At 67.2% G+C, this 55,968-nt stretch carries 53 protein-coding genes and 1 pseudogene (2 of these 54 running past the window's edge); 25 read left to right on the top strand and 29 right to left on the bottom strand.

Annotation, left to right across the window (positions count from 1 at the left end):
• Positions 1-329, bottom strand: the 5' portion of a protein-coding gene (locus tag V6S85_RS11640) for a response regulator (protein ID WP_116569734.1). Its footprint begins 43 nt before the window's first position; 329 of the gene's 372 nt are visible here — the first part of the coding sequence; it begins with the start codon at positions 327-329; its stop codon lies off the left edge, out of view.
• 477 nt (positions 330-806) lie between these two features.
• Complete coding sequence (locus V6S85_RS11635) at positions 807-2,549, bottom strand: hypothetical protein (protein ID WP_207780801.1); 1,743 nt, start codon at positions 2,547-2,549, stop codon at positions 807-809.
• Positions 2,550-3,110: 561 nt separating this feature from the next.
• Here V6S85_RS11635 and V6S85_RS11630 point away from each other — a divergent pair.
• Positions 3,111-3,506, top strand: coding sequence for a thermonuclease family protein (locus tag V6S85_RS11630; RefSeq protein ID WP_116569733.1), 396 nt, complete (start codon positions 3,111-3,113; stop codon positions 3,504-3,506).
• 100 nt (positions 3,507-3,606) lie between these two features.
• On the opposite strand, the gene trbB is transcribed toward V6S85_RS11630, so the two are convergent.
• From trbB to mobQ, 3 genes are all read right to left on the bottom strand, one after another.
• Complete coding sequence (gene trbB, locus V6S85_RS11625; protein WP_116569732.1) at positions 3,607-4,560, bottom strand: P-type conjugative transfer ATPase TrbB; 954 nt, start codon at positions 4,558-4,560, stop codon at positions 3,607-3,609.
• Positions 4,561-4,562: 2 nt separating this feature from the next.
• Entirely contained in the window at positions 4,563-6,494 is a 1,932-nt protein-coding gene (locus V6S85_RS11620) for a type IV secretory system conjugative DNA transfer family protein (RefSeq protein ID WP_334349001.1), read from the bottom strand.
• A 72-nt stretch (positions 6,495-6,566) separates the two neighbouring features.
• The gene (gene mobQ / locus V6S85_RS11615) at positions 6,567-8,063 is read right to left on the bottom strand and encodes a MobQ family relaxase (RefSeq protein ID WP_116569731.1); all 1,497 of its coding nucleotides are present in this window, start codon (positions 8,061-8,063) and stop codon (positions 6,567-6,569) included.
• Between the two features lie 209 nt (positions 8,064-8,272).
• On the opposite strand from mobQ, the gene V6S85_RS11610 reads away from it, so the two are divergent.
• Positions 8,273-8,848 carry a hypothetical protein gene (locus V6S85_RS11610; RefSeq protein ID WP_116489988.1) on the top strand — a complete coding sequence of 192 codons (576 nt, stop codon included), beginning with the start codon at positions 8,273-8,275 and terminating at the stop codon, positions 8,846-8,848.
• Between the two features lie 11 nt (positions 8,849-8,859).
• Here the strand turns inward: V6S85_RS11610 and V6S85_RS11605 are convergent, their stop codons facing one another.
• From V6S85_RS11605 to V6S85_RS26585, 10 genes and pseudogenes are all read right to left on the bottom strand, one after another.
• Positions 8,860-9,192: a hypothetical protein gene (locus V6S85_RS11605; RefSeq protein ID WP_116569730.1), complete on the bottom strand. Its 333-nt coding sequence runs from the start codon at positions 9,190-9,192 to the stop codon at positions 8,860-8,862.
• A gap of 443 nt (positions 9,193-9,635) precedes the next feature.
• Positions 9,636-9,932: a hypothetical protein gene (locus V6S85_RS11600; protein ID WP_116569729.1), complete on the bottom strand. Its 297-nt coding sequence runs from the start codon at positions 9,930-9,932 to the stop codon at positions 9,636-9,638.
• Between the two features lie 203 nt (positions 9,933-10,135).
• Positions 10,136-10,795 carry a cell wall hydrolase gene (locus V6S85_RS11595; protein ID WP_116569728.1) on the bottom strand — a complete coding sequence of 220 codons (660 nt, stop codon included), beginning with the start codon at positions 10,793-10,795 and terminating at the stop codon, positions 10,136-10,138.
• Positions 10,792-11,295 (bottom strand): S26 family signal peptidase, encoded by a 504-nt coding sequence (locus V6S85_RS11590; protein WP_116569727.1) that lies wholly within the window; start codon positions 11,293-11,295, stop codon positions 10,792-10,794. Before V6S85_RS11590 ends, V6S85_RS11595 begins: the two co-directional genes overlap by 4 nt.
• 322 nt (positions 11,296-11,617) lie before the next feature.
• Entirely contained in the window at positions 11,618-12,691 is a 1,074-nt protein-coding gene (locus V6S85_RS11585; protein WP_116489983.1) for a ParB/RepB/Spo0J family partition protein, read from the bottom strand.
• Between the two features lie 17 nt (positions 12,692-12,708).
• A complete protein-coding gene (locus tag V6S85_RS11580; protein ID WP_116569726.1) occupies positions 12,709-13,914 on the bottom strand; it encodes an AAA family ATPase in 1,206 nt (401 codons plus the stop codon).
• Between the two features lie 314 nt (positions 13,915-14,228).
• The gene (locus V6S85_RS11575) at positions 14,229-15,191 is read right to left on the bottom strand and encodes a replication initiator protein A (protein WP_116569782.1); all 963 of its coding nucleotides are present in this window, start codon (positions 15,189-15,191) and stop codon (positions 14,229-14,231) included.
• Positions 15,192-15,600: 409 nt separating this feature from the next.
• On the bottom strand, positions 15,601-15,978 hold the full coding sequence (locus V6S85_RS11570) for a single-stranded DNA-binding protein (RefSeq protein ID WP_116569725.1): 378 nt from the start codon (positions 15,976-15,978) through the stop codon (positions 15,601-15,603).
• Positions 15,979-16,678: 700 nt separating this feature from the next.
• On the bottom strand, positions 16,679-17,608 hold the full coding sequence (locus V6S85_RS11565; RefSeq protein WP_116569724.1) for a DUF2493 domain-containing protein: 930 nt from the start codon (positions 17,606-17,608) through the stop codon (positions 16,679-16,681).
• Between the two features lie 250 nt (positions 17,609-17,858).
• Positions 17,859-18,377, bottom strand: a pseudogene (locus V6S85_RS26585) (GcrA family cell cycle regulator); the annotation flags it as partial.
• Positions 18,378-19,774: 1,397 nt separating this feature from the next.
• On the opposite strand from V6S85_RS26585, the gene V6S85_RS11560 reads away from it, so the two are divergent.
• The 5 genes from V6S85_RS11560 (at position 19,775) to V6S85_RS11540 (ending at position 25,398) form a co-directional block, all read left to right on the top strand.
• Entirely contained in the window at positions 19,775-21,517 is a 1,743-nt protein-coding gene (locus V6S85_RS11560; RefSeq protein ID WP_243410494.1) for a methyl-accepting chemotaxis protein, read from the top strand.
• Positions 21,518-21,750: 233 nt separating this feature from the next.
• Complete coding sequence (locus tag V6S85_RS11555) at positions 21,751-21,975, top strand: hypothetical protein (protein ID WP_133244729.1); 225 nt, start codon at positions 21,751-21,753, stop codon at positions 21,973-21,975.
• Positions 21,976-22,045: 70 nt separating this feature from the next.
• On the top strand, positions 22,046-22,402 hold the full coding sequence (locus V6S85_RS11550; protein ID WP_334348999.1) for a hypothetical protein: 357 nt from the start codon (positions 22,046-22,048) through the stop codon (positions 22,400-22,402).
• A 1,320-nt stretch (positions 22,403-23,722) separates the two neighbouring features.
• A complete protein-coding gene (locus V6S85_RS11545; protein WP_116568516.1) occupies positions 23,723-24,649 on the top strand; it encodes a HEPN domain-containing protein in 927 nt (308 codons plus the stop codon).
• Positions 24,650-24,927: 278 nt separating this feature from the next.
• Complete coding sequence (locus V6S85_RS11540) at positions 24,928-25,398, top strand: hypothetical protein (RefSeq protein WP_133244774.1); 471 nt, start codon at positions 24,928-24,930, stop codon at positions 25,396-25,398.
• Here the strand turns inward: V6S85_RS11540 and V6S85_RS11535 are convergent.
• Complete coding sequence (locus V6S85_RS11535; RefSeq protein WP_116568514.1) at positions 25,378-25,683, bottom strand: hypothetical protein; 306 nt, start codon at positions 25,681-25,683, stop codon at positions 25,378-25,380. The two genes, V6S85_RS11540 and V6S85_RS11535, sit on opposite strands and share 21 nt — an antisense overlap.
• Before the next feature lie 356 nt (positions 25,684-26,039).
• Between V6S85_RS11535 and V6S85_RS11530 the strand changes: the two genes are divergently transcribed.
• Together V6S85_RS11530 and V6S85_RS11525 are read left to right on the top strand one after the other, a co-directional pair.
• Entirely contained in the window at positions 26,040-26,282 is a 243-nt protein-coding gene (locus V6S85_RS11530; protein ID WP_116568513.1) for a hypothetical protein, read from the top strand.
• 80 nt (positions 26,283-26,362) lie between these two features.
• Positions 26,363-26,836, top strand: a complete 474-nt coding sequence (locus V6S85_RS11525; RefSeq protein WP_116568512.1) for a nuclear transport factor 2 family protein — start codon at positions 26,363-26,365, stop codon at positions 26,834-26,836.
• A 411-nt stretch (positions 26,837-27,247) separates the two neighbouring features.
• On the opposite strand, the gene V6S85_RS11520 is transcribed toward V6S85_RS11525, so the two are convergent.
• The gene (locus tag V6S85_RS11520; protein WP_116491585.1) at positions 27,248-27,499 is read right to left on the bottom strand and encodes a hypothetical protein; all 252 of its coding nucleotides are present in this window, start codon (positions 27,497-27,499) and stop codon (positions 27,248-27,250) included.
• Positions 27,500-27,615: 116 nt separating this feature from the next.
• Between V6S85_RS11520 and V6S85_RS11515 the strand changes: the two genes are divergently transcribed.
• The 7 genes from V6S85_RS11515 (at position 27,616) to V6S85_RS11485 (ending at position 35,063) form a co-directional block, all read left to right on the top strand.
• Positions 27,616-28,536: a 3'-5' exonuclease gene (locus V6S85_RS11515; protein ID WP_334348998.1), complete on the top strand. Its 921-nt coding sequence runs from the start codon at positions 27,616-27,618 to the stop codon at positions 28,534-28,536.
• Between the two features lie 92 nt (positions 28,537-28,628).
• Entirely contained in the window at positions 28,629-29,030 is a 402-nt protein-coding gene (locus tag V6S85_RS11510) for a GNAT family N-acetyltransferase (protein ID WP_165828894.1), read from the top strand.
• Between the two features lie 168 nt (positions 29,031-29,198).
• Complete coding sequence (locus V6S85_RS11505; RefSeq protein ID WP_116568509.1) at positions 29,199-30,047, top strand: hypothetical protein; 849 nt, start codon at positions 29,199-29,201, stop codon at positions 30,045-30,047.
• Between the two features lie 164 nt (positions 30,048-30,211).
• A complete protein-coding gene (locus V6S85_RS11500) occupies positions 30,212-31,798 on the top strand; it encodes a bifunctional DNA primase/polymerase (RefSeq protein WP_116568508.1) in 1,587 nt (528 codons plus the stop codon).
• Positions 31,795-33,015, top strand: a complete 1,221-nt coding sequence (locus tag V6S85_RS11495) for a hypothetical protein (RefSeq protein ID WP_116568506.1) — start codon at positions 31,795-31,797, stop codon at positions 33,013-33,015. The genes V6S85_RS11500 and V6S85_RS11495 overlap by 4 nt, the downstream gene beginning before the upstream one ends.
• Positions 33,016-33,093: 78 nt before the next feature.
• Entirely contained in the window at positions 33,094-33,816 is a 723-nt protein-coding gene (locus tag V6S85_RS11490) for a hypothetical protein (protein WP_116568504.1), read from the top strand.
• 59 nt (positions 33,817-33,875) lie between these two features.
• The gene (locus V6S85_RS11485; RefSeq protein WP_116568502.1) at positions 33,876-35,063 is read left to right on the top strand and encodes a helix-turn-helix domain-containing protein; all 1,188 of its coding nucleotides are present in this window, start codon (positions 33,876-33,878) and stop codon (positions 35,061-35,063) included.
• Positions 35,064-35,107: 44 nt separating this feature from the next.
• Here V6S85_RS11485 and V6S85_RS11480 read toward each other — a convergent pair whose 3' ends face one another.
• Both V6S85_RS11480 and V6S85_RS11475 read right to left on the bottom strand, forming a co-directional pair.
• Complete coding sequence (locus V6S85_RS11480; RefSeq protein ID WP_116568500.1) at positions 35,108-37,030, bottom strand: UvrD-helicase domain-containing protein; 1,923 nt, start codon at positions 37,028-37,030, stop codon at positions 35,108-35,110.
• Positions 37,027-39,078: an ATP-dependent nuclease gene (locus tag V6S85_RS11475; protein WP_165828893.1), complete on the bottom strand. Its 2,052-nt coding sequence runs from the start codon at positions 39,076-39,078 to the stop codon at positions 37,027-37,029. The genes V6S85_RS11480 and V6S85_RS11475 overlap by 4 nt, the downstream gene beginning before the upstream one ends.
• A gap of 286 nt (positions 39,079-39,364) precedes the next feature.
• On the opposite strand from V6S85_RS11475, the gene V6S85_RS11470 reads away from it, so the two are divergent.
• The gene (locus V6S85_RS11470) at positions 39,365-39,499 is read left to right on the top strand and encodes a hypothetical protein (protein WP_279325495.1); all 135 of its coding nucleotides are present in this window, start codon (positions 39,365-39,367) and stop codon (positions 39,497-39,499) included.
• 198 nt (positions 39,500-39,697) lie between these two features.
• On the opposite strand, the gene V6S85_RS11465 is transcribed toward V6S85_RS11470, so the two are convergent.
• From V6S85_RS11465 to V6S85_RS11450, 4 genes are all read right to left on the bottom strand, one after another.
• Positions 39,698-41,560 (bottom strand): hypothetical protein, encoded by a 1,863-nt coding sequence (locus tag V6S85_RS11465; RefSeq protein WP_116568496.1) that lies wholly within the window; start codon positions 41,558-41,560, stop codon positions 39,698-39,700.
• Position 41,561: 1 nt separating this feature from the next.
• Complete coding sequence (locus V6S85_RS11460; protein ID WP_207780752.1) at positions 41,562-42,071, bottom strand: ABC-three component system middle component 2; 510 nt, start codon at positions 42,069-42,071, stop codon at positions 41,562-41,564.
• Entirely contained in the window at positions 42,068-43,198 is a 1,131-nt protein-coding gene (locus tag V6S85_RS11455) for an ABC-three component system protein (RefSeq protein WP_116568494.1), read from the bottom strand. The genes V6S85_RS11460 and V6S85_RS11455 overlap by 4 nt, the downstream gene beginning before the upstream one ends.
• 426 nt (positions 43,199-43,624) lie before the next feature.
• The gene (locus V6S85_RS11450) at positions 43,625-44,239 is read right to left on the bottom strand and encodes a helix-turn-helix domain-containing protein (protein WP_116568492.1); all 615 of its coding nucleotides are present in this window, start codon (positions 44,237-44,239) and stop codon (positions 43,625-43,627) included.
• A gap of 197 nt (positions 44,240-44,436) precedes the next feature.
• Between V6S85_RS11450 and V6S85_RS11445 the strand changes: the two genes are divergently transcribed.
• The gene (locus V6S85_RS11445) at positions 44,437-44,892 is read left to right on the top strand and encodes a Rid family hydrolase (RefSeq protein WP_116491589.1); all 456 of its coding nucleotides are present in this window, start codon (positions 44,437-44,439) and stop codon (positions 44,890-44,892) included.
• Here the strand turns inward: V6S85_RS11445 and V6S85_RS11440 are convergent.
• Both V6S85_RS11440 and V6S85_RS11435 read right to left on the bottom strand, forming a co-directional pair.
• Positions 44,867-45,871, bottom strand: coding sequence for a LysR family transcriptional regulator (locus V6S85_RS11440; RefSeq protein ID WP_243410579.1), 1,005 nt, complete (start codon positions 45,869-45,871; stop codon positions 44,867-44,869). The two genes, V6S85_RS11445 and V6S85_RS11440, sit on opposite strands and share 26 nt — an antisense overlap.
• 354 nt (positions 45,872-46,225) lie before the next feature.
• Positions 46,226-46,717, bottom strand: coding sequence for a MarR family winged helix-turn-helix transcriptional regulator (locus V6S85_RS11435; RefSeq protein WP_116491591.1), 492 nt, complete (start codon positions 46,715-46,717; stop codon positions 46,226-46,228).
• Between the two features lie 164 nt (positions 46,718-46,881).
• On the opposite strand from V6S85_RS11435, the gene V6S85_RS11430 reads away from it, so the two are divergent.
• Genes V6S85_RS11430 through V6S85_RS11420 form a run of 3 tightly spaced genes read left to right on the top strand, consistent with a single transcriptional unit; the run spans position 46,882 to position 50,673 of the window.
• A complete protein-coding gene (locus V6S85_RS11430; protein WP_425267073.1) occupies positions 46,882-48,288 on the top strand; it encodes a methyl-accepting chemotaxis protein in 1,407 nt (468 codons plus the stop codon).
• Positions 48,289-48,319: 31 nt separating this feature from the next.
• Positions 48,320-49,120: an alpha/beta fold hydrolase gene (locus V6S85_RS11425; protein ID WP_116491593.1), complete on the top strand. Its 801-nt coding sequence runs from the start codon at positions 48,320-48,322 to the stop codon at positions 49,118-49,120.
• Positions 49,121-49,128: 8 nt separating this feature from the next.
• Positions 49,129-50,673, top strand: coding sequence for an ATP-binding protein (locus tag V6S85_RS11420; RefSeq protein WP_116491594.1), 1,545 nt, complete (start codon positions 49,129-49,131; stop codon positions 50,671-50,673).
• Positions 50,674-50,824: 151 nt separating this feature from the next.
• On the opposite strand, the gene groL is transcribed toward V6S85_RS11420, so the two are convergent.
• Entirely contained in the window at positions 50,825-52,444 is a 1,620-nt protein-coding gene (gene groL, locus V6S85_RS11415) for a chaperonin GroEL (protein ID WP_116568490.1), read from the bottom strand.
• A gap of 52 nt (positions 52,445-52,496) precedes the next feature.
• Entirely contained in the window at positions 52,497-52,811 is a 315-nt protein-coding gene (groES, locus tag V6S85_RS11410; RefSeq protein ID WP_101718699.1) for a co-chaperone GroES, read from the bottom strand.
• A 326-nt stretch (positions 52,812-53,137) separates the two neighbouring features.
• On the opposite strand from groES, the gene V6S85_RS11405 reads away from it, so the two are divergent.
• The 4 genes from V6S85_RS11405 to V6S85_RS11390 all read left to right on the top strand — a co-directional run bounded on the left by V6S85_RS11405 (position 53,138) and on the right by V6S85_RS11390 (position 54,705).
• Positions 53,138-53,404 (top strand): usg protein, encoded by a 267-nt coding sequence (locus tag V6S85_RS11405; protein ID WP_101718698.1) that lies wholly within the window; start codon positions 53,138-53,140, stop codon positions 53,402-53,404.
• A 221-nt stretch (positions 53,405-53,625) separates the two neighbouring features.
• Complete coding sequence (locus V6S85_RS11400) at positions 53,626-54,108, top strand: Hsp20 family protein (protein ID WP_101718697.1); 483 nt, start codon at positions 53,626-53,628, stop codon at positions 54,106-54,108.
• A gap of 10 nt (positions 54,109-54,118) precedes the next feature.
• Positions 54,119-54,382 carry a hypothetical protein gene (locus V6S85_RS11395; RefSeq protein ID WP_101718696.1) on the top strand — a complete coding sequence of 88 codons (264 nt, stop codon included), beginning with the start codon at positions 54,119-54,121 and terminating at the stop codon, positions 54,380-54,382.
• A gap of 71 nt (positions 54,383-54,453) precedes the next feature.
• Positions 54,454-54,705 (top strand): hypothetical protein, encoded by a 252-nt coding sequence (locus V6S85_RS11390; protein ID WP_116491641.1) that lies wholly within the window; start codon positions 54,454-54,456, stop codon positions 54,703-54,705.
• Here the strand turns inward: V6S85_RS11390 and V6S85_RS11385 are convergent, their stop codons facing one another.
• Positions 54,706-55,068 carry a CZB domain-containing protein gene (locus V6S85_RS11385; protein ID WP_101718695.1) on the bottom strand — a complete coding sequence of 121 codons (363 nt, stop codon included), beginning with the start codon at positions 55,066-55,068 and terminating at the stop codon, positions 54,706-54,708.
• A gap of 295 nt (positions 55,069-55,363) precedes the next feature.
• A protein-coding gene (locus V6S85_RS11380) for a GAF domain-containing sensor histidine kinase (RefSeq protein ID WP_207780751.1) crosses the window boundary here: on the bottom strand, positions 55,364-55,968 show its 3' portion. Its footprint extends 568 nt past the window's final position; the window shows 605 of its 1,173 coding nt (coding positions 569-1,173); its start codon lies off the right edge, out of view — the gene reads right to left on this strand; the stop codon is at positions 55,364-55,366.

Raw genomic sequence — 55,968 nt, 5'->3', positions numbered from 1 at the left:
CGGCTTGCCGGCTTCATCAGCGTTTCATCGGCCCCCAGACCCGAGGCCAGATCCAAAAGGGTTCCTGGGTGAAGTCGGCCCGCGCCTGCGCTCACGGCGATGACCTTCACGCTCGGCCAGCGCCGCTTCACCTCCATTATGGTCTCGATGCCCTCGCGGACAGGCATCAGCAGGTCGATTAGGACCAAATCGAAAGCGACACGCTCCAGCTTCTCTATGGCGCGACCGCCGTGCTCGGCTTCTTCGGTGTAGTGTCCCGCCCCATCGAGTGCGCTGGCATAGACCTGACGCAGCAGTTCGTCGTCATCGACTATCAGAATGCGAGCCATAGTCCCTCCTGTGACATCGCACCGTAAACGCCGACTGTAAACACAGGCGCCCTAGACCTGCAGGCGGTCGGCGAGCTCCCCCGGACGGACCTCGCGCTGCTGAGATTCTCGCCCCCGTTACTACGCGTCTGCGCAACGTCCCCGCCGTACGCTCTTCAGGCGTATCGACCGACCACGCCCAAAGCCGCCTCCGTCAAGGGCGCGACGCAGTTCGCCCGCGATCGAGCCGGTGTTGCAGGGATCATCAAGCCCCACATAGCGGACGTCCACAAGGCTCTCCAGGCGCGCTCCTCGCGTTCCGCCCGCCTGAACGTGGTTCTTCGCCGAGAACCAGCAAAAACGGCAGACCCCGCACCGCCGACAGCCGCCGTGGACGCCAGGTCATGCGCGCGACGGTGCGTGGTTGGGCCGTGGTCGCCGACACGACCTCGCCGCACGGCTTTATCGCGATGGGCCAAACGCACGTCATGCCAGCCCTTAAGGCTGGGCTTGGATGCGCCACTGGGCGTTGGCGTTCTTCGGGTTGCCCGTGCGCGTCAGGTAAGGCTCGTCGCCCGACAGCCAGATGTACTGGTTCCAGTAGGTGTTGCGGATCGACGTGCCCTGGCCGGCGCTCTGCAGGTCGTAGGTGGCCGGCTGGGTCCCGTTGCCGGGCGCGAACAGCTTCACCGCGCCGGTCACAGCCCGGTAGTCGAGGAACAGCATCGGGTCCAGGGCGGATCGGAACATCGTGCTGGTGTTGGGCCCGATCCGGGCGAAGTCCAGCGGCGTTCCGTCGCGATTGTAGATCAGCGAGTCGGGGACCACCCCGTCCGGGGCGATCATGTACTTGCCGTTGGCCACGCTCTGGATCCGCACCACCGTGCTGGTGCTGGCCGGTTGGGTCGGGATCTGCCAGCCGGCGGGCGTGGGGCTCATGGGCGCGATCGGCCCGTTGCGCCAGCGCCAGTTGTACCAGATCCGGGTCTGCGGATCGAACTGGTCCTCATAGCCGGGGTTGGGCAGGGCGTTGTAGAGGCACTGGCGCTGGGTGTCCTGCAGCTGGCGGACCGCCGCGGCCTGGTCGGTGGTTCCGAAGTCCAGTTTGCTCATGCACTGGGCCTGGGTCATGCCCTTGCCGGTCTGTCCGGCGGCCAGCACGTAGGTGTCGCCACGGTTGGCGGCGTTGGCGTACCAGCCGCGCATCTCGGTCTCGTCGTAGCTCAGCCAGTTCTTGACCAGGGTGTTGGCCTCGGCCCGGGCGGCGGCGGCGCGCTGGGCCGGCGGCAGGCCCATGGTGCGGATGAAGGCGGCCCAAAGGTCCTTGCTGGCTTCGGTCGCGACCAGGGCCGTCGGCTTCATGTTGCTGGCCTTGTAGGCGTCCCAGCTGGGGTTTAGCCGGCCGTCGACCGTGGCCTTCCAGATCACGTCGCCGCTGGAATAGTCGACGGCCACGGCCCAGTTCGAGTGGCTGTGCTGCTCGGAGCCCAGCGCGCACAGGTAGCTCTTCACCTCGCGCACCTTGATGTAGTTGTCGCTGGCGGTCCGCACCGTGTGCTCGGAGCTGAACGAATCCTGGAACAGGTGCACCGCCCGGCCGAACAGGAAGTAGTTGCGGTCGACCGTCACCAGCGACGAGGTCACCCCGCCGTCATAGACCGCGATGTTCGACTTGGGCGCAGTGGCGGCGGCGACGAAGTAATCGACGAAGCGCTGTTGCGAGGTTTTGGCCGCGCGCACGCCGCCGTCCGGGCCGTTGTCGTCGTAGCGGCGCATGAAGTGATCGTACTGCACCTCGGCCGGCTCCTGGGCCACGGCGTCCCAGCACTTCTTCGATTCGGCGACGCTGTAGCCGGCCAGATCGACCCAGCGTTCGCCGATGATGGCGTCGTAGACGGCCTTGTAGCGCGAGGCGTAGCGGGTGTCGTTCCATCGCTGGCTGCGGATGCGCTGGGCCTCGGCCTGGCCAGGACCGTTCAGGACGGTGTTCCAGGCCCTGCCGCCGCCCACGGTCCAGCCGCGCCGCGGGTCGTTGGGGTCGGGCAGGTCGGGGGCGCTGGCCGGCGAATAGCCCAGCAGCTCGATGGCCGACATGCGGGTCAGCCATTCGTGCCCCATCGGCACGGCGTTGACGGGCCCCAGGCTGACGCTCTGGGTGAAGGCCCCGCCCGGCACGGCCGAACCCACGCCGAGGGTGAAGGCTACGGCGGCGCCCAGCTTGCCGAGGATCGATGCGCGCATGATGTGTCCCCATTCGCGATCGCCCACACGACCGCTTGCCTGAGCCGAAAGACACAACACCACGCACCCTTGAGATGTATTTATTTTCACACCCCCATTGCGAGCATTTCTAGGGCGGCACGAAGCCGCTCTTTGAGCTGAGGAGCGCTGCGCTCGCGCGACACGGCGCGGACTTGCGGCGGATCACGATCACAGCCGTCCTTGGCCGGAAAGTGAGAGCAGGTGATCGATTGCGTGGAGATCGACCATGCCTGTCAGTGACCCGTCGCCGTCGCCGGGGTCCGGATTCGAGCTTAGGGGCCTTTGCAAGACCTATCCCACCGGCGCTGGCGACGTACACGCGCTGCGGGACGTGGATCTGAAGATCGGACGGGGCGAGACCCTGGTGTTGCTGGGGCCTTCGGGTCTCGGGAAAACGGACCGCGGCAGGGGTGATCTACCCGCAGGAAGGCCAAGCGTGCGGCCAGACAGCGTCCCGCGTGCAGGCCCGAACAAACCGCCTGGCCTGAGCATCGCCCTCTACAGCTTGCGCCACAGGCTAGCTGCAGCGACAAGCGCCCTATGCTTGCTTCGCTCGCCGCCGCCGTCATCTCCTGCACCGCGCCCCCCGTTCATGACGGCGATACGCTGCGGTGCGGGCCCGAGCGCGTTCGGCTCTTCGGGGTCGATGCGCCAGAAGTTCGGCGCGGGAAAACGCCAGCCGAACCGCTCGCCTACGCGGCTCGCGACGAACTCGTTCGCCTCACCCGCGGGCGGGTCGGCTGCCGTTTTGTCGATCGGGATCGGTATGGCCGCTTCGTGGGCCGCTGCTGGTCGGAGGTGACCCCCGACGTGAACGCCGCGCTTATCCGCTCGGGCTTGGCGACCGAGTACCGGCGCTACAGCAAGGGCGCGTACGCCAAGGAAGAAGCCCAGGCCCGCGAAGCCAGGCGAGGCCATTGGGCGCCCGCTCGATAGAACGACATGAATCGCGACGGACGCCCCGGATCTTTCGGTTCCAGGCCATGATCGACCTGCTGCTCGCGCGCGCCTGAGCACCCAAGGCGCCCGGCATGGGTCAGATCGGCGTCAACCGGTAGCCAGCCTCCGCCGTCCAGCCTTCGACCCGCACCAGACTTTCCAGTCGTCGGCCGCCCGGCGTGCGTCGCAGAAAGACGATCAGGCCGATGGCCTGGCCGATCGCGCGGCGGGGGACGGTCTGGCTCACCTCTCCGATCAGGTCCTCCAGTCGGTCGAGCGCCTCAGGGGCGCTGTTGGCATGGAGGGTCGCCAAGCCGCCCGGGTGGCCGGTGTTCCAGGCCTTGAGGAGGTCCAGCGCGCTGCCGTCGCGAACCTCGCCGATGACGATCCGGTCGGGCCGCAGACGAAGCGCGGCGCGCACCAGCTCCGCCATGCTGATCGGAGGGTCGGCGCGGCGGGTCAGCAGCGCCAGCTGATCGGGCGCCGCGCACTGCAGTTCGGCGGTGTCCTCGATGAGGATGACGCGATCCTGGGCGAAGGCCGGAAGGGCCAGGATTGCGTTGGCCAGGGTCGTCTTGCCCGTGCCCGTCCCGCCGACGATCAGGATATTCTCCCGCGCCTGGGCGGCCGCTTCCAGGACCATGGCCTGGGCGCTGCTCATCACCGCCTGGTCGACATAGTCCGCCAGGGTGAAGATGGTCTGCGGGCGTTTGCGGATCACGAAGCCGGGGCCCGCCGACACCGGCGCATAGACGCCCTGGAAGCGCTCGCCGCCCGGCAGGGTGGCGCTGGGCAGGGGGTTGTCGTGATTGACCACATCGCCGGCATGGTCAGCCACCAGGCGCAGCACCCGTTCGGCGTCAGCTCGAGCGATTATCTGACCGCTATGGACCCGTCCCGCACCGGCCCGTTCGATCCAGATCGCCCCGTCGGCGTTGACGATCACCTCGACCACGTCGGGGGCGGCCAGGGCCTCGGCGATGACCGGTCCCAAGGCGTGCGCCAGGGCCTGGGCCTTGCGCGCCTGGGTTTCGGGGGCGTGGACGGTCATGGTCAGTCCTCGAAGTCGAAGGTCAGGTCGGCGACGCTGAGGATCGCCGGCGCAGGCGCGCTGGGCGTCCTGGCGGCCTTGGCCGGAGCCGCTTGCAGCGGCGGCCCGCTCGGCCGCGCCGCGCGCACGCCGAGCCAGTCGTTGGGCGGCGCGCCCGGGGTGTCGAGCGTCTCGGGGGTCTGAACGAACAGCGCTCGCTCCCCGGCGAAAAAGTTGCGTGTCACCGCCGCGATCGTCGGCGCCTCCCAGTAGCGGATCTTGTCGGTGACGAACGGCTTGGCGTTGTTGACGAACAGGAACTGCTTGTCGGCCGCCAGCCCGCGCACGTCCTGCTCGGCCAGGACATAGCGCTCGACCTCGGCCTGGTTGCGGCTGTGATGGCCCTTGCCGAAGGCCAGGCGCGGGTCGCTGAAGCTCTCGCGCATCTCCAGCGCCCGCCCCGCCCGCTTGACCACCCGCTCGATGCTGGTCGGCTCGGAGGTCGCGAAGGCGGCGGTGACGTGGCAGTTGTCGAAGATCGAGGTGTGGACGCCGTAGTACTTGAAGACGTCGTTGAACGACTGGCAGATCAGGTGCGCGACGATGCCGTAGCCGGCCATCTCCCCCAGCGCGTTCTCCAGGAACGGCAGCGGGCCAAGCTTGGGAAACTCGTCGAGCATCATCAGCAGCTTGTGGCGCTTGGGCCGCCCGCGGCTGTCGGCGTCCACCGTCTCCATCAGGCTGTTGAGGCTCTGGCGCAGCATCACCCGCACCATGAAGGCCAGGCGATCGGCATGGGCCTGTGGAGTGATCAGGTAGAGGCTGACCGGCGCCTTCGCGCAGACCAGGTCGCCGATGCAGAAGTCCGAGGCGCTGGTGGCGTGGCACACCAGCGGATCGGCCCACAGGGCCAGCGACTTCTGCGCCGTGGCCAGCACGCTCGAGCGCACCCTGGGCTCCATCGACCGGAACGCCGTCGCGCCAAGCCAGACCTCGGGATGGATCTCGGCGATGGGCTCGAGGTCATCGTCGCGCGCCAGGCCGTCCGCGGCGGCCGGGTCGGGACGCCAGCGGTGCTGGGTGGCCAGCATGGCGTCCAGCGTCGCCTCGATGTCGATCAGCAGCCGACGGACATGGGCCAGGGTCTTGTGCTCGTCGGGCTCGGCGTAGAGGCAGTGCAGGATCACGCCGGTGAAGAAGTTGGCCGCGCTCTGGTCGAAGAAATCGAGATTGCCGCCCTTCAGTCCGGTCGGGTCGACCAGGATGCCGACGATGTTCTGGATGTCGGCGATTTCCATGGGACCCTTGCGGACCTCGAACAACGGGTTCCAGCGCGCGGTGTTGGGATCGGTCGGGGCGAAATAGAAGGTGTGCGAGAAGGTGCGGCGATGGTCGGCGGTGATGTGCCAGAGTTCGCCCTTGCGGTCGTAGGCGAACAGGCTTTCGCCCCAACTGACCATGGAGGGCACCACATGGCCCGCCCCCTTCCCCGAGCGCGAAGCGCCCACGATCACGCAGTGGACCAGCATGACGATGCTGAGGAGCCGGCCCTTCAGGCGGCCCAGCACCCTGCCCTGCAACCTTGCCCCCGCCACAAGCCCGGCGCGCCGGGCGTCCGCCAGATCGCCCCAGGCGGCCTTGCCGAAGGGCCCGGGCCGCGCCACGAACCGACGCGTCAGGCCGATGACCATCAGCAGCGGCCAGAGAAACACCGCAAGCCCGATCAGGGCGGCCTGGTCGAAGACCTGCGGATAGGTCCCGGCCCAGCGGCCGTACCAGGCCAGGAACGCCCACGGCGCATAGAGCCGCACGGGCCCGACCACGCCCCAGCCGGGGCCGAAGGCGGCCGGATAGCCAAACTGCAGGGCCGCCGACTGACCGGCCGCCCATGACCCCGCCACCATGCCCGCCAGGCCAAGGACCAGGATCGCGAGCGCCTTGGGCCCCTTGGCCATCATCGCCTCCAAGCCCCCGCGCGATAGTCGAGCAAGGGCCGGCGGCCGTTTCAATCCGTCAATTCTAGGGGGCTAGGGCTCGGGCCCCAGGAACGGAACCTTGCCCTTGGCCAGGCCCAGAACCTTGTTCAGGCCCTTCTGCTGGGCCGCCACCGGGTGACGGGCGATCGCCGCGACCACCCGCCGGTCGACCTCGCGCACCGCCTGGCCGACGCCCAGCCCCATCTGCGAGGGCGCGACCAGGGCGTCCTCGCCCAGTTCCCTGGCGACCATCAGGCGGGTTCGGGTGCGCGCCACCGCTTCGATACGCGTGTCGGCTCGCCTGATCTTGCGCTCCAGGGTCCGTCCTTCACGCCGCGCCGCCTCGGCGGCCTGCTTTTCGGGATCCAGTCGCGCGGCCAGGAAAGCCCGTCCCTCGGGACCGCGCAGCCAGTCGCGCCGCACCGCATAGCTGATCTCCGCCAGGCGCGCGGCCTGCCGGGCGCGGGCCAGGGCGTTGAGCTCGGCATGGGTCGCCCAGATCATCCGCGCCGGATTGCGGATCCAACGGGCCAGGCTGGCGCGCCTGGCCCGCCCACGGGCGATCCTGCCTTCGGTGGCGATCAGCGTCCCCTTGGCCAGCGCCCGCGCCGAGGCCGCCTCGGCCAGAACCTCGCGCACGATATCGCCGGCCCGGGGCGCAGCGGGCCGCTGCAGACGGCCAAGTTCGCGCGCCCAGCCGTCGCGTTCGGCGATCATGGTGGCGTGGATCGTCTCGAATTCGCGGATCACCGCGCCGATCGGATAGAGTCCGCGCGTCAGGCCCTCGGCCATCCGGTCTTCCAGATCGCGCAGCCTGGCCGGCCCGTCCTTGCGCGCCTGGTTGCGCTCGCGAACCCGGCGGTTGATGTCGCCGCGGTCGGAGGCCTCGCCGCGCCGCTCCATGCCCGAGGCCGACGGGCCCAGGTGGATGGTCGGCTCGCGCGCCTCGCCCTGATCGGCCAGGCTGTGGTGCGTCACCTGGGGCGCGTCCGCACCCAGGTGCTGGCGCAGATGCTGGTTCTGGATTTCGCACCACTCCAGCCGAAGCGCCCTGACGGCGTCGGGATTGTCCCATTCGCGACCCTTCAGGCCAAAGCCTTCGGGGGTCACCCGCCTTGTGGTGACCAGGATGTGGGCGTGGTGATTGCGCTGGTCGCCGTGGGCGTCGGGATCGTGGATCGCGTAGTCGGCGATCATGCCCCGCGCCACCAGGCTGTCCCGGACGAAGGCGCGCACCAGGGCGTGGCGCTGATCATCCGACAGCTCGTGCGGCAGGGAGATCAGCACCTCGCGGGCGGTGCGCGAATCCGCACGCTTGTCGGCCGCTTCGGCCGCGTTCCACAAGCGCTCGCGATCGGTAAGCGACGCCGGCGCGGCGTCCGGGGCCATCAGACCCGAGAAGGCCACCCCGCCCTTGGCGGTGTAGTCGAAGGTCATCTCCAGGCGCTGGTCGTGCAGGCTGGTCGCGGCGCGATAGGCGGCCGCCGCGACGGCCGATCGGCCGTCGGCGCGCTTGATCGCCTGCACCTCGAGCCGGAACTGCGCCACCGCATCTCCTGGTCCAATTCGCGCTGGGCGCGGGGATCGCTAAGGGGCTGGCCCCTTGGCTGACGGCGTCATCCCGATGACGCTGGCCGCAGGCATTGCTAGCAATGCATAACTGCGCCCTTGTCACCCACGACAGGTCAGGGGTACGCTCCTCATCATCCGAAATCAACCGCCGACCGTCCCGCCCGCCAATCAACCGGCCGTACGCCATGCCCCCCGACCCCGCCGTCTCCGCGCCTGGCTCCCGCCGCCGCCCCGAAAGCCCGGCCGCTCGCCAGCGGCGTCTGCAGGCCCTCGAGGTCGCCCTGGCCGATCGCGAGCATCGCGCCCGCGAGGCGCTGTCGGGCCTGCGCGGCTCCCTGCCCCGCAACCGCGGACACGTCACGCCGCTGGCCAGGATCGAGGACGACGAAGAGCGCCTGGCTGTGTGGCGCGCCCGGGTCGAACGCCTCGAAGCCCTGCTCGACCAGACCGAACGCAAGCGCGAGACCCGGGCCAAGATCGTGCTGGGGACGACGCTGCTGGCCGAGGCCGCGCAGGATCCCGACGACCCGCTGCTGGCCCGGCTCCTGGCCATCGTCGACGCCCGGGTCCACCGTCCCCGCGACCGGCTGGCGATCGCCGAGACCCTGGGCCTGGCCATCGCCCCGGTGAAGGCGCGGACCGTCCCCGACCTGCCCGATTTCGACGCCATGGCGGCTGAGCGCCTGGCGCAGGAGACCTCGCGCGAGGCGCCCAGCGACGCGCCGGCGCCAGGGCGCCGACGGGGCAAAAAAGGGGGCTGACGCCCCCTCCCCTAGTGCAGGGTCTCGGCGGCGAGCCACCGCTCGAACATCTGATCGATCGCCTCGTCGCACTCGATCCTCCACTGCTCGGCGGTCTTGCCGTCCGGCGGGAAGTCGGCCGCCAGGGTCTGCAGGGTCAGATGGTCGAAGGTCACCACCGAGATCATCCCGGCCTCGCCCAGCGCCAGAACGTGACGGGTCATGGCTTCGTCGCGTTCGCTGGCCCAGTGACGGATGAAGGCCCCGCCGGCCAGCTTCAGGACGATGCTGTAGCGAGGCTGGCCGCTGGCGATGTGGGCCTGGATCAGTTGACGCTCGAGGTGATCGGACTGGGTCGCGGACATGGGATGGCTCCGGCTGGACCGACGCTCCCCTTGAGCGCCTTTGTCCCTCTCCTCCTGTCGGGCCCCGGCCCGTCACCGGAGGGGTCGCGCAGCGGTCCCGGAGGGGAACCCGCGCCAGCGGGTTGACGGGCCGGGTGACAGGATAATCTTGGAAGAGGCGCCCCCAGGCTCAGTCCGGCGGGCTACGCCGTCGCGAGTCGACGGCGGCGAGATCCCGTGGGGATCTCGTCAGCCCGGCCGGCCCCACCGGTCGGACGCGGGACGACGGGCGCCACGGCGCGCCGCCATCGGCGGCCGCCCGCGCCCGGGAGGTCCGCGAGCGCGGCCTGGCGGTAGGGCCGCCTCGCCCACGGCCCGAAGGGCCCGCGAGGCCGCCCGGCGCCGCAAGCGGGCCCGGCGCCAACCGCCCGCCGGCGACAAAAGGGGGGCCAAGCCCCCCGGGGTCAGTCGCCGACGTAACCCTGCATCCGCAGCGCCAGCCACTGCTCGAAGAACTGGTGATCCTCCAGCCGCCCTTCGGCGTCCAGCCGATCGCACCCGTCGAGCACAGCGCCGCGCTCGTCGTCCGACATCGCCGCCCAGGCCGCCCGGGCCTTCGCGCGCTCGGCCTGATGTTCGACCAGGGCAAGGTGATCCAGCCACGCGTCCGCCTGCGCGTCGGCCTGCTCTTGAAAGGGAACCGCCGCGGACTGCTGGGCGCCGAGCAGCGAGCGCATGAAGGAAGAGATCGCGTTGAACATCGTGGAGCTCCAACCATCGCTCCTCGTGAGCGACGTTGAACCCGAGGGCCACGGACGGGGTCCCGCAGTCACCACAGCGGCCGACAGGCCGCGAGGGGAACGGCGCAGCCGCCCACTTCGGGTCGTCCGTGTCACGATGGGAAGACGTCGCCAGAAGGCTCAGCAGGCGTGCGCCACACGACGGCGGCGAGATCGCGCCGCCCTCAGCGCCGACTTCCGTCCGGCAGCACGAAGAGCCCCCGCGCCCCGGACCCCGCGCCCGCCGCGACCGCCTCGCTTGAGGGTCGAGGCACGAAGATCGCGTCGATCGGCGGCGCGGCGGCGTCGACCGCCCCCGGAGCCGGGCCCGTGGCCGCATAGAAGGCATGGTCGCCGATCACCGCGCTGGGCGTGCGGCCGCCGAAATGGACGAGCCTGGGCGAGACCTGGCCGGCCGCGGCCCGCGCCGCGACGATGCGCGGGTTCTGGAAGTAGAGCGCTTTGCCCGTGGGATCTGGAACGCGCCCCTCCAGCACCAGATTGACCAGGGTGTCGACGCGGGCCCGCTGAACCGGGCTGGCCGCCGGCAAGGCTCGCCAGTCGCCGCCCGCGCGAAGCACCGGCTCGAACTGGGCCCGGGCGTTGAGCACCTGGTCCACGCTCGTCCCCCAGCGCCCGTCGGCGAGACGATTGAGGATGGTGCAGACGACGGCCAGGAGGCCGCTGTCGCCCTGGTTGGCGGCCTCGGCCACCGTGACGCGGGCGATCGCCTCGCGCGCGCCCGGCGCGGCCAAGGCCGCGGCCAGGTCCTCTGCGCGCGCGAACCCGGCCAGCGGGCCCAGAAGCAGCCCCAGGAGAGCCAGAAGTGTCCGGCGCGGCCTCATGCGCCCGGCGCCCAGATCGGGGCGTAGACGCCGAGGATTTCCGAAGCCTGGACCGGACCGTAGTAGCGGCTGTCGAAACTGTTGGGGATCCGTCCGGAAAAGACGACGTACTCGCCCGCGCCCAGGCGCCGGCAACCGCGCCAGCGCGGCAGCCTGCGTCCGCGCCGATCCCGGTCGGCGATGGCCCCAAGCGCGCGCCCGTCGATGGACAGACGGCCATCGGCGCAGGCCAGCCTCCCCTCCCCGGCCGCCACCGCCTTCAGGATGCTGCCCCGCGCCCGACCCGGCTGGGCGAGACGCAGATAGGGCATGGCGGCTGGCGGCGGCCGAAAGGCGATCAGCAAGCCGGGGGCCGGATCGGCGGCGACGCGCCGGTAGAGCCCGACAGGCTCGCTGGGCGAGGTGTTGAGCAGCACCAGCGGCGCATCCAGCAAGGCCGACCCCAGCGCCAGGGGCGCGGGGATCAGGGCGGCCAGGACGAGAGCACCGGAGACGCGCATGCGCTCAGCCCCCCTACCCCGCCCGACCGTTTCAATCCCCCAGAAATCAGGGGCGGCTGCGGCATGCTCGGGCGGCCCGGTCACTGATCCACCGTGGAAGTTGCCACCTGGCAACCTGCTTCATCCAAGCCCCCTGGCGCGCCCGTCAGGCCCATCGGCGCGCCCCGGCCGCCTCGGTCAGGTGCATGAACCTGCTCGGCGTCGTCGCCGCCGGTCACTGATCCCCCGACAGAGTTGCCATGTGGCAACTTGAGGTCTCGGCGACGAAAAAGCCCCGCCGGCTCGGCCGACGGGGCTTCAGAAGCGAATGATCGATCGCGCCTCAGGCGCTGGGGCGCAGCCGGACCAGCTCGGCCTGCAGGGCGGCGATGAAGTCGGCGTTGGACGCGCCCGCGTCGAGCGCCAGCTCCAGCACCGCCTTGCCCGGTCCCTTCGGCTTGACGGTGAACAAGGTCACCGCCCCGTGCTTGACGACCCGCGTCTCCCCCGCGGCCGTGGGCGCCTCGGTCTTGCCCAGGCCCGCATTGCGCAAGGCCGCGACCACCTTGGCCGGCTCGATATAGGGCTGGCCGGCCTCGCGCCGTGCGGCCTGCTCGGACGAAAGCGTCTTGGCCGCCGCGATCACCCGGCCGCGCTCGGGGTTCTGGGCCAGGACCGGCTTGAGATCACGAGCATGCTTTTCCAGGACCTGCAGGTGGTCGCCAAAGGCGGCGACGACCTCGGCCGGCAGGCGGCCAAGGTCCAGGAACTTCGAGAGCCAGGCCTTGGTGACGTCGAGCCGCTCGGCCATGCGCGCGGCCACCCCGCCATAGTAGAGGTCGATGGCGTGCAGATAGTCGACCGCCCGCTCGTAGTCGGAGAGGTCCTTGCGGGCGCGATTTTCGATGTCGGCCAGGCGGAAGGCCTGCTCGTCGGAAAGATCGCGCTCCTCGACGAGATACTTGATCTCGCGGTGCTCGACCTCCCGCAGATAGCTCACCGCCCAGTGGCGGCGGGCCCCGGCGATGACCTCATAGTCGAAGTTCGGATCGTCGGCGACCCGGCGGACAATGGCCGGAAACTCCTGCTTGCCCTGGGCGCGCAGGCCTTCCAGCAGCTCCGAGCAGGTCTCGGGCGTCAACAGATCGTATTTGCGGTTATGGCGCGCCCACATCCGGCAGCGGGCCGGGTCGACCAGGCGCAGGGTCTTTTCCTGCAGGTCGCCGGAGGCCAGGCGCGACAGGCCCATGATCCGGTCATTGACCCGCGGCGGTATGGGGGCGGCGGGAACGACGGGGGCGGGCGCAGCCGCCTCCGCCAAGGCGTCCACCTTCGGGGGATTGGTGACCGCCGCGGGCGGGGCCTCGCCGATCAGGCTGCCCAGGATGTTGCGGTTCTTGCTCGTCGTGGAGGCCATGGCCTTACTCCCCTCCCCTAACCGACGCCCAGGCGGCGCAGCTCGGCGCGATGGCTCGGCCAGGCCTTGCGGATCAGGATCTCGATCTCGCTGTTGAGCCGATCGAGGTTGTTGCGGCAGCGCTCGTGCACCCGGCCGCCGCCGGCGACCTCGTAGACGGTGCGCAGCTGGACGTTGGCGTTGTCGATCTCGGCCGAGTCCAGCAGCGAGTTGCTCAGCATGTCCGAGCCGAACACCGCCGCCATCATCTCGCGGATCTGGATATGGGCGCTCTTGGCCTCGTCGACCTTGGTGGCGACCACGCGCAGGAACTCGTAGCCGTTCTTGGCCAGGCCGTACTGGTCGAGCAGGCCGACCGTGTCGACGATCATCCGCAGGAAGTGGGCCGTCGAGGCGAAGTCGACGGTGGACGGCGGCGTGGGGATCAAAAGGGCGTTGGCCGCCCGCAGCACCGCCAGCGAAATCATGCCCAGCGCCGGCGGCGGGTCGAGCAGAACGACGTCATACCGGTCGGCAATACCAGCTATACCATTGCGCAGGCGGTCGAGCAGATCGGGCCTGCCCTTCATCCGCGCGGCGGCTTCGTATTCGGCCTGGTAGAGCCCGAGATTGGCCGGGATCAGGTCGATGCCGGCCCAGCCCGTCGGGCGGATGGCGTAGTCCAGGGTGGCCTCGCCGCCATGCCAGAAGAAGGGCAACAGGGTGTGGTCGTCATCGATGTCGATGTCGGGATTGAACCCGAACACCGTCGTCGAGGAGGCCTGGCTGTCGCAGTCGATAATCGCGACGCGATAACCCTTTAGCGCCAGATATTGAGCGATGTGGCAGGTCAGGGTCGACTTGCCCACGCCGCCTTTGAAGTTCTGCACCGCCAGTACGATCGGCGGGTCGCCCTCGGCCCGGCGCGGGCGCGTGCCGAAGAGGTCGCGCATGGCGTTGACCTCGGCCAGGCTATAGCCCTCGCGCCGACCGCTCTCGGTCATACGCGGCGGCGGAAGACGCCCTTCGGCCTCGGCCTGCCGTATGGCCTCCGGGGTCCTACCGACCATCTCGGCGGCCTTGCTGATCGGGAAGCGGGTGTCGACGACCTTCTCGACGCCCGGGGCGAACACCGTCTCGCGCAAGCGGGTGATCACATGGTCGGCGCGGTTGGTCAGATTGGTCAGCGCATCGAGCAGCACGGGTCCGGTGGCGGCTTCGGTCGCCAAGGCGGTCGTGTTCATCACCCCTCCACTTTGCAAATTTCGATGAGACTAGACGATATTTGCAAAGTTGTCGTTGGAGAGCGTAAACAAAACCTTAACCGTCAAGCGTCGCGTCGAGCCCTCAAAGGCTCGAGGCGCGTCGCGCTCGCAACGACTCCCCTGCCCGCGTTAGAAGAAATCGTTATCGACGAAAGTTAGAAGGGTTAAGCGGCCGGCGACCGCCTCCAAAGCCCTGCCTGGCAAGGGTTTGCCAAAGAGGCCGGTCACCGATCCCCCGACACTAAGGTCACTGATCCCCCGATGGACCGGTCACCGATCCCCCGAGGAAAAGGTCACTGATCCCCCGAGGGCTGGCGACGCCGGTCGAGCATCTCGTCCAGGCTCGCCGCGCGCGCATCCTCGCGGACCCGGCGCGAATCGGCGGCGGCCAGGGCGTCGAGCTCGGCCTTGATTCGGGCGCGCTCGGCCGCGTCGCGCCGCACGAAATGGACGGCCGCAGCCCCGTCTCGGGTGGTGACCTGGGTCAGGGCGTAGTCGGGCAGGCTGTCGGCGGTGATGATCTTCTTGAGCAGGTAGGTGAACTGCTTGAGCGGTCCCTCGCTGCCCGACTTGTCGTAGAGGACGCTGACCCGGCAGGTCCACCCGCCCTCCTGGTCGCCGGCGTGCTTGCGGGCGATGCGGTAGATGGCCCGCTCCAGCCCGCCGGTCAGCAGGAAGTAGTCCGGATGCAGGGTCAGCAGGGCCCGGTCGCGCATCAGGCCCTCATAGACCCAGTTGGACAGGGTCAGGGTCAGGCCGCGCGGCGCGCCGGTGACCGGATCCGACTCCAGCGTCCACTCGTCCAGCCAGCCGAACTGCGCGCGCTTGTTGCGCTTGGGCGCACGCAGGGACGTCTCGATCGTCGTCGACTGCAGGCGCTCCAGAGCCGCCTGCAGCTCGCGATAGCCGGCCCCACCGGTGTCGCGGTGGATGGCCTTGAGCAGGTCGTAGGAGGTGGTGTGGATGGTGCGCGGAATGTCGTTGTCGCCACGATCTCGCAGCTTGTTCAGGTGCGAGGTCGCCCAGATCAGGATGTCGGCGTCCCAGATGGTGGCGATGCCGAACTGGGGGTTGGCGCTGACCCGGACATGGACGTCGCCGTCGGGCGAGACGTACTCGATGGGCTTGAGGCGCTTGCGCTTGCCCAGCGAGAAGAACGGCCGCTCCATCAGCTCGCGCTGGTCCTTCCAGGCCAGGTCCGCGACCTGGGGGACGAAGAGATCGAACTCTTGATTACGAATCGCGCGCTTGGACATGTCGGGGTCCATTGTGCGCCCCCGGCCGGGCCGACGCAAAAGCCCGCCCGGCCGTCCCGTCAGCCGCGCGCCCTTCATCGCTGAACGGCGACCCGGCGCCAGCAGCCGGAAAGTTGCCACGTGGCAACTTCCGGCGCTGACGGTGGATCAGTGACCGACGCGGGCCTTGGCCCATCGCCACGCCCCAGCCCCGACGCCCGCGGCCGCCACGCCGGCCCTGGAAGTTGCCACGTGGCAACTCCGGCCGTTTGGCTCACAAGCGACCGTCCAGGCCCGCAGGACCGCCCGCGCCGTCCGCAGCGCGCCACCCGGGACCGAAGGCGCAAAGCCGCCATCTGGCGCGGCTCCGCCCTGTCGGTGGATCAGTGACCGGAACGGCCCGCCCCGGATCGGGGCGGGCCTGCGGGCCTCAGCCGTCTTCGCCAGGCTCGGGCTCGGGATTGGCCTCGGGACGGTCGAGCGATTTGAGCTCGTGGCCGGGGCCGGCGACGACGATCTTGGTGAAGTAGTGCTCCTTGCCGTCCTTGTCGGTGTAGCGCTCGTTGCGGATCTCGCCCTCGACATAGACCTTGGAGCCCTTGGCCAGCACCCGGCCCTCCAGCCACTTCACCGTGCCGGGGCTCCAGACCTCGACCTGGTGCCAGGTGGTGAAGTCCTGCCGCTCGCCTTCCTTCTTGCTGTAGCGGCTGGTGGCGACCCGCAGCACCGCGTAGGCCTTGCCCTTCTGGGTGGTGCGGATCTCGCTGTCCGCGCCGGTGAAGCCGATCAGTTGCGCCTTGTTCAGCATGGTCTTTCTCCGTCTCCCGCCGGGAAGGGCCCCGGCGGTCCGCGGCCTCGCCGCGATCACGGGCCCTGGCTGGGCGGGGAAGGAGGGACGGGCCCAAGCCCGCGGCGGCTGGACGCCGGCCTGCACGAAAGCGCAGCGCAGGAAGGCCGGAGGCTCCGGCCAGAGCGCCTGGTCTTGCCAGGTCGGCTTGGACCCGGCCCGGCCCGCCCTAGGGACGACGTGATCGATCGCGGCGCGGACGCGACCCGCGGGCTTACATCCGCCGGAGCGCGAAAGACCCGCTGACCCAGGGCGCGAGCGGCTTCACCGGCGCGGGCGGCGAGGCCCACGCCCGAACGGCCGGAAGGACGCCACGAGGGACGCCGCCAGACGCGCCAGACGCCGCAAGGCGGCGCGCGCAGGATCCGCCGCCGCCGCCAGCTCGTCGTCGGCCTGCGGCGCGCCAAGCGGCCAGAAGGGCAGGGCGGCCAGGGCCAAGACCTCTGTCGAGGCGGGCGCTTGCGACGCCGCCGACCTGGATGGAGACCCGCCGCCAGGGTCGCCGCCGGTCCGAAACGAGGTCCGCACGAACGAATCGCCAACCCCAAGCCGTCGTGGCCGGCAAGGGCGCAGACCCAAGATCTGGACGGCCGTTCCGGGTTCATTCCCTCCCACTGCGAGGCCAGGCGGCGCGGCGAGGACCGCCGCGCCGAAAGGCGGGCTACCTCGCCGGCCGGATGGGCACGCAGCGGATGCCGCGCTCGGCCGCCTTCTGGGCCAGGTTGAGGGCCGGACCGAACGGCCGCTCGGCCGCCTGGGGGTGCGGCTGGAGGCTCGCCGCCAGGGTCAGGACGCAGACCGGCTCCAGGTCGAGCAGCGCGTCATTGGCCTTGAACAGGGCCGCGCGGCCCGCGCGGTCGAAGTCGGGCCTGGCCAGGACGAGCTTGACGCGCTTTTGCCTGGCCCAGCTGATGGCCAGCGTCTCGCCGCCCCGCGCCCCGCAGGTGGCCAGGGCCATGTCGGGCCAGGTCTCCAGGGCCCAGTTGAGGGCGTCGAAGATCCGCCCGCCGTCGAGCGGGGTGCCGGCGCCCGGCGCGGCCCGGAAGGCGACCACGGCGTAGCCTGGATCGACCGCCTGCTGGCGACGGGCCTTCATCGCCCGCACCGCCTCGCGCGCCTCGACCTGAGCGGCGGTGACGCGCGAGCCGCGCACGCTGCCGCGCCAGGGCGTCCACACCTCGCCGGTGGCCGCCCGGTAGGTCTCGGCGGCGGCGTCGCGCACCAGGTCGGCGGCCAGGGCCGCCACGTCGGCCGCGCGGGTCCGGGCCGTCGCCGCCTGCAGGTCGGTGTCGGCGACCTCCGAGGCGTCGAAGTCGCGCAGCAGGCGGTTGATCTCGTCACGGCCGCGATCGGCCTCGCGGTCGATGCGCTGTGAGGCCGAATGGAAGGCGCCGATCAGGGCCTCGCAGAACACGCCCTGGAAATCCTTCAGGGCGGTCTCGCCGACGAGGTCGAGCAGCTCGGTCATCAGCGCCTGGCCCAGCTGGACGAGGGCCTCCTCGGGCGGATGCGGGCGCGGGTCGTCCAGGTCGAGCGCCTGGGCCTCCAGGGGCGTCAGGCGGCCGGTGAGGGGAGGGGGCTGAAAGGTCATGGGAAAGCTCCTGGGCTTGAGGTCGGAACGAGCCCTTCGGCTCGCGACCGCCCTCCGCGCCGCTGGCCCGGCAGCCGCCGCAGGGGCTTTGAGCGCAGCGTCCCTTGCGGCGGCCTCCGGACGGTGGCGAGGTCGCCAGGGCCAAGGGCCCGTTCCGGCCAGGCCCCAGGCCGTCTTCCCGTCCCGGCGCTCTGACCCCGCCTCGCGCCGCGCCGATAGCCCCGCGGCCTGGCGTCCCCTGGCCCGACCGATAGGCGCGGGCGCGATGGCCCTCGCAGTAGGACGCCCGTCCCGTCGGGGTCGGCGCGACGGGCCGGCCGCACCAGCTGAAGGCCGCATCCCTGGGATCGCCGATCGGCCAGCGGCAGGCCTGGCGGGGCAGGGCGGCCAGATCAGCCGCCAGCCCGACCGCATCGACGGGCGCGGCCCGCGGCCGAGCCAGCGCCGCGGCCGCCGCCGTCGCCGTCGCCGGCGCCCCGCCGGAGGGTGGCGGCGGGGGAAGGGAGGGGGCCTTGCGCCGACCCCCAGGCCGCGCCGACGGGCGCGCGCGCCGCCCCGGGGCGGACGGCGGCCCGCCGCCGGCCAAGCCCAGGCGGTGGATCTTGCCGATCACGGCGTTGCGGCTCACCGCTCCCAGGGCCTGGGCGATCTGGCGGGCGCTCAGCCCCAGCGCCAGGAGCGCCTTCAGGCGCTCCACCCGGGCCTCGGACCAGCCGCCGGCGGACTGCAAAGCCCCCTCGGACACAGGCGATTTCACAAAAGAAGACATGGTCGGCGCTCACTCTGCGCGCCCCATCGGCGCGCCCGCCGCGTCCCTGGCTCCGCCTTCCACGCCCCCCCAGAATTGGGGGATTGCCCCAGCCCCCGCCGCAACCTAGCGTGACGTCTGTCGGGAACCCGACCTTCAGCGCTCCGCCTCGCGAGCCTGATCCCGCCGTCGCCGAGCGACGGCCAAACCATCGGCCCTGCCGGGTGGTCGACGCTATGTCCAAGCCTTCGGGCCAAAGGCGCCGGCGCGCGTGGTTCACGCGTTCTCAACGCCCGGCTTTCCGCTCCGGCCCACGCCTTGAGCCGCCAGGGTCAGGTCGTCCCAGCCCCCGACCAGGCGGTCGGGATCGGCGGCCGATAGCGGCAGTTGCGCCAAAGTCGCGGGCCAGGCGCCCGGCGCCCCCGCACGGTGGTCTCGTTTGAGGATCAGGCCGCTAGATGCTCGCGTACTTTCGACGGACCTCTAGGCCAAGGGAAGATTACGATAGAACGTCGCCACCAGCGCCAACCGCTCCTCGAATGGCGGCAATTGACAACGACATATGTAACGACCTTATGTCCTTAGGACATAAGGTCGTTACATATAGGCCAGCTAGCTTCACCAAGTGCTTATCGCTTTCACAACCCGGTATCGGCCTGGGCGCTTGAGGCAAGAGTGCAAATCTAAGTCTGGAATGGAGTGGCGATCACGGCGTTGCGGCTACCGCCGACCGGGAGCGTGGGCAAGTTGACTGACGCTTAGCCACCAGCCAGGAGGGCTCGGTTTCGCCAAGACGACTTGCGGATATCCGTAACTTCAGGCCGCTCCCTTTCGCCCATGTTTCACATCCAGCGGCGGAGGGCCGCCGGGCGCATCGCCCCTTCGGACTGCATGTAGCCGGCGGATCGAACAGCTGTCGCCACGATCGGCGTCCCGCCCGGCTATTGCCGCAAACAGCCGGTGGGTGGGTCTGCTAGGGGTGGTGACCTGACCCTCGGCCACCTCCATGAACCTGACTTTGGCACTATGGGCGCAGGCGCCTCGGACCAAGAGAAGCCAATCGCGGTACGGGTCACCTTGCCTTGTAGAAATCGCAGACGCGAATGCTCGATCCTCAGATCGACGGTGATGCGACAGATCGCCTCTGGAACTCTTCAGCCTCACGTCGCAGATTTCACGCATAGCGAGAAATAATGGCAGATTTTTCAATCGCCGATTTCTCTATACGGAAATGCGCTGCCTTTGGTTCAGATCAAACAACCTAAATCAGGTTCGATTGCCTAAGACTGCGACAAATCATACATTCGGATTTTACCGTTCGTTGACCTTGGATCGCTTCCCTTGCGCTAGAGCTTGGCCTCGGAGGAAACGCGGTGATCGGGTTACGCAATCGTTTGAATGGCAATCCGGCCCATACCTTGGCAGCGCTGGATCGTTCACTGGCAACGATCGAATTCGATCTGTCAGGCAAGATTCTGACCGCCAACGCCAACTTCTGCGACGCGATGGGCTACGGGCTCTCCGAGATCATCGGCAAGCACCACAGCTTGTTCGTCGAGCCGGCGTACGCGGAGAGCCGGGACTATCGCGACTTCTGGTCCAAACTCGCCCGGGGCGAGTTCGATGCGCGCGAATATCTGCGCATCGGAAAGGGCGGGCGTGAGGTCTGGATCCAGGCCTCCTACAACCCTGTCCGCAATGGCGTGGGCAAGGTCGAGCGCGTGGTGAAGGTCGCGACCGTGATCACGGACCAGAAGCTGCGTAACGCCGACTTCGAGGCCAAACTCGCCGCGATTAGCCGCGCCCAGGCGATCATCGAGTTCTCGACGGACGGCCTGGTTCTGGACGCCAATCAGAACTTCCTGGACGCGCTCGGCTATAGTCTCTCGGAGATCAAAGGGCAGCACCATCGGCTGTTCGTCGACAAGACCTACGCCGGATCGTCCGACTATGCCGAGTTCTGGCGCAAGCTGAACGCGGGGGAATACGTCGCCGCCGAGTTCAAACGCATAGGCAAGGGCGGCAAGGAGGTGTGGATTCAGGCCTCCTACAACCCCGTGTTCGGGCCCAAGGGGCGCGTCGAGAAGGTCGTGAAGTTCGCCACGGTGGTGACCGGACGGGTCGACGCCATCAACCAGATCGCCGAGGCCCTGGAGCGCCTGGCGGCCAACGATCTGACCTGCCGGCTCGACCAGCCCATCGATCCGCAGTTCCAGAAGGTGCGTGACGATCTCAACCGCGCCCTGGCCGCCCTCGACGAGACTATGAGCTCGGTTACTGCGGCGACCGGGAGCGTCGGCGCCGGCGCCGACGAGATCTCCATCGCGTCGGACGATCTCTCCCGCCGCACCGAGCAACAGGCCGCCAGCCTCGAGGAGACCGCCGCCGCCCTCGACCAGATCACCGCCACCGTCAACCGCAGCGCCGAGGGCGCGCGGCAAGCTTCCGCGGCCGCCTCCAGCGCGCGCGCCGACGCCGCCCGCTCGGGCGACATCGTCGGCGACGCCGTGGCGGCCATGGGCGAGATCGAGAAGTCGTCCGGCCAGATCACCAGCATCATCGGCGTGATCGACGAGATCGCCTTCCAGACCAACCTTCTGGCACTCAACGCTGGCGTCGAGGCCGCTCGGGCGGGTGAAGCCGGTCGCGGCTTCGCCGTCGTCGCCCAGGAAGTCCGTGCCCTGGCCCAGCGCTCGGCCGAGGCGGCCAAGGAGATCAAGACCCTGATCGCCAACAGCGGCGCGCAAGTCGAGCGCGGCGTGAAGCTGGTCGGCGAGACCGGCCGCGCGCTCGGTGAGATCGTCGAGAAGGTCGGCCAGATCGACGGCCTGATCTCCGAGATCGCCCAGTCTTCCAAGGAACAGGCAACGGGCCTCAGCGAGGTCAATGTCGCGGTCAACCAGATGGATCAGGTCACCCAGCAGAATGCGGCCATGGTCGAGGAGGCCACCGCCGCGTCCGCCAGCCTGAAGTCCGAAGCCAGCGAGCTTCGCCAGATGGTTGGGCGGTTCAGAATTAGTGCGATCACGGCGGCAAAAGCCGCGTCCAGCCCGCCTCGCGAGCGCCCCGGCGCGATCCAGAAGGCACGCCCGATTACCCGCGCGCCCATGCCGATCCGAGGCTCGGCGGCGCCGGTGCTCGATAGCTGGGAAGAGTTCTGAGTCACGCCGGCATTGGAGAGCGCCATGACCGCTGATGAAGTTGCATTGCTTGTGGGCAACTGACGGTCATTCGAAAAGTCCGCAACGGGTCGGCAGCGGTCGCCAGCACCGACGCGGGATGTCGACATGCCGAAGTCGCCAATCTGGAGCCGAGCCAATGACGGCTCACGACCCTTCTCAGACCTTGCCACACCCCGTAGCGTAGCCGGATGAACTCAGCGTCCGACTATCCATTGCTGCGTCGCCTCCTTGAAGAGGGGGAGTTGTCTGTCCAGGTGAAACAGAGCCTAGTCCAAGCTTTGAACGACCCGGGCACCAACGAATGGCGGGTTTCCGGCAACACGCTTCAGATCGACGTCCACAAGGCTGATGGACGTGTCGAGCTGTTTGATTTGCTGGAAGGTCCCGACGCGCCCGCACAAGCGATCTCGATCGAGGACCTGAAAGCGGCCTTCTAGAACGCCCGATAACCACCCGTTGCGGTCTTTCCAATGGTCTGGTTATTGGAGCGCTCAAGAGAGCGTCGCCATGCCAAACCTGCCTATCGATACGAACTTCTACGTGGCATCCGACGCCGAGAGCGGTTTCCGGAATGGTGAGATCTTCCACACGAAACGGACCGTTCAGGGGGGCGTGCTAGCAACGCCAATCGGGCGCTACTTCACGACAAAGCCCAACATCGGGGCTGAGGGCTACCATCCACATTCGCGCCTAGACTGCTTCGTGCGTGACCATGAACTGGCGCCGGCTGAGGACTGGCTCGCGCGGCGGCTAGCGGATGCGCTCCTGAAGGGCGCTGTGGTTGCGGAGCCGTTGTGGGTAAGTTGGCATCGCGCAAAGGAACTCGGCGGTGAAGCGCGAGGCGAGGTATTTGATTTCGACTGACCATGACGTCCGCTTTCCACCCCCAGCTGACGCCAGAATAGTCCGCTCGGTGGCGACGGGCGCCATGTCCGCGTTCAGCGCCGGCGCTAATTCCCGCTCCCGACCCTAGTCAGGCATTCATCTTGCGACCTATTGTTGCGGATGGCCCTGGATAACTACGAAGGCGTGCCGGTCGTCGGCGGCTGGTTCCTATACGGCGGGACCGTTCGCACGCGCGTTGAGATAATTGCTCGCGACTATGACGTTTGGCATCGAACCCTTGAGGCGGATGAGATGCTGGAGGCTGACGACGCCCCCGTTCAGCCCGGACCGGACGGCCGTCTATATTACCTTCGTGGGAATACGCTTCCCCACCAAACTCTCGACGAAGCCAGGGCCTGGGTAGACAGCCAGCCTTGGGCTCCGGTGTGTTGGGACGACCGCTAACCACCCGTTGCGGACATTCCGATAATCCGCATAGTGCGAGGATGGCCGGCCCCTCGAAAACTGAGCGCATGGAACTGCGGCGCTCCATAGGGAACCGAGCCCGCCCGAAATCCTACAGTCCCCCATCCCATCGCGGCGTAGACTGCCTTTGGCCTCATGCTTGTTTTGACTGTCGGAAGTCATGGAAGTTGAGCGAAGATACCAACGCCAAGTGTCCGGAGTGCGCGGGGCCTCTACATTGGATGGGGCGTGCCTTTAAGGCTCCTCGAAAGGCGGACAAGGTCCAATGGACCAAGGTCAGCGCGCTCTGGGGGGCGGGATTTCGGTTTATAAATCATACGCGGTGGCAGGACGCGGAGCCCTTTCCCGAACATCCGCGTGATGTCGAAGATTTCGTGCAGCGGAACCGAGAACATCCCTTTCGGATCCGGCGCTGAGGCCTGCTTTCCACTCCTAGCAGACCCATCCACCGGCTGTTCGCGGCAATGGCCGAGCTGGACGCCGATCGCGGCGACGGCTGTTCGATCCGCCCGCTACATGCATTCGGACAACGCGATCAATGTCCCCGATCATGAGGACGCTGCTGGGCCCACCGTCCAGGCGCCGCCCGCCCGATCCTCCCCCAAACCCCCTAGAATTGGGGTATTGCGCGCCCGGCGACACACAACCTAACGTCGATCATCCTCGACGGTCCGCCGGCGAGGCCAGGGTCGGGCGCTCGCAAGGGCGCGCCCCGGCCGGGCGGTCGTCGCTCTGTACAGGCTTTCGGGCTAAAGGCGGCGGCGCACGTGGTTCACGTGTTCTCAACGCCCGGCTTCCCGTCCCTTCCACCGCCGCGCGATCCTGCGCAAACCCCTTGTCCGCCAAGGCCCGCTCGGCGAGACTCCAAGTCCGATGAAGTCGAATCTCGATCACCTGCCTGACCGCCAGCAAGAAGAGCTGGCCGCCATCACCGGCCACCTGCTGCGCGGCTTCGAGACGGCCACGGCCGGCGGCACCTCGGCCTGGCGCCGCTACGCCAAGATCCACAAGATCATCCTGTTCGGCAGCTATGCGCGCGGCGACTTCGTCGACGAGCCCGAGAACGGCTACCTGTCGGACTTCGACATCCTGGTGGTGGTCAGCGACGAGAAGCTGACCGACATCGCCGAGTACTGGTACGAGACCGAGCAGAAGATCCTACACGACCCGGCCATCGGCCGCATCGTGAACCTGATGGTCAACGATCTCGACGACATCAACAAAAGCCTGGACGCAGGCCTCTACTTCTTCCGCGAGGTTATCGAGCAGGGCGTGATCCTCTACGAGGTCCCTGGCCACGCCTTCCATCCACTGAAGCCGCTGACGTCCCGAGCCGCCCTCGATTTGGCCAATCAATACTTTGGCGCGCAGATGGACGCTGTCGAAACGAGTCTGGAGCGCGCCGCGGACGCGATCGCCAAGGGCCAAATAAAGGATTGGCCCCAGAAGGCGGCCTTCGACCTGCACCAGGCCACCGAGGCAGCCTACATCGCCGTGTTGCTGCTGACCGGCTTTTACGCGCCGCGCTCGCACAACATCCTGTTCCTCCGCGGCCAGGCCGAGGCCAAGGCGCCGGCCCTGATCCCAGCCTGGCCGCGCGAAACCCGGGAAGCGCGCAAGCCCTTCGGGAAACTCAAGCGCGCCTATGTCGACGCGCGCTACAACCAAGCCTCCTACAAGATCAGTACGGCCGAGCTGCAGTACCTCAAGGCCTCGGTCGAAACCCTTGTCAGTTTGGTCCGCACCGTCTGCGCCAAACGACTGGCGCAACTGGCCAAGGCGGCGGAAGAGGAAAGCTGAGCCTCGCCGCATTCCCCGCGTCAGGGATCGCAACCCGAACGGACCGAGATCCAGGACCGATCCCGGGGGAGGGGAGGGGGCTGGGGGCGGCCCCGCCGCCTAGTGCTCGGCCGCCGCCGGCGGGACCCCCGTTCCCCTGACGGTGTGGTTGGATCACGCGACGGCATGCCGGATGTCGACGCCAAGCGCATCGCTAGGGTTGCAATGGCGCTCTGATCGCCTGCGTGGTCGTCGCAGGCTCCACAAGCCTGCGGCCTTGAACCAGCGGGACCCCGCGCGTGCCCCTTTCCTCCCTTTACAGGCAGAACAAGAAGCGAAGCCTCGAGGCGAAGCACCAGAACTCTGACGCCTGGAAGCAGTTCGCCACCTGGATCTGCGAGTCCCCATCGGTCAAGCGGGCGCTCCATGAGCGCCATGCCGGCGCGTGCGCATCCTGCGCCGTAGACATCGTCAGCCCGTCGCTGGAGGGCTGCAGCATCCATCACCTGTCCTATGATCACCGCTGCACGTTTGGCGGCAACGCCACCCGGATTCTTGACTGCGGTCCCTGCCTGTCGACCGCGCCCCGGAAGGCGGAGATCTGCCTGTCGCACCTTCGCCTCCTGCACACCGCCTGCCACGACAGGCTGCACAAGGCGGAGAAGCGCGACCCGGACTGGCGACGGGCGATGGGCATGCCGCCCAGGGCCGACCAGGCCGCCCGCGGGCTCAGGCGACCAGCAGCCCCCTCATCCTCCCGGCCCCTCTAAGCGCCTGACCGCCCGCCAGAACGACCAAGGCTTGGCGCTGACCTGCTCGACCTCGAACCAGGCCTCCTCTCCCTCGAAGTCGGGCACGCGCTCCCTGTCGATGAAGCTGTGGCGGCTTCGCTCGGCGCGGCGCGTGCCGCCCTCGAAGGAGAACATCAGCGTGAACCCGTGGTCGGCGCCGCCATACTGGCGCACGCGCCGCAGCTTCACGATCTCGCGGCCGACGATCCTCTCCGGCGTAGGCGCGTGCAGGCTCGCGCGCCGGTCGGCGCGTTGGGTGGGCATGACAATCTCCGTGTTCCTTAAACGTTCTCATTCCGGAGCGCCGAAGAGTCAACAGCTCACGACCCCAAGTTGGCCGCACATCCGGGCGGCGATCAGCGACCGCCAAGGCCAGTACTTGAGCCAAGCCTTCAGGGGAGGGGGCTCGAGGCGGCCCCGCCCTTAGGAGCCGGCCGCAGCAGACGGGACGCCTCGCGGTCCCAACCTCACAGCTGTAACAAATCGTTCCTCTGCTAGCGCTCGCATAACAGCGATATGGCCGCTAGGGTCGGCGCATCGTCGGCCACGATCCATGGGCGCCGGCGGCTGAGAGACTAGGCCCTGCCCCACGCTCCCGCCTGACGCCGCGGGAGGTCTCGATGGCCGCTTTCCTGTTCTATCCCCGTCTGCCGGACGGCGCCTGCCTGACCTTCGTCATGGCCAACCTGGCCAATGACGGCGCCGCTCTGGAGCACGCCGTCCAGGTGCTGAACGACCACGCCTCGGCCATGGCGGTTTCGGTGTGGCAGGGCGAGCGCCACGTGGCGACCTACCGACGCCCCGCCGCCAGGCCGTCGTGGAAAGACCCGTCGGAGACACCGTGGGCGATCCCCTGTTCGTAACGGCGAATTCACGCGACAGACCGCGGCGGATGCGGGATCCAGGTCGGGCTGATGATCATGCCGATCCCAAGGAGCCCTGGATGCTCGCCTTCCTCGCCGCGCTGGCCGCCGCGGCCGTCTCTGTCCCTCCTCCACCGGCGCTGAGCCAGGTTATCGCCGCACGCGACGCGGCCCTGTTCGACGTCATGTTCGCCCAATGCGATCCGGAGGCCCTGGCGGCCCTGGTGACCGAGGACATGGAGTTCTACCACGACAAGGGCGGGGCGATGGACCGCAAGGCCTTCGTGGACGACTACGCCAGCAGCTGCGCGGCCAAGCGCGCCCCTGACGCCTGGCGTTCCCGGCGCGAACTGGTCCCCGAAACGCTGAAAGTCCATCCCATTCCCGGCTTCGGCGCGGTCGAGGAGGGCGCTCACCGTTTCTATGAGCGCAAGGGCGAGGGACCCGAGCGCCTGGCCGGCACGGCGCGGTTCTCGATCCTGTGGAAGCTGGGCGCCGACGGCCAATGGCGCATGGCCCGGACCTTCAGCATCGACCACGCGGCCGCGCCCTGATGATTTTCCCCGGCGCCGGACCAGGCTCACGCGACACAGAGGATTGAGCCGCCCCCGGGTCCGGGCGGCTGTCGCGGATGTCCCGTCGCTCGCTAAAGGCCCCGGCGCACGTTTCAAGCGGGATCTCAACGCCCGGATCGAGGAGCTCAGTCCGGCGACCAGTCCGACACCCGCCCCGCCGAAAGCCTCCACCGGACCCAACGCGAGGAAGCGATCGCCTGGCTGCGCATCCTCTGGACGATCCCGATCTTAAACGAGGTCCTGGAAGGCTTCTTCCGGTGGCGCCGCGAAAAGCCCAAGGCCCGGGCGATCTATGACGACCGTTCCCGCCGCGTGCACGAGGCGTTCATGGCGCGTGCACGAGGCGTTCATGGCGCGGACGCCGGTCACCGCCCCGACGCCGGCGCGGGCTCAGTGACAGGTCGGGGTCTCGAAGTGCTCGGCCAGGAAGGTCCTGATCAGCTCGGCGCCTTCCCGCCACAGCGCAGTGGCCGCCTCGATATCGGCGGCGGCGTCCATCTGGCGCGTGATCCGATCGACGGTGCGACCCAGGCGGCGATAGGCTTCCACCTGCGCCAGGGTCAGGCGGCCAGCCTTGAGGTCGTCGCGAACCATCATGATCCGGGCCAGCAACGCGTCGGCCTCGTCCTGCTGATCGTCCACCCGCCTAGCGCCTTATGTCCAGAGCCGCCCCCGGACCCCGATCATCCTCATCCGCCCGTCGTCCACAAGCCCCCCGGCGGTGTGGCAGGATGGCGCGACGAATCTTCCGGACGCCAATGCCCAACGCCCCGCCCACAGCCCTGGATCAGCCCGACCTCGCCGCCCTGGAGGCCATGGCCGCCCAGCTGGAGGCCAGCGGGCGCTACCGGCTGCTGCGCCGGTTCGAGGGCTGCACCCTGCACGCCGGCACCGATCCGGCCACGCTGAAGCGCGGCCTCTTCCTCGACACCGAGACCACGGGCACCGACACCCGCAAGGACGAGATCATCGAACTGGCGATGGTCCCGTTCGATTACGACGCCGAGGGCCGCCTCTGCGCCGTCCACGAGCCGTTCATCGCCCTCCACCAGCCCTCCAAGCCGATCCCGGCCGAGGTGACCAAGATCACCGGCATCACAGACGCCATGGTCGAGGGCCAGACGATCGATCCAGCTCAGGTCGCGGCCTTCATCGCGCCGGCGGTGATCGTGATCGCGCACAACGCCGCCTTCGACCGTCCGATCGTCGAGCGCCTGACCGAGGCCTTCAAGCTCAAGGGCTGGGCCTGCTCCATGAGCCAGGTCGACTGGAGAGGGGAGGGGGCCGAAAGCGCCAAACTCTCCCATCTCGCCAGCCGGTGTGGTTTCTTCTTCGACGGCCATCGCGCCGAGAACGACTGCCTGGCCGGCCTGGAGATCCTGGCCCGCCCGCTCGCCGACGGCCGCACGGCTCTCGCCCACCTTCTCCAGGCCGCCCGCGCCCCGACCTGGCGCATCACCGCCGCCAACTCCCCCTTCGAGCAGAAGGACAAGCTGAAGGCCCGCGGCTACCGCTGGAACGGCGACGACGTCGCCGGCCCCAAGGCCTGGTACACCGACGTCGCCGAACCCGACCGCGAGGCCGAACTTCTCTTCCTCACCCAGGAGATCTACGGCTACGATCCTGGCCTCACCCCACGCCGGATCACCGCCTTCGAGCGGTTCTCGGAGCGAGCCTGATGACGAAAGGCCCTCGCCCGCCTGAAGACCTGAACGTCCGCGAGGGGCAAGCAGCCGACATCCAGCCGATCGTGGCCCTGTGGCGCACGTCCATGGCCCAGCACGCGCAAAAACATCCGATCTTCACACCCAAGGCCGACGGCCACATCGCCTTCGAGCGCTTCCTGGCCGAGCACATGGCGGCGAACGACGCCGCGGTCGTCGTGGCTGAGGCCGGCGGCGAGATCGTCGGCTATGGCATTTGCCAGCTTCGCCGGCGCCCCGCCTATTTCGAACCCATCGAACACGGCCTGATCTCCGACCTCGAGGTCGCCGCCAGCCATCGGCGGCGCGGCGTCGGCGAACTGATCCTGGGCGCCCTCTGCAATTGGCTGGCCGGCCGCGGCCTCACGCGAGTTGAGATCGAAGTGGCCACTGCCAACGAGATAGCCGTCAGCTTCTGGCGCAAATGGGGCTTCGAAACCTACTGCCAGACCATGGGCAGAACCCTCTGACCCGGCCAGACCGATGCACATCCACCGTGTTCAAGTGGCGTAGGTTGACTCTTCTCTGACCTTGGGAAGGTCCGCTGCTCGGTACAGAAAACTTCAACCTGGGCCTCGACCGACGCCGACGGACGGTAGACCTTGGCCATACGAAACATCGGACCCGGCCAGGAACACATGAAGCTCACGGTCGAGCACAACATCATCGCGGACCTGAACGTCATCGCCCTTCAGCTGCGGCAGGGCGTCGGCGCCTTCGATCTGACCCTGCTCGTCCATCTCACGACGACCCCGCCGCCTGCGCCATCGGTGCGTCGCTGGGCCCGTATCGATTCCGTCGGAGTTCACTTGACCTCGGCGAACGGCGGTAGACATCTCGCGACGCTGCGCCCTGTCTCGGCGGTGCGCGTTGAGCAATTCGACAACACCCTGACCCAGCAGGTGGAGTTCCAAGCCTCCCTCCAGCGCCGGCAACTGCTCGCCCTGGAAGACCTGCGCGATGGCAAGGACCTGAACCTTCGCCTGTCGGTCGCAGGCGTCGGCGGTGTAGTTGACGACGACGTGGGCCGCGTCCCGGTGAGCGGCGAACACACAATCACCCTTCGCCGGTCCGAGTGGATCGACCAATTGAACGCCGCCGGTGCCGCTGGCGTCCTGCTGCTGGAAGCCTCCATCCCCCTGGCAGTCGGCGTCGACGACGCGGGCATCGCGCGCAAGCTCCTATCCGCCGAGACCGCCTTCCACAATGGCGACTACGGCAAGTGCATCGGCGATTGCCGTCTAGCCTATGACCGCCTGGGCCTGACGGCGACGCCCAAAGCCACGCTTCTTGACAAGCAGCTCGACATGTCTTTCCTCCAGCGGGTCGACTTGTTGATCGCCTCCGCGCGACACTGCACGCACCTGCCCCACCACGATGACGGCGACGGCGACGGCAACAGTGAGCACGTCTATTCGCGCGAGGAAGCCCGGTTCGTCCTGCAGGTCACGGCCGCGGCGGCCGCGTACTGGCTCAAGGTCCAGTAGCGCTTCCGATCCGAGCCACCGTCTCAGACGCCATCGTGTCCGTCCACAGCCTGTCCCCATCAAAACGGCCGGAGCGGCCGTTAACGACGTTCTGCGGTCGACCGGAACGTGATACCCACAAGATCTAGTGTGCGCGCGTTCTCTCGTCCCATCATCGGCGATCCATGAGCACGGAACTGAACACGGCAGCGCGATCCGACCAGGGCCCTTACGGGCGCCTGGCCTGCGCCTACGCCGTCGCCGGCGTACCAACCTTTCCCGTCTGCCCCCTGACGAAAAAGCCGCTCGTCCGCCAATACGCCGCGCGACGAGCACCGTCCTTGCGAACCGTTGAGCTTTGGGCGAGGCGCTACCCACACGCCAATCTCGGCTTCGCCACGCGGCGCGCAAAGGTGGTGGTGCTCGACGCCGACGACGAGGCGGCGCTGGCCTTTCTCAAGACGCATAGCATCGAACCCGTCCTGCGCAGCCTGACGCCCAAGGGCGAGCATTGGTGGTTCGCCGACCCCACCTCGCAGCGCCGCGGCGGAAACCGACCGACCGATCGCGCCTACGACATCAAGGCCGCCCAGGACTGTCATCTGGTCATCCTGCCCGGCTCGGTGTCACCCAACGGCGACTACCGACTTGCCGACGGCGATCTCAGCGACACGCCCGGCCTCGTCGCCGAGCGATTGCGCCGCCTCACCCCGCTGGCCGACGAGACCTACGCGTCGCTGATGGGGACGGGCCAAGCCGTCGAGCAACCCCTCGAACCTTACCAAACGTCGGGAGCGTCCAACCGGATCGCCCTTCTGGCCTTGGACCGGGTCCCCAAAGGTCAGCGCAACCGCGCGGTCTTCGCCTTCGCCCGCCGCGAGTGCCGGCAGATTCGCCGGGAGACCTCCGACGCGGCCGGCCAGGATCTCCTGCTCGATCGCGTCGCCCGCTACAATCAGGTCGTCTGCGACCCGCCCCTGGAAACGCCCGAGGTCGAGAAGACGGGTTTGAGTGCGTGGCGCTGGGAGCTGGCCAACATGCAACGCCTGCCGGCCAACAGGCGGCGCGACGTCCGCGAGGCGCTCGTCCAGCATTGCGGCGAGCCACGCGCGGTGGCGCTGCTTCTGGTGTTGTCGCAGACCACGCAACCCGGCGAGGACCTGGTGCTGGCCCCGGCGCGCCTCGTCGGACATACCGCCATTCCCGGTTGGAGCCAGACCGACTATCGCGCGGCGATCTCGGCGCTCATCGCCTCGGGCCGCCTGCGAATCACCGAGCGACCGCGGCGTGGCCGGGGCAATGTCGGCGCCTATCGCCTGGCCGCGCCACTCGAGACCACTCTCGACGCCACGGTCTTGTTATCGCGGCTGAGCGGCGACGCCGACGCCGCCGTGCTCTACGCGGTCATCGCCGAACAGTGGGGCGCGCCGGCGACCGTCGAGCTCAGCGTCCGCGGCATGTGTGCTCAGCACGGCGGGCCGTTCGGCGCCTGGGACGAACGACGCCTTCGCCGCGCCCGCGGGCGGCTGGAAACGGTCGGGCTGCTGCAACGCCACGACCAGGCGCGCCTTGGACCCAGGACGCCGCGCGCGATGTTCTCCGTCCGGTCCACGGATGTTCCGGACGTTCTTAAAATCACCGGGATCGCACCAGAAGATAGTCACCGCCCCCAGGGTACAGCAGAGGAGAGGGGCTATTCCTCTAAGTCATACCCCAACCTCATCAGATCCCGTCCAATTCGGTCGGCTCCCGCTCGGATCGGGCCCTCATGACCGGTCTCGACCTCGATTCCTCCCTCCAAAAATCGTCGGGCCAAAAATTTGGCGACCGCGCAGTCCCCGGGGACAACGATGAACTAGTTCGGCGCCTGTGGCTTGACCGCGAGCAGCAGGTCAAGGCGTTGACGGTGGAACTGGGCCAGTCGCTGGACGGGCGGACGGCCATTTACTTGGACACCTGCTTCTGGATCCACCTGCGCGACGCCCAGCGCGGGGAGCTGGGGGTTCGCGGCGCCGAGCTGCTCGGGCGAGCCAGAGGGGCCGTCGCCGCCGGGGTGGCGATCTTCCCGATCAGCGACATGACCCTCTTCGAGGTGCTCAAGCAGGCCCCGACCTCTCGGGCCGAGACGGCCAAGCTGATCGCCGAGCTCAGCCAGGGTGTCGCCATCGTGGACAGCCGGCGGCGCATGGCCACCGAAGTCTGCCATCTGATCAAGACCGGGAGACCGGGCCTGGACCCGGTGCTGTTCCACCCGTTGCACCATCTGGTCTGGACCCGGGGTCTGGGGGTGATGGGGATCGACTGTCCGTACATCCCCGGCTTGGACGCCGACACGGCTGTCGGCCTGCAGCGCCGATATGTCGAGCACCTCTGGCGGTCGGTCAGCCCAGACCAGATCCTCGCGGCCTTCGACGGGCTCGAGGACGACGGCTTCCAGTCCATTGTCGCGGATTTGAACCACGGGACGGCCGCGCACGGCGGCGAACTCGACAGCTTCAAGACCGCCTATGCCGCCGAGGCGGCGGGTGTCGCCGATCTGGTCGGCGACATGGCGATGGACGTTGTCGCCGACGAGGCGCGCGCCGCAGGCGTGGCCATGCCGCCATCGGGCTCCAGGGCCTGGGATGAGAGCCGGGCCCGCTGGTGCGCCTTGATCACCGCCGCGCTCCGCAAGGGGCCCAAGCCGCGCCGACGACTGCGGACCCTGCATGCCTTGGCCGCTCTCCACGCCGCCCTGCGCTGGAACAAGGGTCAGAAGTTCGAGGTCAACGATCTCTACGACTTTGAGCACGCCGTGGCCGCCTTGGGCTACTGCCAGATGTTCCTCACCGAACGGCCGCTGCACCACATGATCACTGCGGGCAACCTCAGGCTGGACCAGCTGTTCGACTGCCGCGTCGCGCATAGCCTGGACGGGGCGATCGCCGCCATCGCCAGCTTGGCCGGCCCAGCCACCCCTCCCGTAGAAAATGTGGCCAATTGCGCATAAATTCCGAGACGCCACTTCCTTAATGCACAATTCGTGGTACGTTTTCCGTGCTGATGCAAATGTGGACGGAGAGATTCGATGCCGAACGACTTGAAGAAGCGTCTGATCTCGACGCTGCCGCGCGACCTGCTGATCGATCTGTTCGACATGGCAGCGGCGCGGGCGCTGAAGGCCTATGAGATCGTCCGCGACGGCGCCGACCTCGACACCAAGCGGGCCAATGAATCCATCGGCCAGCTGCGCTTCCGCATGCAGGAGAAGGGCTTCGTGGAGACCTGCCAGAAGCATGGCGGGGTGATCCTCGTCGACGGCGTCATCCCGGGCGTGGCCGCCAAGGCCTTTCAGCCCTTCGCGCGCTTCGGCGGCGAGGGGCCCGGTGTGGTGCTGGCCCTGGCCACCATGCCCACGCCCCGCGAGCTGCCGGCCAAGAACCGCTCGCGCCTGGCCGGCGTGACGCTCAACTTCAACCTCACCCAGCGCCTGTTCACCATGCCGGACGACCCGCAGCCCGGCGACATCTTCGTCTGCCTGGTGGTGGCGCGCGACCGGGCGAGCCCGGGCCTGATCGACGAGATCGCCGTGGGCGTGATCGACGACGAGTACAAGGCCTACCTGTTCTACGAGCCGATCGCCCAGTTCCTCGACGGCTATGGCGCCGACGACGCCGGCAAGGGTCCGGAAGGCCCGAACCCGCCCTCGGGCGAGCCGCCGCTCGTGCGCCTCAAGCGGACACGCAAGCCCTTCACCCCCCCCGAGGACGACCCGGGCGACGCCGCCAACGACCACAAGAAGGAAGGCTGATCTACTCTGGCGGGGGCGCCCCTGGCCTTTCGGGGCCAGGCGCAGTAGGGAACGACGCCATGCGCGTAGGCACACCTGGGTTCATCCCTGGCCGCTTGTCGGAGGCCAGGGATGCTAGACGGATTCCGACCATGTCGGCGCTGGCGCGCCAGCTGGGTATAAACCCCAGCACCGTGTCCCGATGGGAGGACGGCGCCGCCGCCCCTGACAATGAAGCCCTGCAGCGCCTGTCAGCCGAACTTGGCGTTCGGCCGGAGTATTTCCTACGCGATCCGCTAGCCACCAAGGAGCCGGTGTTCTTCCGCTCCCTGGCCAGCACGCTGACCCGCGACCTGAACTATCAACGCGCCCAGATGCGATGGCTGCAGGAGATCAGCAGCACGCTGGAGAACTATGTCGACTTGCCGGTTCTGGACCTGCCCGACGTCCTGGGCGGCGGCAGCTGGCGGCAGCTGCGCGACTCCGACCTAGACGCCATCGCACTGGACCTCCGTCGCCACTGGCGCATCGGCGAAGGTCCCTGCACGGACGTGGTCAGCATCCTCGAGCGCGTCGGCTTCGTGGTCGCCACGATCGAGATGGGTACAGCCAAGCTCGACGGCCTGTGCAGCTGGTCGCCGATCGATGGCCGGCCCCACGTCCTCCTGGCGACCGACAAGATGTCGTTCCCGCGCCGGCAGATGGACGCCGCCCACGAAATGGCCCACGCCCTGCTGCACCGCGGCGTCTCGGACGAGGAGTTCCAGGCCGACCTTAAGGCGATCGAGGCCCAGGCCTTCCGCCTGGCCAGCGCCTTTCTGCTGCCGGCCACCACCTATCCGCTCGAGGTCAAGTCCGCCTCGCTCGCCCAGCTGCTGCTGCTGAAGGAGCGCTGGCGGGTCTCGGTCAAGGCCCAGATCCGTCGTCTGGCCGATCTGGGACTGGTGTCCCCCGAATACGCCACGCAGATGTACAAGCTGCACTCGGCCAAGGGGTGGACCAAGGAAGAACCGCTGGACAAGCAGTGGGAGCCGAGCAAGCCCCGCGTCCTGCGCGAGGCCTTGCAGCTGATCGTCGACGAGGGCGTGCGCACCAAGGCCGATCTGCTGGCCGTCGAGTTCACGATCGCTCCGGACGACATCACCAATCTCGTCGGCTTGCCGACGGGATGGTTCGATCGCGACCCGGCCGAGGTCGTGCGGCTCAAGCCCACGAGTCGTCCGCCGATGATCCAGGCCGGCGACGTCGTGCCGTTTCGCCGGAAATGATAGTCAACTAATTTGACCATATAGGCAACTCCGGCGGCTTGGCGTCAGACTTGCTGCTCCTTGACTCCGGCCGCTGCCAGCGCCTGGAAGATCTCGGCGATCTTGGTGTTGCGGTCATGGCCGCATCGGGTCATCAGCAACCGGTCTCGCGCGCGCGAGGCGGCGACGAAGAACACAGACCGACCCTCCGACGGGTTCTTGGAGAAGCTCCACCACTGGTCGTCGTTCAGGCCCAGCAGGATCACCAGGCTATACTCCAGGCCTTTGCTCTTGGTGATGGTGAGCAGCGGCGCCTGACCCGCTCCCCTGAACCGCTCGATGACTTGAGTCCACGTTCCACCAGTCGTGGCGCATTCCAGCAAGAAGGCCCTGGTGGCCGCGCGGATACGGTCGAAGAAGTCGCCGGTGGCGTACTGCGGCGAGATGGACTTTAGACGGTCCAAGTGCAGGAAGGCCTCGATCTCGGCGATCGCCTGCTCGATGGCCGCCGGCGTGGCGACGCCCTTAAGCCGATGGGTGTTGTGGAAGGCGGCCAGTGACAGCGCCAGGGCGCGCTCCGTCTCGGGGTCGTCGTCCTGGATCAGCCCCGAGACCGTCGCCAGATGGCCCAGGGCCGCGCTCCACAAGACCCCGCCGTGTCGGCGGGTAAGGAGCTCGAGCAAGTCCACCATGACGCGCGAATAGGCTTCAGTCATCAGGTCTTGGATGGCCGCGCCGCCGACATCCCGATCCTCGTTGCGGAACGCCACCCCCGCGGCGGCGAACGCCTTCGCAAGGCGCGGCTCCCAGTCGACCGCCTTCTGCCGGACCAAGAGGCCGATCTGGCGCGGATCGACGCCCGCGGCGACCGCCTTGGCGACGTGGTAGGCCACGGCGGCGGCCTCGGCATCCTCGTCCCGGGCGACCAGAATGGCGCAAATCTCTTCATCCGGCAGGGCCGGCGCCGGCCTGGCCGCGATGAAGTCGGGCTCGGTCGGTGCCAGGCGCTGCTTCAGTCCGTTGAGGATCGTCACGATCCGCTGGTTGCTGCGGAAATTCTGGGTCAGGACCACCCGCGCCAGGTCGTTGGCCCCTCCCAGGAAATCGGCCGCGAAGGCTCCGAAAACGTCGTCGCGCGCGCCCGCCCAGCCCATGATCCGCTGCTTGTCGTCGCCCACGGCCACGAGGGACGTCGAGGCGCCTTTGAAGATCGTGGCGATCAGGTCGTACTGGACCGAGGTCGTGTCCTGGAACTCGTCAAGAAAGACGTGGCCGTAGGTTGCGCAGAGCGCCCGCCGGATCTGCGGATTGCTGGCGACGATAGCCTGGGCCAGGCGACCGATCATCGGAAAGCCGAACTGCGGCGTGGGACTCGTCAGGGCCGCCCGCAGCTGCACCACGTGCAGGAACTGGGCGTGGTCGGTGACGGCGAGCGACTCCAGCGTCAGCGTCTGAACGGCCTTGTTGAAGGTGTCCAGGTTGACGCCGTAGACGCCGCTCTCGGTCGCGTTCACGCCGAGCAGCGTCCTGGCCCAATGGGCCGGGTGGCCCTCTGTCTGCAAGCCAGAGGCCGCCGAGCGCTGCAGCTCGCCAAAGGCGTCCTTTCCGAAGAACGGCGCGATGCCATAGGCGCCGCCGAAAGCCAGGTGAGCGGGCAGGGCGAGCCAGAACCGGTCCAGGATCTGTTTGGCGAAGGCGTCGAACGTCATCGAGTCCAGCCGACGAGCCAGGTCCGGACCGCAGCGGCGTTCGACCCGATCGCGCAGGTTGCTGGCCGCGTCGCGCTTGAAGCTGATGGCCAGGATCCGCCTGGGAAAAGTGCACGTCCCGGTCTGCAGTAGATAGCTCGCCCTCTGCCCGAGGAGCTCGGTCTTGCCGGTGCCGGGCCCGGCGACGACCAGCGCGCTGCCCCGCACCTTCACCGCGTCGAGCGCCGCGGCTTCCATGGCCGCGACGCCGATTGGCTTCCAGGCCTGCCGCTCGATCATGCGAGCGGTGCCTCGAGCGAGGCTCGGACGTGGGCGATCAGCCTTTGGAGAACATCGGGGCACGACAGTTCGATATCGAGATCATCGAGTTCGCCTAACGCTGCCAGATGGACGGCCGGCTTGCCCCGATCGCCCAGGAACAGATAGGCGTACCAGGGAAACAGGGCCATTTCGGGCGCGCCGGCATAGGTCGACACGCCGAGCCCATCTTCGCCCAGCACGCGCTCGGCGGCCTTGAGCTGGCGAGCCGCGTCGTCGGGCATGCGCGGTCCCGTGGCGCCGGGCGACAAGGTCTTATAGGCCTTCGGAAACGCCTTCAGCATCAGCATGTCCAGGTCGAGCAGAGACGACATGAAGATGCCCTGCGACTCGAAGGCCCTGGCCCAATTCTCGATGAAGGGAACGTCGATCACGCCCCCTTTCGAGGGATCCGGACGCTGGTTGGAAAGCGCCTTTTCAATGTCGCCCTTCTCGATCTCCGTCAGCGTCCGAGCGGAGGCCTTCAGGGCTGTCGCAGCGGCCTTGAACTGTTGATAGTCGCCGCTGCTGCGGCCCAGGTCGAGGTCCAGCAAGGTGGTGCTGGGGATGCCCAGCTGCTCGACCAGCCGCCAGAAGTGCTGGATGTGGCGACCGCCGATCGGGACGATCGCCACGAACGAGCGGTCGATGGGCACGCCCAGGGCTTCGGCCAGGCGCGGGATAACGATCTCCTCGGAGGGGCCTTCGCCGAAGATCGCGTGGCGGGCGAAATAGATCTCCGGATGGGCCCGCACCGCCTCGCGCACGAACTTCGCCGCTTCGGCGTCGCCTTCTGGTAGGGCCAGTCGCGAAATGGCGGAAGCGCCGCTGGCGTGGACGCGGCGGACGTGGCGGATCGCGGTCGGCTCGATCCGGCCAACGATGGCCGGTGCGTGGCTGGTGACGACGGCCTGGACGCGACCCGTACCAGTTAGCGCCTCCAACTGGGTCAGCAGCCGCGACAGGAAGTACGGCGCCAGGTGATTTTCCGGCTCCTCGAAGGCAAAGACCGTCAGGGCCGGCGCCCGAGCGAACTCGGCCTGGAAGGGGATGTCGTCACCTGCTGCGGTCGCCTTTTCCAGATCCAGTTTGAGGTCCAGGAGCGCCTTGACCAGAGCGAAATGGAACAGGGAGCGCTGACCGTCGCTGAGATCCTCCACGCCCATCACCCGGCCCGTAGAGGACGGGGTGAGCATCATCGTCGCCGCCCTGACGATCTGCTGCAGATCCGGGGCCAGGACAGAGAGCGCGGCGGTTGTGCCGGTTTCGGCCGTGTTAAGCTGAGACCAGCAAGAATTGATGGCGGCGTTGACCTGGCCGAGCGCCGCTTCCTGGTCGAGCTCCTTGGACGCTTCGGCGATGAGGGCGTCGATCTGGGCCTTTTTCTCCCACTTCACCGCCTTCATCAGGCTTCGGCCCAGGCTGCGCACTGTCAGCTGGGTCAGGGCCGTTACGTCGCGCGACGCGGGGACGTAACGGACCAGCACCTGGCCGCGATCACCGGCCGAGACCTTCTTCTTGCGCAGGGGATCGACGTCGCCGAACTCCACGGCCCCCGAACCGAGAATCCAATAGAGGGCCTCCTCGACGACGCCGTCGAGCGTCCCGGCCAGTTGCCAGATGGCTTCGAGTCGCACCGTGGCGGAGGGCGGCCCGCCGGCCTTCTCGACGATCATGTGCCGGAAGGTCGGTGGCACCGTCTTCTCTGCGTCGCCGCCGTCTTTCACCAGCTCGGGGAAGTGGAACGTCGCCTCAATGAAGAGGCGCCGCTCGGGCACGCTCTCGAGGCGCTGTCCCGGTGGTACGAAGAAGTCCGCCGGCTGCACGCTGCGCTCATCGCGCGTCTCGCCGAACAAGCGCAGCAGGGCCTGGATCAGAGAGCTTTTGCCCGCGCCGTTGCGCCCGATGAAGACGCTGGTGGCAGCCTCGAGATCGACTTCGACCGGACAGGGCCCGGCGATGTCCTCCAGGTCCGGATGGGTCGAGGCGAAACTCCGAAAATTCCACAGCTTCAGTTTGGCGATGTGCATGCTGCCCTCCCGAGATCCGACCTTTCCGCTCGACCTGCTTTGCAACTCTTCCTTACCGCCAGCAAACTGAAATTCCCCTTGGTTGAGCCGGGCGGGTTCGTGGGGGCTGGGCCCGCGGTTCTCAACAGGCCTAGCCTCCTCGTCGCCTGCAAGGTTGTGCGCACGGCTGCGCACAACGGGCCGACAGAGCATCCGGTTGGTCGTGACGCTAGACCGGAGGCTACCGAAACGCCCCTGATGGCTATCGTCTTTGAGCCGATTGTCGGGGAACAGAAAGGCCTCCAATATGTCTCTGACGGAACTGATCCCCATCGTTGTCGCCGCCGCCATCGGTCCTGGCGGCGCGCTCGTCGTCGCGCTCGCCGCCCTCGGCGTGGTCGCCCTGGCCATCAGCAAAATCCCCGGTGGTGGCCCGCGGTGAGGAGGTGCAACGCCTTATCCTCCCGGGCCGACGAACGCCTGAGGCCGGCGCCCCTCATTCAAGCGCGGGTCTGCAAAGGAGCAGCATTTGCCTCAACGGTAAGATTGCCGAACGTCTAGTTCTCGCAGGCAAGCCAATGTCCGCGACTGGCGCTCCGCAGCCGGCGACACAGCCCTTCGGATCGATCGGGGAGGGTGGTTACTGGTCGTCCAGCGCGGCCTCAGGCGGCAACGGTGGAAAAAACCCGAACCGTTGGCCGTGCGTCGACTCGCCAGCGAACCAGATGGCGCCGAGCGCTTCAGCGACATCGTCAGGTGGCCGCTTGTTCTCGACAATGATCACCTGAACTTCAGGACCGATGTGCTTGAGGGAGTCCCAGAACTTGGCCTCGACACCGGCGTCGACAGGAACGCCCTTGGCCCCGGGACCTGCGGACTTGACTTTGCTGTAAGCCGTCAGCGGGGAGTCGATCACCACCAGGCCAGGGTGCGGCAGGCCTCTCTTGCGGCAATAGTTCATCAGACCGATGACGAAGGCCGAATAGAGGACGCCGCGCACGCCCTTGCCGTGCGACTGCCGCGGCTGGCCGTCAACCACGATGTCGTAGTCCTCGTGGTTGAAGGTCACCCGTCCCTTGCCGGGCCAGCTCCAGTCGGCCAGCACTTGTTCGATCTCCTGACAAAGCTCATCCAGCGGCTTGGACGGGAGAAACTCCCAGGTCTGGGCCGTACTGCGCGGCTGCGCCGCGTCTCGCTCGATCTGCTGGCGCATCGCCTTGAGGCTGTCGAGCTGGTCGCGGTCGCTGCGCACGGCCTCCAGCAAGACCCGTCGTTCGACCAGGCGGGTGAGGCGGACGTCGGCATCGCGAAGCGTCGGGCTCATCAGGGCGGCCACGTCGCCATCGATACGCCGGATCGCCGAGCGCGCCCGGCGCTCGAGGTCCTGCTGGTAGGCGCGACGCGCCTCGACATTCTCGATCGTACCGGTCAGATCCCGTCGCAGCGCCTTGATCTTGGCACCCTCGGCCCGCGCGGCGCGCTGGACATCCGCGCCATGGGCGCCGTGGTCATGGGCCCCCTCCATGGCCTGGTCGCAAAGCGGACAGGCGACGGTCTGCAGCTCGCCGAAGTAGTGCGCGCCCTCGGCGATGAAATCCAGCCGGTCCAGGTCCGAGACGTACCGGCTCTCTAGGAGACGATAGCGGTTGAGGAGCTCGTCGATGGCGATGACCTGCCCCTCGGCCCTCTGTTGCTCGGCCAGGGCGACCTCGCGCTCGGCCTGCAGGTCTTCGTGGGCCTGGGCGCTGCCTTCGATGACGGTGGACAGCTGCGCGATCGCCGCCTCGACCCTGTCGATCGAATCCTCGGTCTCGCCGGCCGGCTGGTCTAGGCGCTTTTGGATCGGCTCGATCAGCGCGTCGATCACGCCAAGCTTGGCGCGCAGCCGCGCGGCGATGACGTCGTTGCGCTCGGCTGCTACGATTTCGGCGTCGTCGCGTCCCGATAGCATGAACGCAAAGGCGCGCTCGTTGATCGTCGTGTCATAGCCGGGCTTGCCTTGGACCGGCGAGCGCTCGTCGATGACGGCGACCTCGTCGACCAGCATCGTCGGCATCCAGTGGCGCAGCGTCAGACGCTGCAGTTCGCCGCGGACATTCTTGCGAAGGCTAGCTTCGGAAAGATCGGCGAACGGGAAAAGCGCCGAGGTCACATCCTTTTTAAGGCTCTTTCCGTACCGTTGCGGCACGATGACTTCGCCGGTTCCACGAACGTCGTCGATGGCGCACTTGTAGGCCTGGAGGTCCCCGCCCGTGAGCGCGCGATAGAGCGTCAGCGGCTCGCCCTCGTCATTGGCGAACTGGACGTAGAGCTGGGTGTAGGCCTGCGCCTCGGGAAACTGCTTGGTCATCTTCTTCGCGCCGAAGATGTAGTCCAGGCAATGGACGAGATAGCTTTTGCCGGTGTCGGAGAGACCGGCCAGGATGTTCGCGCCCGAATGGAAGGAGAGGCCCGCGTCCGGCTGGCCCGGGCCACGTACGACAACTCTACGCAGCTGAAACACGCTAAAGCTCCAGGTCGTTCAGGGCGGTGAAGCGGTCGAACTCCGCGCCCCACCGGCCAAGGTTTTCATCCATGAACGTCGACAGCTCATGGTCGGACAGGGCTGAAAACCGCTCTACGACCCAATGGGCGCGCGAGCGCAGTTCCCTGGAATAGTCGTTGGCCATCAGGTCGATGAAAGCCGTGGTCAGCGGGGTTCCGCAATAGCTGATGCCATTGGCGTCAAACCGCTTGTCCAGCAATTCTTTGGAGAACATCTGGTCCAGGCCGGCCTTGAGCACGTCGCGCTTGACCAACATCTCCCCGCCCCTAAATGGCACAGCCGGATGGAGACTGACGGGTCCCTCGACATCCCCTGAATGGACCAGCAGATAGTCGTAGGCGATCAGGCGCTGCAGATCGCACGGCTTAGCCTTGGCCGCGTCGAGCACGAACAGTATTCGCAGCCCGCATTCCAGAGGCGAGTTGAACGGCCGCGGCTGCGCGGGCCGGACGGCGACCTGCGGGCTCACGGCGCGCACCAGTTCAGGCGATCGTCATTGGCCATCTGATGGCACATGCCCTCGCGGTCCTTGGCCTGGACGTGGGGCGCTAGGACGTGGCCGCCCAGTTGGAGGCTCTGCGACTGCTTGACCGTCTCAAGGAGACGCTGATGCCCGGTCTGCCCGGGGGTTGTGTAGACGTAGAACAGACCGTCGGTGAACTCGTCCAACAGGGTGGTGAAGAACTGAGGGTCGGCCATCTGATCGCGGGCGAGCTCCTTGAGCCCCTCGGCGCAATAGAAGGTGATCCGGGACCGGTCGAACAAGGTGCGCAGAGGGCCTTTGACCGGTAGGTCGTCCGGCTTGCTGACAGTCTGGCTCATCTCGTGGCCGATCAGCTCGTACAACTGGGCGACATAGGCCGTTTCTAGCGGCGCGACGCTGGAGGGCGGGGTTTGGGTCGGAGGGCGTTCGATCAGCGGCGCGCCAAAGACCGCCAGATGGAAGCGCGTCTGAGCATGCTCGTTCAGCAGCTCCTGGGGCTGCTTGGCCCGAAAGATCGTGAAGTCGAACGCTTCGACATAGGCCTTAACCTCGGGCGTGAGTTCGAAAACGAACTTGGTCGAGACCGCCTTGGCGCAATGGTCGGTCCAGTTGGCCAGAACGAAGGACTTGAGCTTGTCGGGCTCGTCCAGAAGATCCTGCAAGGTGCCGGTGACGCCCTTGTGCGTGACGAAGCTATAAAGTTCGGGGACGGGAATCTCGCCGGCCCGTGTGTAGTGCAGGAGCTTGGCGATCTCGCCGGACGCCAGACCTGGTCCGAGCGCTGCGCTGTAATGCTTGCACTGATAGACTTCACTGCGGCGCGGCGTCGCCGACGGCGCATCGAGCCACACGATGATGTCGCGCCCCTTGTCGCCTGCACCGCCGCGTTGCTGCACCTCGTGTACGTCAGGCCGCTTGGCCTTTAGGAAGTCCTCGGCCCATTCCAGGGTGAAGCGCTCGAAGTCCTTGGCGCTGAACTGAGCCAGACGATCGAGGGGATCGACGGGCAGACCCAGACCCAGTCCGAGCAGGCGCGCATTTGCGTTGGGCCAGGGCGACGGCGCGGGCAGCGATTGCAGCGACGCCGCAGGCGGACTTTCATTGATTCCCAAGCTTCAGCCCACCCCCGACTCAATCTCTAGGGGCACTAAACCACCCGAGTGCAGCCATGGCTACCAAGGCGAGTATTCCTATCCAACTGGGCGCGCGGTAGAAGCTGGGGTCGATCAGGCGCGTCGATTGCGAAATCGATGCGAACATCACCTCGAATGGTACTGGCCGGGTCACACTGATTCGACCATTTCCAACGTCCGAGATGGGGCGGAAGCGCTCTTCTCGCCCCAGGCGCCGAACGTCCAGTATCTGGAGGTGCGCCAACGGCGGCTTCTGGCGCTGCCCGGCCGGCAACGCGGGCCTTAGGATCGGCAGGGAAAGGTTATGGGTGGACGTTTGGGTCGCTCGTAGAGAAATCGCGCGGACATCACGACGTCTCAGGTCTCAGGGCTCCCGCGTATTCCGGGCCTATTGTGTGGTCAGGCTCACTGGTCCAGAGGCTCGACCTCCGTCACCTGTCGGCGCCACCGGCCCGGAGCCTCTCCGGTTAGATGGGTGAAGGCGCGGGTGAAGTGCGCTTGATCGGCGAACCCGCAGGTTAACGCGATCTGGCCCAGGCTTTGGTCCCCTGTGATCATCAACCAGCGTGCACGCTCGATACGCTTGCGCGTCACATACTTGGTGAATGGCGAGCCGAAGCTGATCCGAAAGCAGCGGGAGAAATGGCTCGTGCTCAGCCGCACCTGATCCGCCGCCTCGGCCAAGGTAATCCGGCGTTCAATCCGCTCGTCGATGTAGCGGCCGACACGCCTGACCTGCCAAGGCAGGAGGCCGCCGGGGCGGCAGGCATCGTCAGGCGACAGCAGACGCCGCGCGGCCGCCAGGTAACGGCGGGCTGCCGACATGTCGTCTTCGAGACGCTCCAGGCCTTCGCGCACGAGGAGGTCGATCGTCGCCAGATCTGGGGCCTGCCCCTGAACAGCGCCCGGCCGCGCCCCATCCAGCCAGCGTTCGTCTATGACCGAGCGCGAGAAGGGTCGCTGCGTGGCCTCGAATGCGCCCGGCGTCGATGTGCGAAGAGGTAGAGATTCAGCGATCATGGCGACCTACGCTTTCAGTCAAGGCGAGGCCAGCCGCCTCCCGTCGAAAGAGTGGTTAGGGAGCGTCCGCACTTCTGGCCAACGGCATTTCGGCGCGACCAATTCTGCATAAATGCAGTTTGAGAGATGCGCCGAATTCTTGCCATCACTTGCTGACCGGCCCCGTAGCGGGACGCCGGGAATGCAAGGAGATGGGTATGACGAGCACGGCGTTCATCAAGAAGGAAGCCGCCTATCTGGGTGTGCCGTGGGAGGACGCTTACGGTTACGCCCAAGCGATCAAGGTTGGAAACATCATCCGCGTCTCCGGCCAGCTCAGCCACGATAGCAACGGCAAGCTGGTCGCGCCGGCGGCGCTGAATGAACAGGGCAAGCCGGCCGATTTTTCGACGATGGAAGCGCAGATGCGCACCACCTACGCCAATGCGGCCAGGCTCTTGGCGCAGTTCGGGGCCAGCCTGGACAATGTGGTCGAGGAAACGCTCTTCGTTCTCGACGTAGACGCTGCTTTCGCGGTCGCGGCCAAGGTTCGTGGCGAGGCCTACGACGTCGCGCGCCCCCAGGTCGCCAGCAACCTGATCGGCGTGACGCGGCTGGCCTTCCCCGAGCAGCTGATCGAGATCACCTTTACCGCGGTGCTGCCGGAAATCTGAGCGGACGCCAAGGTCCGTCGGGCGCCGCACGCGGATCGCAGGCGTCGCCCAGACGCCCTTCGACGAGATCGCGCTGCCGGCTGATCGTTTCGACGCAATGGCTCATGAAGGCGTAGATCCGGCCAGATCGGCGGATATCCGGGTGGGTCAGGAGCCAGAGGTCGTCGCTGAGCGCCGGTTCTATTGGTCCCACCCTTTCGATATCCGGCGACAGGTCGCCCAGCATGCAAGGTAGATATCCCACGCCCAGGCCAGCGGCGATCGCCGCCGCCGCGCCGGCGACCGAGTCGGTGCGGTAGGCGATGCTGTCGGCTGGAACGCGGGTCCCGACCAGGTCGGCCGCCTTCAGGCCCGAAAGCCTTCCACCGTACGACACCCATTGACGCTCGGCGATGGGACGGTCGCCGCCGATCGAACCAGCACACGCCGAGTACGGGGCCCAGGCGATCGTGGCGACCTTCCGCCCGAACAGGTTCTCAGGCGGAGCCTCGGTGGCCCGGATCGCAATATCCGCCTCACCACGCGCCAGGTTCATCGCACCATTGCCGACGTTCACCTCAACTCGGATCGCTGGGTTCTGGGCCTGGAACGAGGCGATCATGGGCGTGAGGAAGTAGAGCAGGATCGAGTCGCTCGTGGTGATCCTGAGATCGCCCGCATGACCCTGCGCATGGCCGGAAACCCGCCGCGCGACGCTGACCACGTCCAACTCCATCCGCCCAGCCAAGGCGACGATCTGTTCGCCCTGCGCGGTGGCGACATAGCCCGTTCGGCGCCGATCAAAGAGCGCCACGCCAAGCACCTCTTCGACCCTCGACAGGCGGCGCGCGATGGTCGAGCCGTTGATGCCCAGCATGTGGGCAGCGGCCGCGAGCGCGCCTGTCTCGGCGATCGCGCGGACAATGCGCAGGTCGTCCCAAGAAAGCTTGCTGATTGGGTCTCCCATGCGGGGCGTTTGCTCAGGCTCGGTCGTCGTCAACTCTCCGCATCAAGCGACTTCAGCGCCTGCTGTATGGTCGGGCTTTCCCGAAACTAAATGGTCTATTTGGCCAAGACGCCGGTAGCGCGATTTGCAGGTCTGATACGACACCCCATTAGGCGTGATGCGGGTCCGACTTTGCCGCCGGCCCCGAACTTCTCCATCGCGCTAGCCAAGGCCAAAAACAACTTTCGCGGCGGCGACGCCAAGCGTGGAGCACCGGGCGATGAACACCTGTATGTGCGCCAAGGCTCGATCTCACCCGACCGCCGGCGACCTGAACGTCGTGCTCCTGGCGGTGGGCTAATGTCGGCTGTTGGCGCACTTCACCACCCCGGAGCAATAAACTTGGGCTCAGCGTATCGGCGGCGCCGCCGCAAGCATGTCCGCATTTAGCGCCTGCAGGCTCGACCGCATCGCAGCGATCTGTTCCGCAGATAGCGGCAGGCGGTCGACGACACCGCGCCGCACCTGCAGAACCTGGTCTCGCAGCGCCCAGCCGGCGTCCGTCAGGTCGACCCACACCCTGCGCTCGTCGACCTCGTCACGCACGCGGCGCAGCAGGCCGGCGGTCTCCATCCGCTTGACGAGCGGCGTCACCGCGCCGGTATCCATGCAAAGGCTGCGGCGCAGGTCGCCCATGCTGGTACGCTCAGTCCGCTCCCACAGAGCAATGAGGACCAGATACTGCGGATGGGTCAGGCCCAGGGGTTCAAGCAAGCCGCGATAGATCTTGGTGACGAGACTGCTCGCCACCTGGAGAGCTAGGCATAGCTGCTTGTCGAGATGCAGTTCGTCATAGGCCGCCTGAGCACTTGGCGTTGGCGAGGGGGTGGGGGATGGCATTGCGGACGCTCGCCCTAACTTCGGTCCACAGGACTCGATGGGAGGCAGAGATAGGTCGCCAACGTTAACGCGGAGTTGCATCTGCCGAAAGTGAAAATATCAAAGTCGATATAATCATGTCTTAAGCATCGCCGTTTAAACCGGCTCCATTCGTTGTTTTGGAGATCGGAATGTTCGGCATCGACGGCAGGCAGGCGAGAGCTCTTCGCGAACGAGTCACCGAGCTGGAGGCGATCGTCGCGGCGGTTCGTCGCTCCCAGGCGGTGATCGAGTTCGAGCTGGACGGCACGATCATCGACGCTAACGAGAATTTCCTGGCCACGATGGGATATCGGCTCGAGGACATCCGCGGCCGAAATCACAGCCTGTTCGTTGCTGCGGAGGATGCTGCAAGCGCGGAGTATGCCCGCTTCTGGGAGCGCCTTCGGGCCGGTGAGTTCTTCGCCGACGCTTTTCGCCGGGTCGGCGCGGGCGGAGCGGAGGTGTGGATCCAGGGCACGTACAACCCCGTGTTCGACGCGGAAGGCAAGCCCTACAAGATTATCAAGTTCGCGAACGACATCACCGAAGCGCGGCGGCGACAAGCGGCCGATCTCGCCGAACGCGATCGCGCCGAAGCAGTGCAGAGCCGCGTGGTCTCGACCCTGGCGTCGTGCCTCGCACGACTCGCGAGCGGCGATTTGACCACGCGCATCGAGGCGGACTTCTCAGGCGACTTCGACCGTATCAAGCAGGACTTCAACAGCTCGGTGAACAGTCTCGCTGAAGCCATGGGCGCGATCGCCGACACCACGGACAACCTGCAGGCAGGGTCCGGTGAAATCGCCAGCGCGGCCGAGGACCTGTCGCGCCGCACAGAGCAGCAAGCCGCCAGTCTCGAGGAGACAGCCGCGGCCCTCGATCAGATCACCGCAACGGTGCGGACGAGCGCCGACGGCGCTCGCCAAGCCTCCCTCGCCGCGTCGCACGCCAAGAGCGACGCCAGCGCTTCGGGAGAGGTGATGCGGAACGCCATCCTCGCGATGGAAGCGATCGCCCAGGGCTCTGGCCAGGTCGGCCAGATCGTCGGGGTGATCGACGAGATCGCCTTTCAGACCAACCTCCTTGCGCTGAACGCCGGGGTGGAAGCTGCCCGCGCGGGAGAGGCCGGTCGCGGCTTCGCCGTCGTCGCCCAGGAGGTCCGCGCCCTGGCTCAGCGTTCAGCCGAAGCGGCCAAGGAGATCAAGAGCCTGATTTCCACCAGCAGCCAACAGGTGACGCACGGCGTGGAACTGGTCACGAAAACGGGTCAGGCGCTCAGCGAGATCGTCGACAAGGTGACGGACATCGACGGACTGATCGGCGCAATCTCGCGCTCGGCGCAAGAACAGGCCGCGAGCCTCAACCAGGTCAATGCGGCCGTCAATCAGATGGATCAGGTCACGCAACAGAACGCGGCGATGGTCGAGGAAGCCACGGCCGCCGCCGCCAACATCGAGAGCGAAAGCCGGCACCTTGCCCGCCTGATGTCGCGCTTTGAGACCGGCGCGCGCACCCGGACGACCCAGTGGTCGCGGGACCTTGCCGCGTGACCGCTCGGGCAACCCAGGGCTCGCTTCGTCTATGAACGTTCAGCGTCGCAACAACGTCACCATTGAGGGCGAGGGATCGCGGACGCTGATGTTCGCCCACGGCTATGGCTGTGATCAGTCCATGTGGCGGCTGGTTGCCCCGCACTTTCTCGCCGACAAGGTCGTTCTGTTCGATCACGTCGGAGCAGGAGACTCTGACGTCAGCGCTTACCAACGTCAGAAATACGCTGGTCTGGCCGGCTATGCCGAGGACGTGATCGAGATCTGCGAGGCCCAGGGGCTTCGCGAGGTCGTCTTCGTCGGCCATTCGGTAAGCGCCATGATCGGCGCCCTGGCGGCGATCCGTCGGCCTGACCTCTTCAGTCGCCTGATCATGATCTGCGCCTCGCCGCGCTTTGCTAATGACGAAGGCTATGGCGGCGGGTTCGATCAGGCGGACCTTGAGGATCTGATCGAGCTGCTCGCCAAGAACCAGCTGGACTGGTCGTCTGCGCTCGCCCCGGCCGTGGTCGGCGATGCCGGCTTCCAGGCCGAGTGGCGTGACAAGGTGTGCCGGATCGACCCGGTCATCGCCGAGGACTTCGCCCGCGCGACCTTTCTTTCAGATCATCGCTCGGATTGCCGGAGCGTCTCGACCCCGACCCTACTCATCGAGTGCAGCGACGACGCGCTCGCACCCGCAACCGTCGGCGCCTTCGTTCATGAGGCGATCGCTGGCAGCCAGCGCGTCGTTCTGCAGGCGACGGGGCACAGCCCCCACCTTACGGCGCCCGACGCTGTCCTCGACGCCATGCGCGCCTTTCTCGCGGGCGCTCCGGCCGCAACGGCCTGAAAGACTCTATGCCTCTCCCGCCCGCCGAAGAGTTCTATGATCTCGCGCCTTGCGGCCTGCTGAGCCTGGATGCGGAGCTGACGATCAGGTCGGCCAACGCCTACTTCCTGCAGATGGTGGGCTTGGCGGATGGGGCGCTTGCCGACGGGTTGAAGTTCACCGCCCTCCTGAGCGTGGCGAGCCGGATCTTTGTGCAAGGCCGCTTGCAGGCGCAATTGGCCCTGGCTGGCCGAGTCGAGGAGATCGCGCTGGACCTCGCGCGCTCTGACGGGCGGCGCGTGCCCGTGATGATCAACGCCGCGCAGGCGCGGGACGCCCACGGGCGCCCCGGCGCCATCCACATGGCGATCAGCCAGGCCGTGGCCACCCGCGCCTACGAGGCTGAAGTGCCCAAGGCGCGGCAGGAGGCCTTGAGCGCCCTGCGGGTGAAAGCAGACTTCCTGGCCAATATCAGCCACGAAATCCGCACGCCGCTGAACGGCGTCATTGGCGTCGTCGGCGCGCTCGGTCGCACCGTTCTCTCGCCCCAGCAGAGGGAGATGGTCGCGCTGATCGAGGCCTCCGCCGTAACCCTCGAGCGGCTGGTCGGGGACATACTGGAAATCTCACGGGTCGAGGCGTCAGGGCTCGCGTTGAGCATCGGCGCCTTCAGACCCGACGAGGAGCTTCGCGGTGTCCTGGATCTCGCCGCGCTCAACGCGCGCGCCAAAGGGCTGGCTTTCGAGGTCGTCAGCGGGCCTGGCCTGGACCGGACGTTCCTGGGGGACGGGGTGCGGCTGAGACAAATACTGACCAACCTCACGTCCAACGCGATCAAGTTTACCGAGCAAGGCGTGGTGCGTGTTGAGCTGACGGTGGAAATCGCCGAGGACGCGCCAACCTTGGTGTTATCAGTGCGGGATACCGGGATCGGTTTCGATCCGCATCAGGCCGACGCTCTCTTCGAGCCCTTTCACCAGGTCGATGCCGGCATCAGCCGGCGCGTCGGCGGCGTCGGGCTGGGCTTGTCGATCAGCAAGGCCCTCGTCGAGGCCATGGGCGGATCGATCAGCGCCCGTTCGGCGATCGGGGAGGGAAGCGCCTTCACCGCACGGATCCCTGTCCAAGCGGTCGATGATCCGGCTGCATCAGATCGCCCCGAAACGCCGGCCGACCTGGAGCGCGCCTTGCGCGTGCTGCTCGTGGAAGACAACGAGATCAATCAGCGGGTCGTCCAGATGATCTTGGAGCAGGCGGAGATCGACCTCACCATCGCGGCGAACGGAGCGCTGGGGCTTGACGCTTGGCGCGGTCAGGACTTCGACTTGGTGTTGATGGACATGCAGATGCCGGTCATGGACGGTCTAACAGCTATCCGCGCCATGCGGGCGGAGGAGGCGAGTGGACTTCAAGGCCGCAGAACACCCATCGCCGTCCTGAGCGCCAACGCGATGGAGCACCACCGCGCCGAGGCCCTTGAGGCTGGCGCAGATTCGCATATCGCCAAGCCCATTTCCGCCGCCGCCCTGCTCAATGGCATCCAGAAGACGCTGTCTTCCCAGTTTAGGGACTGAAGGTCCAGTTTATGGAAGTGCGCCAACGGCTGCTATTGGCGCTGGCAGGACCGTCAAGCGGTTGGCCCCTGAGGCTTTGGAGTAGCGGACTTCAACCAAAGAAAGAGGGGCCCGAAGGCCCCTCGAAGTTAGCGTCCGCTAGGCGCGATGATCAGTATTCCATCGCCGGAACCGGAGCCGGCGCGACGTCCTTGGGCGCCTCGGCAATCAAGGCCTCGGTGGTGATCAGCAGCGAGGCGACCGAGGCGGCGTCCTGCAGGGCCGTGCGCACCACCTTGGCCGGGTCGATGACCCCGGCCTTCACCAGGTCCTGGTACTCGCCGGTCGCGGCGTTGAAGCCCCAGCTGTAGTCGGTCTTCTCCAGGAGTTTGCCGACGACGTACGAGGCGTCCTCGCCGGCATTGGCGATGATCTGGCGGGCTGGGGCCTGCAGGGCGCGGCGCACGATATCGAGACCAGCCTTCTGATCGTCATTGGCCGGCTTGACGCCGTCCAGGGCCTTTAGGGCGCGCAGCAGGGCCACGCCCCCGCCGGGCAGGATGCCTTCCTCGACGGCCGCGCGGGTGGCGTGCAGGGCGTCGTCGACGCGGTCCTTCTTTTCCTTGACCTCGACCTCGGTCGCCCCGCCGACGCGCACCACGGCCACGCCGCCGGCGAGCTTGGCCAGGCGTTCCTGCAGCTTCTCGCGGTCGTAGTCGGAGGTGGTGTCCTCGATCTGCCTGCGAATCTGGGCGACGCGAGCATCGATCTCGCCGCGCTGGCCCGCCCCGTCGACGATGGTGGTGTTGTCCTTGTCGATCGTGACCTTCTTGGCCCGGCCGAGCATCTCGACGGTGATGTTCTCCAGCTTGGTTCCCAGCTCCTCGGAGACCACATTGCCGGCGGTCAGCACCGCGATGTCCTCGAGCATGGCCTTGCGGCGATCGCCAAAGCCCGGAGCCTTGACGGCCGCGACTTTCAGGCCGCCGCGCAGCTTGTTGACCACCAGGGTGGCCAGGGCCTCGCCCTCGACGTCCTCGGCGATGATCAGCAGCGGGCGGCCGGACTGCACGACCTTCTCCAGTAGCGGCACAAGCGCGGCCAGGTTCGAGAGCTTCTTCTCGTGGATCAGAATGTACGGGTCGTCGAGCTCGACGCGGAGCTTGTCGTTGTTGGTCACGAAATACGGGCTGATATAGCCGCGGTCGAACTGCATGCCTTCCACCACCTCCAGCTCGGTGGCCAGGCTCTTGGCTTCCTCGACCGTGATCACGCCCTCGTTGCCGACCTTTTCCATAGCCTCGGCCAAGATGCGGCCGATCTCCTCATCGCCATTGGCCGAGATGGTCCCGACCTGGGCGATCTCGGTGTTGGCGCTGATCTTGCGCGCGTGGCTCTTGAGATCGGCCACCACGGCGCCGACCCCCAGGTCGATGCCGCGCTTGAGATCCATCGGGTTCATGCCGGCCGCCACGGCCTTGGAGCCTTCACGGACGATGGCTTGGGCCAGCACAGTGGCGGTCGTGGTGCCGTCGCCGGCCAGATCGTTGGTTTTGGAGGCCACCTCGCGCAGCATTTGCGCGCCCATGTTCTCGAACTTGTCCTTCAGTTCGATTTCCTTGGCGACGCTGACGCCGTCCTTGGTGATGCGCGGGGCGCCGAAACTCTTGTCGATGACGACGTTGCGGCCCTTGGGGCCCAGGGTGACCTTGACCGCATCGGCCAGGATGTCGACGCCACGCAGCATGCGGTCGCGCGCGTCGGATGAGAACTTTACTTCCTTGGCAGCCATGGTTCCTACTCCTCTCGGTTGGGCTGTCAGTGGACGGAAATGGGATGGCGAATTAGGCGGCCTTCTTGAGCGTCGCCTCCGTCTCCAGAACGCCGAGGATATCGCTCTCCTTCATGATCAGCAGGTCCTCGCCATCGATCTTGATCTCCGTGCCGGACCACTTGCCGAACAGGACGCGATCGCCGGCCTTGAGGTCCAGCGCGACCAGCTTGCCGGCGTCATCGCGGGCGCCGGGGCCGACGGCGACCACCTGGCCCTGCTGGGGCTTTTCCTTGGCGGTGTCGGGGATGATGATGCCGCCCGAGGTCTTCTCCTCGGCCTCGATGCGGCGGACGACCACACGGTCGTGCAAGGGGCGGAAATGCATGCATAACCTCCAGATGCAAAACAGAATGTGATGGGTCCACCGGGCTCGCACCTAGCGGACGGACGTCAAGCTAGGCGGCGCCGAAGAGGCTTCAAGAGCCCGCGGTGAAAATTTTTCGACGGGGTTGGATCCGCCCCTGGCGGCCGTTTGCGATGGTCCCTGACGGCTTGACGCTTCCAGCGCCTGGGCCAAAAAATCAGCGCACGCGAATGCGCGTGATCGGCGTTCGCTGACGGGAAAGGATCAAAGAACAGGAGGTTCGATTTGCCCCGCGCCCGTGTCTCTAACGCCAAGCGCCTGGTCGCTATCGCCTGAGGACGCCGCCCATGGACAGGGATTTTCTCAAGCAGCTCGACGGCTACGGCCTGGCGACCGCCCAAATCCACTACTATCGGCTCGACTATCCGGCCGTGCTTCAGCTCTACGTCTGGCAGGAATACGACCTTGCTCCGCGCTTTCCCATGCTGCAGGCCTTTCTCGACCATTGGCGGCGCGAGATCGAAGCCGCGCTGCACTCGGTCCAGGTCGCCCACCATCGATTGATCGGTCCGTCGGAGTGGCGAGCCGTCAATGGCGTGATCTCGCTGCATTAGCCCCCGGCAAGCCATGCGCGGTGGCTCGGCTCCGCCTTGGCTTTGGGCCCGGTGACACCTTGGTTCACGGATCGAAAAATTTCTGATGCGAGCGTCTTGACGCGTTTCGGCCGTGTCCTAATTCATCGCCTGCTTGCCGGGCGCCGACAGGGCCTGGCCCTGGGGCGCATAGCGCGTGGCTCGGCGCCCCTCATGTCCAACTTGCTTTCGAGGAGATGGAAATGAGCACTGTTTTTGATTTCAGCCCTCTCTACAGCTCCATGATCGGTGTGGATCGCATGGTCGATCTCGTCGAGACCGCGCTCCGCACCGAGGCGAGCGCCAGCTATCCTCCGTTCGACATCGAGAAAACCGGCGAGACCGCCTACCGCATTTCGCTGGCGGTCGCGGGCTTCGCGCCGAAGGATCTCGAGGTCGTGGCCCAGCCGAACCTCCTGGTGATCAAGGGCCGAAGGGCGGCGAACGAAGACCAGGGCGCGCGAACCTTCCTTCACCAGGGCCTGGCCCACCGCGCGTTCGAGCGCCGGTTCGAGCTGGCCGACTATGTCGTGGTCAAGGACGCCGTCCATGCCCATGGCGTCTTGTCGATCGATCTGGTCCGCGAGGTGCCCGAGGCCTTGAAGCCCAAGCAGATTGCGATCGGGGTCGGCGCGCGCCAGCAGGCGCTGGAGCTCAAGCCGGCCAAGACGCGCAAGGCCGCGTAAGGAGCTGGCCATGCGCACGCATACCCATGCGAAAGATCGGGCTCGGCCATGGCCCGTTCGGCCGGCGGTCGGCTTCCTCCACCCCTTGGAGGTGCTGAAGGATCAGGATCTCGATCTCGCCGAAAAGCGCGAAATCCTGGCGGCCTGGGCTTCCGATGCGAGCGCGGTCGAGCATCGGCCCAGTCAGAGATGGCTCTTGGGAACGCCCGCGCCTGTGCCGCTCAGCGAGGTCCTGTCCGCGCTGCGCCGCCTGGACCGCGACCTGTTCTCTTGAGTTGGGGCGGGCGGCCGGCCAGCCGATGGTCGGCCGCCACTTCGCTCCGCTCGCTGCTTTGCGTTATGACCATGCCTTGTTTCATCTTTGTCGAGCCGTCGAGCGACGGCTGGATCGTTCGCGGCGACTTCCGCGACAGTCCCCTGCAGTTCACCACCGGCGCCCGGGCCGAGCAGGCCGCGCGTGACTGGGCGCATCGCCTGGCGGACGCCGGCGAGCCTGTGGTCTTGGAGATTCGCCTGCGCGATGGCGCGCGCGCCGGCCGGTTCCTGTTTCCACCTCACGCGGCGGACACGGAAGCGGGCTTGGCACTGCGCGCTTAGCTAGGCCGCAAGCGACTCAGCCGTCGCCCGCATTCGCCTTAGGGCGGCGGCAAGGTCTGAAAGCGCCAAGGCGAAGGGCGACCCATTGCGGAGCGATTTCTGAGCCTCGGACCATTGCCCGCGATTGATTTGGTCGGCAACCAAACCCGCCTGCTGGTGGAAGGCCCGATGGTTTTCCAGCAAGCCTAGGAAGGCATGGTTGCCGGCCCAACGCCGGGCGCCCTCGCCGTGGATCCAGCAGCCGGTGGGGCAGTGACGATCCGATCGCAAGGCGGCCAAATCGATCGGTTGTCGCTCGCTCAGAGCCGCGACGAGCGCTTCGCGGATGTGGTGATGGTTGTGTGCGTGTTCCTGAAAATCCATGACCAAACCTCTCGGCTCAATCCAATGCGGGGGTTTTCGCGCAGGATGGTTGCCGGTTGGTTTTCGCTGGATCGCTGTCCACAGTTTTTGATGGTCTGATGCACGGCCCTTCTCTCGATCGCGCAGTGATTTCCCCCTGGCGAAACGTCGCGCTGTCAGATGGCGGCGGAAGGTCCAGTTCCTGGAGGTGCATCAAGGGCAGCAACTGGCGCGGGGCGGCCACGAGCGCGCAAATATCCTCTAACAAGCAGGCGCACAATTCCTGGGCGAAACGCCTTCCGACAATAGAAGAGGGCTAATCCTCGACCGGCATACGGAGAGTAAATCGGGTCTCGCTCGCATCCGAACTGGCCGTCAAGCTCCCATTATGGGCGCGCGCGATTTCTGAAGCGATGTAAAGGCCAAGCCCGAGACCTTGCTGTGTCGGCTTGGCCGCGGCCCGCTCGAAAGGTTGGAAAAGACGGGTAAGCGTCTTTCTAGGGATCTGCGGACCTTGATTGGCCACGGACAGTTCGAACACGCCGTGCACAGTCTTCGCCTCGACCGAAACGGGCGCGTCCCTGGCACCGTGGGTCAACGCGTTGGCTAGAAGGTTCGAAAGGAGTTGAGCTAGCCGGGCGGGGTCGGCCGGCAGCGGCGTGGGAATATCGATGTCAGCCTCGATGACGCGCTCGGGATGGGCTGTCCGAAGTTCAGACACGACATCGAGAAGTGCGGACCCGATTTCGCTTTCGAGAGAAAGATCGACATTGAAGCCGCCGCCGAGACGTGCGCGTGCAAAATCCATCACGTCGGAAATTAGGCCGGCCATTCGCGCGGTGCTTGTCTCCATCTGTCCGAGGATCCAATCGCTCTTCGGTCCGGTCGGGTCTTTGCGAAGCAGGCGCACGCCACCTTCGA

The organism is Caulobacter sp. CCNWLW153, assembly GCF_036889365.1.
GTDB classification, from domain to species: Bacteria; Pseudomonadota; Alphaproteobacteria; order Caulobacterales; family Caulobacteraceae; genus Caulobacter; species Caulobacter radicis.
Note: the sequence above shows the minus strand (reverse complement) of the source record. Positions and strands in the feature narration are given on the sequence as shown.

Excerpts from the sequence above, each read along its gene's own strand:
- V6S85_RS11635 (WP_207780801.1), bottom strand. The coding sequence starts at position 2,549 with ATGCGCGCATCGATCCTCGGCAAGCTGGGCGCCGCCGTAGCCTTCACC.
- V6S85_RS11630 (WP_116569733.1), top strand. The coding sequence starts at position 3,111 with ATGCTTGCTTCGCTCGCCGCCGCCGTCATCTCCTGCACCGCGCCCCCC.
- trbB (WP_116569732.1), bottom strand. The coding sequence starts at position 4,560 with ATGACCGTCCACGCCCCCGAAACCCAGGCGCGCAAGGCCCAGGCCCTG.
- V6S85_RS11620 (WP_334349001.1), bottom strand. The coding sequence starts at position 6,494 with ATGGCCAAGGGGCCCAAGGCGCTCGCGATCCTGGTCCTTGGCCTGGCG.
- V6S85_RS11610 (WP_116489988.1), top strand. The coding sequence starts at position 8,273 with ATGCCCCCCGACCCCGCCGTCTCCGCGCCTGGCTCCCGCCGCCGCCCC.
- V6S85_RS11605 (WP_116569730.1), bottom strand. The coding sequence starts at position 9,192 with ATGTCCGCGACCCAGTCCGATCACCTCGAGCGTCAACTGATCCAGGCC.
- V6S85_RS11600 (WP_116569729.1), bottom strand. The coding sequence starts at position 9,932 with ATGTTCAACGCGATCTCTTCCTTCATGCGCTCGCTGCTCGGCGCCCAG.
- V6S85_RS11595 (WP_116569728.1), bottom strand. The coding sequence starts at position 10,795 with ATGAGGCCGCGCCGGACACTTCTGGCTCTCCTGGGGCTGCTTCTGGGC.
- V6S85_RS11590 (WP_116569727.1), bottom strand. The coding sequence starts at position 11,295 with ATGCGCGTCTCCGGTGCTCTCGTCCTGGCCGCCCTGATCCCCGCGCCC.
- V6S85_RS11585 (WP_116489983.1), bottom strand. The coding sequence starts at position 12,691 with ATGGCCTCCACGACGAGCAAGAACCGCAACATCCTGGGCAGCCTGATC.
- V6S85_RS11580 (WP_116569726.1), bottom strand. The coding sequence starts at position 13,914 with ATGAACACGACCGCCTTGGCGACCGAAGCCGCCACCGGACCCGTGCTG.
- V6S85_RS11575 (WP_116569782.1), bottom strand. The coding sequence starts at position 15,191 with ATGTCCAAGCGCGCGATTCGTAATCAAGAGTTCGATCTCTTCGTCCCC.
- V6S85_RS11570 (WP_116569725.1), bottom strand. The coding sequence starts at position 15,978 with ATGCTGAACAAGGCGCAACTGATCGGCTTCACCGGCGCGGACAGCGAG.
- V6S85_RS11565 (WP_116569724.1), bottom strand. The coding sequence starts at position 17,608 with ATGACCTTTCAGCCCCCTCCCCTCACCGGCCGCCTGACGCCCCTGGAG.
- V6S85_RS11550 (WP_334348999.1), top strand. The coding sequence starts at position 22,046 with ATGCCAAACCTGCCTATCGATACGAACTTCTACGTGGCATCCGACGCC.
- V6S85_RS11545 (WP_116568516.1), top strand. The coding sequence starts at position 23,723 with ATGAAGTCGAATCTCGATCACCTGCCTGACCGCCAGCAAGAAGAGCTG.
- V6S85_RS11535 (WP_116568514.1), bottom strand. The coding sequence starts at position 25,683 with ATGCCCACCCAACGCGCCGACCGGCGCGCGAGCCTGCACGCGCCTACG.
- V6S85_RS11530 (WP_116568513.1), top strand. The coding sequence starts at position 26,040 with ATGGCCGCTTTCCTGTTCTATCCCCGTCTGCCGGACGGCGCCTGCCTG.
- V6S85_RS11525 (WP_116568512.1), top strand. The coding sequence starts at position 26,363 with ATGCTCGCCTTCCTCGCCGCGCTGGCCGCCGCGGCCGTCTCTGTCCCT.
- V6S85_RS11515 (WP_334348998.1), top strand. The coding sequence starts at position 27,616 with ATGCCCAACGCCCCGCCCACAGCCCTGGATCAGCCCGACCTCGCCGCC.
- V6S85_RS11510 (WP_165828894.1), top strand. The coding sequence starts at position 28,629 with ATGGCCCAGCACGCGCAAAAACATCCGATCTTCACACCCAAGGCCGAC.
- V6S85_RS11505 (WP_116568509.1), top strand. The coding sequence starts at position 29,199 with ATGAAGCTCACGGTCGAGCACAACATCATCGCGGACCTGAACGTCATC.
- V6S85_RS11500 (WP_116568508.1), top strand. The coding sequence starts at position 30,212 with ATGAGCACGGAACTGAACACGGCAGCGCGATCCGACCAGGGCCCTTAC.
- V6S85_RS11495 (WP_116568506.1), top strand. The coding sequence starts at position 31,795 with ATGACCGGTCTCGACCTCGATTCCTCCCTCCAAAAATCGTCGGGCCAA.
- V6S85_RS11490 (WP_116568504.1), top strand. The coding sequence starts at position 33,094 with ATGCCGAACGACTTGAAGAAGCGTCTGATCTCGACGCTGCCGCGCGAC.
- V6S85_RS11485 (WP_116568502.1), top strand. The coding sequence starts at position 33,876 with ATGCGCGTAGGCACACCTGGGTTCATCCCTGGCCGCTTGTCGGAGGCC.
- V6S85_RS11480 (WP_116568500.1), bottom strand. The coding sequence starts at position 37,030 with ATGATCGAGCGGCAGGCCTGGAAGCCAATCGGCGTCGCGGCCATGGAA.
- V6S85_RS11475 (WP_165828893.1), bottom strand. The coding sequence starts at position 39,078 with ATGCACATCGCCAAACTGAAGCTGTGGAATTTTCGGAGTTTCGCCTCG.
- V6S85_RS11470 (WP_279325495.1), top strand. The coding sequence starts at position 39,365 with ATGTCTCTGACGGAACTGATCCCCATCGTTGTCGCCGCCGCCATCGGT.
- V6S85_RS11450 (WP_116568492.1), bottom strand. The coding sequence starts at position 44,239 with ATGATCGCTGAATCTCTACCTCTTCGCACATCGACGCCGGGCGCATTC.
- V6S85_RS11445 (WP_116491589.1), top strand. The coding sequence starts at position 44,437 with ATGACGAGCACGGCGTTCATCAAGAAGGAAGCCGCCTATCTGGGTGTG.
- V6S85_RS11435 (WP_116491591.1), bottom strand. The coding sequence starts at position 46,717 with ATGCCATCCCCCACCCCCTCGCCAACGCCAAGTGCTCAGGCGGCCTAT.
- V6S85_RS11425 (WP_116491593.1), top strand. The coding sequence starts at position 48,320 with ATGAACGTTCAGCGTCGCAACAACGTCACCATTGAGGGCGAGGGATCG.
- V6S85_RS11420 (WP_116491594.1), top strand. The coding sequence starts at position 49,129 with ATGCCTCTCCCGCCCGCCGAAGAGTTCTATGATCTCGCGCCTTGCGGC.
- groL (WP_116568490.1), bottom strand. The coding sequence starts at position 52,444 with ATGGCTGCCAAGGAAGTAAAGTTCTCATCCGACGCGCGCGACCGCATG.
- groES (WP_101718699.1), bottom strand. The coding sequence starts at position 52,811 with ATGCATTTCCGCCCCTTGCACGACCGTGTGGTCGTCCGCCGCATCGAG.
- V6S85_RS11405 (WP_101718698.1), top strand. The coding sequence starts at position 53,138 with ATGGACAGGGATTTTCTCAAGCAGCTCGACGGCTACGGCCTGGCGACC.
- V6S85_RS11400 (WP_101718697.1), top strand. The coding sequence starts at position 53,626 with ATGAGCACTGTTTTTGATTTCAGCCCTCTCTACAGCTCCATGATCGGT.
- V6S85_RS11395 (WP_101718696.1), top strand. The coding sequence starts at position 54,119 with ATGCGCACGCATACCCATGCGAAAGATCGGGCTCGGCCATGGCCCGTT.
- V6S85_RS11390 (WP_116491641.1), top strand. The coding sequence starts at position 54,454 with ATGCCTTGTTTCATCTTTGTCGAGCCGTCGAGCGACGGCTGGATCGTT.
- V6S85_RS11385 (WP_101718695.1), bottom strand. The coding sequence starts at position 55,068 with ATGGATTTTCAGGAACACGCACACAACCATCACCACATCCGCGAAGCG.